Raw genomic sequence first — 56017 nt, forward strand, 5'->3', positions numbered from 1 at the left:
CCGTGCCGATTCCGGTGTGACCAATTTCGAAGACTTGAAAGGCAAGCGCGTAAATATCGGTAACCCCGGTTCCGGTCAGCGTGGCACCATGGAGGTTCTGCTAGGCGAAATGGGCTGGTCCACTGACGATTTCGAACTGGCGACCGAGTTGAAGGCGGCGGAACAGTCTGCGGCGCTTTGCGACAACCAGATTGACGCAATGGTCTATACCGTGGGTCACCCCTCGGGCTCGATTCAAGAAGCCACCACGGCTTGCGACTCGGTTCTGGTCAATGTCAGCGGCGAGGCCGTGGACAAGCTGGTCAACGACAACTCATTCTACCGTACTGCTACCATTCCCGGCGGCATGTACCGCGGGTCGGATGGTGATACCGCGACATTCGGCGTTGGCGCGACCTTCGTGACTTCGGCGGACGTGTCGGATGATGCGGTTTATGCGGTTGTCAGCTCGGTTTTCGAGAACTTCGATGACTTCAAAAAGCTTCACCCGGCATTTGCCAACCTTAAGCCCGAAGAGATGATCGCGGACGGCCTGTCGGCTCCGCTGCATCCGGGTGCCGAGAAGTACTATAAAGAAAAAGGCTGGATTCAATAAGCCAGACCTGACGCGGGGTGCCCGTCGGGCGCCCCGCACAAAACCCGTATCAAGCGGGTGATTCAGAAGGCCGCAAATGGCCACGACGGGGAGACATTTTCATGAGTTCCGAGACACAATCGAACCGCCCGCTATCCGAAGAAGAACTACAGGATCTGGTCGCATCTTCAGATGCCGGAGGGCGTAATCCGGTTGGGAATGTAGGCGTTTTCCTTGCGATCGTGGCGGCGATCTGGTCGATCTTTCAGGTCGTACTTGCTTCGCCCCTGGCGAACTATGTGTTGCCCGGCAGCGTGGTTAACAATTCGCGTCAGTTTCACCTGGCCTTTGCGATGTTTCTGGCCTTTGCAGCCTATCCGGCGCTGAAATCCAGCCCACGGGATTATATCCCTGTGCAGGATTGGATCATGGGGCTGCTAGGCGCGTTTGTGGCGCTGTACGGATATTTCTTCTACACCAAGATCGTTGATGCCGGAGGGCTGGCAGACGATACAGACAAATGGATCGCCCTGGGTGGGCTATTACTGTTGTTCGAGGCCGCGCGCCGCGCGCTTGGCCCGGCGATGGCGATTATTGCGACGATCTTTTTGGCCTATGTCTTCTTTGGATCATCCGAATGGGTGCCCGAAGTCATCCGCTGGAAGGGCGCCAGCCTGAAAAAGGCGATGAGCCATATGTGGATCACCTCCGAGGGCGTGTTCGGAATCGCCTTGGGTGTTTCGACCAAGTTTGTATTCCTGTTCGTTCTGTTTGGCGCCTTGCTGGATAAGGCCGGGGCAGGGAACTATTTCATCAAGATGGCCTTTGGCGCGCTGGGTCACCTGCGCGGCGGCCCCGCCAAGGCGGCGGTTGTGGGCTCAGCTGCGACCGGCCTGATCTCGGGCTCGTCCATCGCAAACGTTGTGACCACTGGTACCTTCACCATTCCATTGATGAAACGCGTTGGGTTCAGCAGCGAACAGGCAGGTTCGGTCGAGGTTGCCTCTTCGGTGAACGGGCAGATCATGCCACCCGTCATGGGCGCTGCAGCCTTCTTGATGGTAGAATATGTGGGAATTTCCTATGTCGAGGTGATCACCCACGCCTTCCTGCCAGCGGCGATCTCGTACATTGCTTTGGTCTATATCGTGCATCTCGAAGCCGTAAAGCGGAACATGCCTACGTTGGGCGACCGCGAAGTGAAACTGGCACGTACCGTGGTTGGTATGTTCTCGTTCTTCATTGTCTTTGCTGGGCTCTGCTATGGCTCTCAATTCCCTGTGGAAGCAGTGACAAATTGGATGCCGAACTCGGCCGGTCTGGTCCTCAGCCTGATCATCTGCGCAATTTACGTGGCGCTGCTGTACCTGGCCGCACAGGTGCCCGATCTGGAACCCGATGACCCGAATGCCAAAGAGGTGACGCTGCCGGTCATTAGCGAGATCTACAAGGCGGGCCTGCACTACCTTCTGCCGATCATCGTGCTGGTCTATTTCCTGATGATTGAACAGAAATCGCCCGGTCTTTCGGCCTTTTGGGCCACGTCCTTGCTGTTTGTGATCCTGCTGACGCAGAAACCGCTGAAGGCGATGTTCCGGGGGCAAAGCAACCTCTACAACGCGTTCATCGACGGTGTCGCGGATCTGTGGCAGGGCATGATCGACGGCGCGCGCAACATGATCGGTATCGCGCTGGCGACGGCCACGGCGGGTGTGATCGTTGGTACCGTGACCCTGACCGGTGTGGGCCAGGTGATGGCCGATCTGGTCGAATTCCTGTCGGGTGGCAATCTGATCCTGATGCTGATCATGGTCGGTATCCTCAGCCTGATCCTGGGCATGGGCCTGCCGACCACTGCGAACTATATCGTCGTCAGTTCTTTGATGGCCGGTGTGGTCGTGGAGCTGGGCGCGCAGAGCGGGCTGATTGTGCCGCTGATCGCGGTGCATCTGTTCGTCTTCTACTTTGGCATCATGGCGGATGTGACACCGCCCGTGGGGCTGGCCAGTTTCGCGGCTGCGGCTGTATCGGGGGGCGATGCGATCAAGACCGGATTCATCGCCTTCTTCTATAGCCTGCGCACGGTCGCGTTGCCGTTTGTCTTCATCTTCAACACAGACCTTCTGTTGATTGATGTGACCTGGGTCGAAGGGATAATCGTTGCGATATTTGCGACGATAGCGATCCTTGTCTTTACGGCGGGCACGATGGGCTACTTCCTGACCCGCAGCCGGATCTATGAAAGCGTTGCCTTGGTCGCGGTTGCTTTCGCACTATTCCGTCCGGATTACTTTATGGACAGGATTTCACCCCCATATCAGACCGTTGAACCGGCTGCATTCACCGAAACGATCGGGGAAACACCGCCCGGAACCGAGGTGCGTCTGGTCATCAGCGGCCCGGATTTCGACACGCTTGAGATGGTGGATACCACGGTTGTCGTCTCTGTCGGTGACGAAGACGGCGGTCCTGCACGGGTTGATGCGATGGGTCTACTGCTGATCGAAGAGGACGGTCTGATCAAACTGGAAGAGCCGCTGTTCGGCGCGCCTGTTGCAGATGATCTGAGCATCTTCGACTATTACGGGGATGAGGCCGTGCGCCTGACCTCGGTCAGCCTGCCGTCAAGCCAGCCACCCAAGCAACTGGTCTATATCCCGGCGATGATCCTGTTGGGTCTGATCGCCTTCCTGCAACGCGGCCGTGCCGCCAGACAAGGGGTGCCCGCATGACACGTTCTGTTCTGTGTGCTGTTGATATCAGCAATGGCAAAATTGATGGCCCGGTCCTTCAAAAGGCCGCTGCATTGGCCGATTTGGAGGGGGCGCAGCTGGATGTGGTCAGTGTTCTGCCCGATTTTGGAGAAAGCTGGGTGTCCGGCTTTTTCCAGGCGGATTTCCATGAAAAGGCATTGGCTGAGGCGCAGAAACAACTGACCGAGCTGTGCGCATCAACATTGGGCAGTGAGCGCAATGAAAAGATCCGCCATGTGGTGGCCACGGGCACGGCCTATCAGGAGATCCTGAGAACCGCAGAAAGCGCCGGATCTGACCTGATCGTCATTGGGGCGCATAAGCCGGACTTCAAGGATTACCTGCTGGGTCCGAATGCTGCGCGCGTCGTGCGGCATTCGACAGTCTCGGTCTACGTGGTGCGATGATCTAATACCCGGTCATTTCAAGATAGCCACGGCCTGAATGGCTGCCTGAGACCGTAACGGGGCCCTCCCAATAGGCAAAGCTGGTTGCCATCCAGGCTTTGGGTGTCAGGGCGCTGACGACAATATCCACCCCGCGGGCGGGGAGTGTGACACGCCATTCAATCGGGATATCCCGGTCAGCGACATGAGCGGTCTGAAGCGGTTCAAAAGAAACGGAGCCATCGGCAAGCGCGGTGGTTTCGCCATCCTTGCCGATCCACGTGGCAGAGGTGAAATCCTCAGCCTCTCCGCGCAGGCGAAAGGCCATTAACTTATCGCCGCCTTCAAAGCTGAGCGAGAACCAATCCCATCCGCTTTGATCCTCGGCCAAGGGCTGCGAGGACCATTCCCGATCCAGCCAACCCTGTCCGGTTACCGCAACATCCCCATCCGGCAGATGCACTGTGCCTGTCAGGTCGAAAAACGGCTGTGAATAGTAATGACTTGCCTGCCCCTGCGTAGACTTGACCGAATACCCGGCATCCCCGTGAAAGACCAAAGGCCCCGTTGCGCGCATTGACAGATCGTATCCGAACTCAGAACCGTTGGCCCTAATCTTCAGCGCATTAAAGTCGGGTCCGCGCATGTACCATTCGTCGATCCAGGCTTCGAATGGGGTGGCGGTTACCCCGGCCTGACCGATACCGCCCCGCGACAGGCGTTCAGCAAAGTAATGGGCATCAGGGGTGGTCAAGGCGGCATGGCCCAACCACAACTGCGGACTTTGCCAGGATTGCTCTTCATAGGGTTTCAGCGCCGAGCGGAACAAAGTCCATTGTACTCCGTAATCGCGCCCGTCTTCTCCTTTCAGGTTCGCGGTCAGATACCACCATTCGATCTTGAAAGTGGGATGGGGACCGTGATCCTGCGGAAAGCTCAACTGATACCCAAGCTGGGGGACGTCGAACCCGTCGGCCTCACCTCCGAGACCGGCAAAGCCCTGCGCCTGAAGTTGGGCGGGCAATAGCAGGGCCAGAATTAGGAACCAGACTTTAGCGTTCATTGGCAAACACTCTTAACAACTCGGCAGGCGGGATGCTCAGCAACCGAAGGGCTGGAACCGCAGCGGCGATAACAGCGGCCAGTAAGGTCAGAAGAAATAGATAGAACCAGTCGCTTGGGAATAGGTACATTGGTAACCGCCAGCCAAACGCCTCGACATTGATGACCGTCAGCAACGTCCAGGCCAGAACTAACCCAAGCGGCAAGGCCAGCGCGGCGGTCAGAGAGGCGAGAAGCACGCTCTGCGTCAGTTCAAACCGCGCCAGTTGCGCCCGCGTCAGGCCAAGCGCCCAGACCGGTGCGATCTGAGGCAGCCGTTGTGTCCAAAGCGTCAGCAGGCTGGTCAGAATTGCAAATCCAGCAACCCCGAGCGTCAGGATATTCAGCGCAGAGGTCACCACAAATGTGTCTTCGAAGATTTCCGTGGATCGGGCCTTCATGTCTGCTTGATGAACGACTGCCTGCGGAGGAAGGTCAAATTCCGCCCGAAGCCTTTCGGCAACATCGCTGGCCTGATCAGGGGGCATGCGAACGCCATATCGCCGTTCCTCGGTATTGGGTGCGATATCTTCCAAAAGCTCCATCGACACGATGGCCTGTCCGGTTGGATTGCCATAATCAGAATAGACCCCTGCAATGACCAGCTTGTGACCCGGGCGGAGCGTGATTTGATCTCCGGGCCACAGACTGGATCTGCGCGCAAGCTGTTCGTTGATCAGAACGGCGGTTCCGGACATCACCTGATCCCATACTCCGGGCACTGAGGCGATCAGCGGCCAGTTTTCTTGATAAACCGGATTGTTCACCACCCCGTAAAGAAACAAGGGGCCGCTTCCGTGCGCCAGCTCGACGCTGCGGATCGGCAAAACGGCGTCGACCTGAGGCAGCAGCCATTTCTTGATGTCCTGCGCCTGTTGTTCGTCGGCTGCGGTTATGTACAGTTCTGATGTCAGTCGTTGGTCAAGCCACCCAGTAAATGTCAGCCGGAAACTCGACACCATGGTTCCAACGCCGATATTTGCGGCCAATGCCAACATCAATGCCATCAGGGCCAAAGAGAGACCGGGCAGTTGCGCCTGCATGTCGGCGAATACCCATTGTCTGACCGGACCGTTCTGTAGCTTCTGAAGTCCGGTTACTGCGATCAGCAAGAGAAACGGTAAAATCAACGCAGAACCCGTCAGGATTCCGGCAACCAGCACGAACCCTGCGACCAAACCGTCGGCCACAAAGATTGAAACGATCCCCAACCCAATCAGGAATACTCCGATCAGAGCCAATCTTTTGGTTGCAGTGTCATCCCCCCGCCAGGCCTGCGGACCCGGGCTGGATAACAGCGGCAGTCGAGCCAATCGGAACAAAGCCTGAGAGCTGGCCAATAGCGTTCCGAACAGGGCCATGGCCAAGCCCGCGAGAACCCAGTGCAGTTGAAGCGAAAGCTGACCTTCAACTGGTGCACCATAGAGCCCCCGAAGGGTTGATGCCACGTCGGGCAGCAAGGCCCCGGCCAGCAGGAAACCCAGTACCAGACCGGCGCCCCCTCCAATCAGGGCCAACAGCGACAGTTCGGCCAGAATGATCCATACGATCTGACGCATCGGAACTCCCAGCGCACGGATTGTCCGGATGATCGCTCGGCGCTGTGCAAAGGCCAGCCCGACGGTGCCATGGACGATGAACAGCCCGACGGCAAAGGACAAAAGAGCAAAGGCAGACAGGTTGAGGTGAAAGCTCTCTGTCAGTTGCGCCGTGTCCAATCTGGTCGAGGCTGCAACGCGTGTCAGATCGGGGGCGGTCTGCTCAAGCGATGGGATCGCTCGGGGCTGCTCTGGCAAGACGACCAGACGTGAAATCTGCCCCTTTTTGTCAAGCAGCTGTTCGGCAACGCCAATATCGGTAAAGACCAGATCCGGTGGCAGCGCGTCGCTGGACAGGATCGGGGGCAGGTTGCTGGCCTGCGCCAGAATCTGGGCAAGTTCCGTCGCGACCAGTATCCTGCCGGGCGCGGTCAGCATGTCTGCGGGATCGGGCGGCGTATCGCTTTGTTCCAGACGGCTGAGGGCGGGCAGGGGTGGAAAGGCGACCAAGTCGACCCCCATGACCTGCAGATTGCGCCCGCTATGGCGCCAACGCCCCTCAAGCACCGCGGCGACCTGCCAGCCAGCCCGACGCAAGCTGACATAATGGTCGATCGTCAAATTCCCCGAGGTGGCGTGCAACTCATCGTATTGACCAAATGAGAGTTGATCATTGGCCCGTTGATAGCTTGCCCGGGCCTCGGAATTTATGGCTTGAACTGCCGACCATAGCCCGGTCGCAAGCGCAATGCCGGTCAACAAGGTTAACAGCTGAAGCCAATGGGCACGCCAGTGCGACACCAACGCCTGTATGATGGCCAAAGTCACGAGATTAGGCCGCCGGACAGGCGGACCTGCCGATCCAGACGGGCCGCGATGTCCTGCGAATGTGTCACCAAAAGCAGGGCGGCGCTGGTTTCGGCGACCAGCGCAAGCATCAAATCCAATACATTAGTGCTTGCGACCTCATCCAGATTTCCTGTTGGTTCATCCGCGAGCAAAAGACTGGGGCGCGGCGCAAGGGCGCGTCCGATGGCAACGCGTTGCTGCTGGCCGCCTGACAGGTTCTCGGGAAAGCGGTTCAGCAGGTCCCGCAATCCCAGTTTGTCAGCAAGATGATCGCACCAGTCCGGATCATGTTTACTGGCAAGCCTGGCATGGAAGGACAGGTTTTGGCCGACCGTCAACGACGGGATCAGATTGAACTGTTGGAATACCAGCGCCACACGCTCGCGCCGAAGGGCTGCGCGCCCGGTATCGTCTAGTGTGGACAGGTTGGTTCCGCCCAGTGAGATTTCGCCCGCATCGAATATGTCCAGCGCACCTGCGAGATTTAGAAGCGTGCTTTTGCCACTGCCACTTTCCCCGGTTAGGGCAAGCGTTTGGCCATGGTCTAACGACAGAGATACTCCGTTCAAAATCGGTCGACCGTTTGCATATGATTTTTGGACATCAGTTATTGTAAGCAGCATTCATAGGCGCCCTGTATTCTGCCACTCACAATTTGCAGCCGACCGAAGCGGTGTCCAGTTCAATGGCGCTATCGTTTCCATTCGTCGCAGACGCAGGGTTGCCCAATCCTGCATTTGAAGCGATTGTGACGAGACTTAAAAACAGAGGGGATGGGCGCCGGTGACCTTATCCGAGCAGATTATCTGGGGAAGCGTTTATTTGGGTATCTGCTTTTTGATCGAAATTGCCCTGCTGACCTGGTGCATGCAGATCATCCGGGTAATGTCGATCAAACTGGAAAAAAGCAAAAGGTTCGTCACCATTGCAAGCCCGCTGACTATCGCGCTGATTTTTATCGTGATGATCCATACCTTTCAGGTCTGGCTTTGGGCGATTGTCTGGGTCTTTGGGGATGTTCTGGCGGACTGGAACTCGGCGCTGTATTTCTCTCTGGTTACGTTCACAACGCTGGGCTACGGCGACATTGTTCTGGACGACGGGCTGCGCATTTTTGGTGCCTTTGCCTCGGTCACCGGGCTTTTGGCATTTGGGCTGTCCACAGCCTTTTTGGTCGCGGTCATGTCGCGGGTGCTGCAGGAAGAGTCGATCCTTTAAAGGATTGGTGCGAACAACCGCGCCAGAGGCGAGCCGAACCGAATATAGGCCGGTTGTTCGGGCAAGGTTTTGTCCAGCTCATAGCTGGATTCAAAGTCCATCAGCAGCATGTTGTGAACCGCATGGGCCGCGTCCTTGTCAAAGAACAGGGCCATCGCCTCAAAATTCAGGCGGAAAGAACGATTGTCCAGATTGGTGGTGCCAACAGCGGTCAGAGTGTCGTCCACCAGAAATACTTTTTGATGCATGAACCCATTGGTGTACCGGTAGACCCGCGCGCCGCATTCCCTGATCTCGTCGAAATAGGCAAAGGCCGCCAGCCAAGGTAAGCGGTGATCAATCACGTCGGGAACCAGAATGCGAACATCTACCCCGCGCATTGCAGCGTGGCGTAGTGCGGTCATGATGTCGATATCAGGAACGAAATAGGGGGATGCGATCCACAATCGTTCCTTTGCTTCCGTGATTGCAGAAAAGAACATCATGGCGCCGGTTTCGGTTTCGTCCCCCGGACCTGTGGCGACGAGAAGGGCGTTCATGTCCTGATCAGATTCCTGACCCGCCCAGGCCAGTTGATCTATCAGGTCTTCTTGATGCGCCCAGTACCAGTCCTCTGTAAAGATCAGTTGTAGTTGGCGCACGATATGTCCAGTCAGCCTTATGTGTGTGTCCCGCCAATGTCCGAACTTTGCGGACTGACCGAGATATTCGTCGCCGACATTGTGGCCGCCGATAAAGCCGATTTCACCGTCAATGATCACCGTTTTCCTGTGATTGCGATAGTTTAGCTGAAATCGCTGTCCTGGATGGCGCTTTTCATGCTGACCGGCAACGTGAATTCCCGCCGCGCGCAGCGACGTGATGTAGCTTGTCGGTAGGCCATAACTGCCCACGGCGTCGGTCATAAAGCGAACTTGCACACCGCGCTCTGCGGCGGCAATCAGTTTGCTTTGCAGTTGCCGCCCCAATCCGTCATCACGCACGATGTAGAACTGGACAAGCACATAGTCCTGAGCCGCGTCGATAGCCTGAAAGATAGCGTCAAAGGTTGCCTGCCCATCGACAAGCAAATCTGCACCGTTGCCACGTGATATGGGTAGATGCGCAAGCTCTTCGAAAGGGAGTGGGTTGATCGTAATCATGCCCGGATCTGGGCGCGAAAAATCCGCAAAGCTCTTTATCCCTTCGACAACAGTCTCAGCGTGCTTTCGGGCCAGGCGATACCCGCGAAAACGATGATGTCCCAGAAACAAGTATAGCGGTACGCCAGCTATCGGCGCCGAGATCAAAAACACCACCCATCCCACGGCACCCTGCGGTGTGCGCGCTGTTTGAGCCGCGCGTATCGAAAAGACCGCGGCGGTCAGGTACAAACATAGGATAAAGAGGGAAACAAAGAGTGTCAGCATGGAGGATTCGATCCTGGCATTTTCCTTAGTGTTTCAAGTTGCATTGGGGATTGGCCTGTTCAGACTGTATTCCCCGATGGCGGCCCTTCGTCGCCGAGTTCACCATTCAGGGACATTAAAATTGCGATCGGGCGCAATGCGGGTATATGGCTGAAGATGATCAGGATGCAGACGGTCAGCGGAACGCTCAGGAAGGCTCCGATCAGACCCCAGACCGTGGTCCAGAACATAAGTGCCAGAATGACGAGAAATGTCGACATGTTCAGCGATCGGCCCAGCATGGCCGGGTCCAGAAAATTACCGATCATGAACTGAAGCGTGCCACAGCCGAAAACTATGATCAGAAACGGCCCGATACTTTCAAATTGAACCAGTGCAATCGCCGCTGGAAACAGAACCGCAATAATTGACCCAATCGAGGGTATGAAATTCAAGGCAAAGGTCAGCACGGCCCATGTCTCGGAATACTCAAGACCAAGGGTTTTGAAGACCACATAGCTGATTCCAGCCGTTATCAGGCTGATAAAGGTCTTTACTCCGACATAACGCTGCAGACTAAAGGAAATCGCGTCCAGAACCAAAGCGAACTCGGCACCGGTTTTAGGGTCACCGGCGGCCATACGGATCTTTTTGCGGAACGCCAGACGTTCGGCCATCAGGAAGGCAACGTAAAGGCTGATGAGGAAAAACTGGTTCAGCAAGGACGTTGCGCTGCCCAGCAACATCCGGGCGACGAAAGACATATCAATGTTGACTAGATTGTCCCTGATGAAGGCCGTGATATCGTTGCCCACAAGGTCGTTTATGCGGTTAACGGCCTCGTCGAACTGGCTTTCGTATGTATTGATCGAGCGTGCAAACTGCGTCGCCTGATTGCCCAGAATATACATGATCATGAACAACCCGACCAAAACCACGGTCACTCCAGCCAGGTTAGCCAACCATACCGGAGCCTTGGTCAGCGCAATAACCCGGTCACTCAGCGCGATGATCAGGACGTTGATCAGCAAGGCCATGGTCAGCGGGATCAGAAAAGCGGAACCTGCATAAAGCCCCAATACGACCAGTGACACGACAATCGCGGTGTCGCGGACAACCGATAGGCGCAACCTGTTCGGCATGCTTGGGTTCTGGTCGCTGGTTGGCATTTTTCGCCCGGCTTTGTGTAGGTTCCGTTTCGATCCTGCACGGGACAAAGGGATTATGCAATGCAACCAAACATTTGGAGTTGGTTAATTGCGTCCAGTCGGGTTTTGCCGGTTCTGGTTCGAATACAGTCAGGGTAGAGTTTTCGGATGACGACAAGTTTGATTCCCCTGACTGGAAGAGTAATTCGAGCCCTTTGGCTGGCCTTGGGGCGATTTGGGGCCAAAAACGGCATGGTTATGAGCAGCCACGTTGCCATGTCCCTGATGCTGGCCCTGTTTCCGTTTGTTCTGTTCACTGTGGCACTGGCTGGTACGCTGTCTCAGGATTATGTCACGGACGAGCTGATCGAACTGATCTTTGGCGCCTGGCCAAAAGATGTCGCCGGCCCGATTGTGGGAGAGTTGCGCTCGGTCCTGGCGGAATCAGGTTCGGGGGTAATCACCCTGGGCGGTCTGCTGGCCATTTTCTTTGCCTCAAACGGCGTAGTTGCGGTGCGGGCAGCCATGAATCAGGCCTATCATGATCATGACGCCTGGCCATTCTGGAAGACACGCTTGCTGTGCCTGGGATTGGTGATTGTTGGCGGGGCGGCCATTCTGGCCATCGCCGCCGTCGAAGTCGTCTTGCCGGTCTACACGCGCCTCGTGTCCGAAAAAACTGACGTTAACGTATCAGACTGGTTGTCTGTGGATCGATTGCGTTGGACCTTTACCGTGGCGGTTCCTGCGGGCACGGTTATCGTTGCACATCTTGTGCTGCCGACGCGCCGCCATCGGCTGTGGCAGATCCTTCCGGGCGTTGTTCTGACACTCGCTCTGTGGGCGATGGGCGGTTGGGGCTTTTCGATCTATATCGGACAGTTCGCCTCGTACAGCGCTACTTATGCTGGTCTTGCGGGGGCGATGGCTGCGTTGATTTTCCTGTATCTATGCGCGGCCATCCTGATTCTGGGCGCTGAATTCAACGGCGCGCTGATGGATTTGCAGGATCAAAGTAACGGACAAACCTGAAGGGCAGGGTGGCTGGGGCTGTAAAATAGCAATTCAAAGCCCGGTTTGCGTCATGAAATCGGCACTTTTCTTACCAAAACTGCATGGGACTGTGACCCCATACGCATCAAGGTGAGGCCTCATGACCAAACTGCCCGAAAGCGCGAAATCGCAAAATCCATCGTCGCTGACCCGGCGGATTGAAGAATTACGGGCCAAACCGGCGACGGATATCAGTCACGGTGAGGCATTGTTGTTGCAAGGAAACGCAATATCTTCGCTGCGTGAACAGCGCCTTGCGCGTTCTCTGGCTGACTTCGTAGATTAACTTCAGCCGCGAAATCCTGTTGCCACAACGAATTTTTCCGAACTGTCGGCGCGGGATGCCGGTGGTTTAACATGCGCCACCTTGTCAAACTTCTGTTTCAGAATCTTCTGCAGATCCCCTTCGGCCCCTCCGGCCAGAACCTTGGCGACAAACGTGCCGCCCTGTTCAAGCACATCAAAGGCGAAATAGGCGGCGGTTTCGCACAGGGCCATGATCCGCAAATGGTCGGTTTGTTTATGCCCCGAGGACGCAGCAGCCATATCTGACATCACCACGTCAGCTTTGCCACCCAACCAGTCTTTGACCTTTTGGTCGGCATCGTCCTCCATAAAGTCCAACTGGTGAACCTCGGACCCGGCCACTGGTTCGACCTCTTGTATGTCGACACCCAGAACAGTGCCGATTTTCTTACCGCTTTTCTCACCCAATGCATTAACGCGCTGGACCGCAACCTGCAGCCAGCCGCCTGGGGCGCAACCCAGATCGACGATGCGCGCACCTGGAACCAGGAAGCGAAATTTATCGTCCAGTTCCAATATCTTGAAAGCCGCACGGCCACGATAGCCTTCGACCTGCGCGCGCTTGACATAGGGGTCATTCAGCTGACGTTCCAACCACCGGGTCGAGCTGATTTTGCGCCCGCGGGCGGTTTTGACCTTAACCTTCAGGTCGCGCTGCCCGCGGCCCGAATTGTTTTTGCCAGTAGGTGTCTTCGCCATCAGAACGGTCCGTCTTCCAATACACCGTCCGCGCTCATCTGCGCATAAAGCAGGCCTTCGCGCAGCCCCCGGTCCGCCACTGAAAGACGGTCGGTTGGCCAACATCGTAACAAAGCCTGCAATATGGCCGAGCCGGACATGATCAGGGCCTGGCGGTCATCGCCGATACGCGGATCTCTCCGCCGCCCCAGTGGGCCGAGTTCTAGATACCCGCGTATCACTTTGTCAATCTGATCGCTTGTCATGCGCAAACCGTCTACCTTGGTCCGGTCATACCGCTTCAATCCCAGATGTGAGGCTGCGACTGTCGTAACCGTGCCACTGGTGCCGACGATCTGAAAACCTTCGCGGGCTTGCTCATCCTTATAAGGCGCAAAATCGGCTAGGTTTTCTTCGAAAAACCAGCTCATCAAAGCAAACCGCGCCGCATCATCTTCGACATCATGGAACTGATCGCGCAGCGTCGCAACGCCGAGGGGAACACTGATCCAATCCACAACCTTGGCTGCAGGAAACGGGCTGTCTGTTGTATGAAATCCATTATGCAGACGCATAATCGCCGCCGGGCGATCCCGACGCGGAAGCGAGGATATGTCGATCCAGACAAGCTCTGTCGAACCGCCGCCAATATCCACAACCAACAACTGTTCTGTCTTAGTGGACACCAGTGGGGCACAGGATATTACGGCCAGACGCGCTTCTTCCTCGGGCTGGATGATCTCAAGCGTCAACCCGGTTTCACCCTTTACCTGGCGAATGAATTCACGTGAATTTTTTGCACGGCGACAAGCCTCGGTTGCGACTAGACGCATCCGCTTGACCTTGTTGCGTTTCAGTTTTTGCTGGCAAATGCGCAACGCCTGAATGGTGCGCGCCATCGACGACCGAGACAAGCGCCCCGTCCGCTCTAAGCCCGCGCCCAACTGCACGGATTTAGAAAAACTGTCCACCACATGAAACCCGCTGCCCTTGGGCTGGGCAATTAACATGCGACAGCTATTTGTTCCCAAATCCAGCGCGGCATAAAGCGCATCAGGATCGGGTCTTGCCGGCGCGGGGCTTTCGACCGCCTTCGGGAACGCGCCCGCACCTTTGGGACGCTTGGGCGCCATCTTCAACGCCCTCCGATTTACGAGTTACCCCGACCATAGGTCGGCCTTTTGGTTCGTGCAAGATACTCATTAAAGTGATGAGAATTTTGAGGTGCGGTTTACAGGAACAATTCGTTAGAAGCCGTGTATCCCGTTGTAGGTGAAAACGTCGTTTGAAATGCGCCTTGTGTCGAAAATCGACCGACCTGCGACCACATTGAAGTTTAGAACCGGTCCATCTGGTTAGGAGGAATCAAAGCAGATGCCTGACGTCACCATCGTATACTGGCGCGACATTCCCGCCCAAGTCATCGTCGGCAAGGGCCGCCGGGGCGCAAAACGGCAGTTGGAAGAACGGTTCGAGCAAGCCATTGACCGCGCTGCCATGAAGGTGAACGCCAAGGACAGCGATGCCTATCTAGCCGAATGGCGCAAGGCCGCGCCTTTCGCGGTTGAGGGCGATCCGTCCGAAATTGCCGAACAGCAGGCTGTGCGTTTGGAAACGGAATATGATCAGGACCGTATCAAGGCTCTGATCGCCAATGACGGTTGGGCATGAGCTCGAAATCTATATGGGAGGCCGCTATGGCTTTGCTGAACTTCAAGAAACGTGATGCCGCCGAAAACGGTCCGGTAAATCCAACCGTCGAAGCCTTCCTGCAGGGCTATTCGATTGAGGTGATGCCGCGCACCGCCGAGAAGGTCGAGGATTTTCGCGCTTTGTTGCCTGAAGGCACACGCGTCTATATTGCCCATATCGAAGGCACTCCGATCGAAGACATGGTCAAGACCGCCAAGCGCATCGCGGCGGACGGCTATCCTGTTATGCCGCATTTCCCGGCGCGGATCATTAAAGACACGGCGACGCTGGAAAACTGGATTTCCATGTACCAGGGTGAAGCAGGTGTGGATCAGGCGCTGTTGCTGGCCGGTGGTGTCGCGAATCCTCATGGTGATTTCGACAGCTCGATGCAGCTGCTGGAAACTGGTTTGTTCGACAAGGCCGGGTTCAAGCGTCTGCACGTCGCGGGCCACCCTGAAGGCAACAAGGACATCGACCCTGACGGATCGACCAAGAATGTTGACGACGCGCTGCGTTGGAAACAGAAGTTCTCTGAGACCACAGATGCCGAAATGGCGCTGGCCACTCAGTTTGCCTTTGACGCCAAGCCGATCATCGCCTGGGCCGACAGCCTGAAAGAGGCGGGGATCGACATTCCGGTTCATATCGGCATCGCCGGTCCGGCAAAACTGCAAACACTGATCAAATTCGCCATCGCCTGCGGCGTTGGCCCGTCACTGAAGGTCCTGCAAAAGCGCGCCATGGACGTGTCCAAGCTGCTGCTGCCTTATGAGCCCACGGATGTGATCACCGAGCTGGCCAACCACAAAGCGGCCAACCCGGATTTCAACATCACAAACGTACACTTCTTCCCGCTTGGCGGCATCAAGACCAACGCCAACTGGGCCATCAACAACGGCGGCGCTTCGGCAAAGCCTGTAACCTCCTAAGGATCGGACATGACCCGTACAGTCGTAGAATCAAAAACAAAAACCGCCGTCCTGGGCTTTGACGAACCGTTCTGCGTGATCGGTGAGCGGATCAACCCGACAGGCCGCAAGAAACTGGCGGCGGAACTGGAAGCAGGCGATTTTTCGACCGTTGAAAAGGACGCCATCGCGCAGGTAGCCGCTGGCGCGACCGTTCTGGATATCAACGCGGGCGTTGTCTATAACTCGAACCCCAATCCGAACGAGACCGAGCCGCCGCTGATGCGCAAGATCGTTGAAATGGTGCAGGGGCTGGTCGAAGTGCCGCTGTGCATCGATTCATCGGTTCCGGGAGCTCTGGAAGCGGGTCTTGAGGCGGCAGAGGGCCGTCCTCTGTTGAATTCGGTCACAGGCGAAGAAGATCGTCTGGAGCTGGTTCTGCCGCTGGTCAAGAAATACAATGTCCCTGTGGTGGCGATCTCAAATGACGATACGGGGATTTCGGAAGATCCCGATGTGCGGTTCGAAGTGGCCAAAAAGATTGTCGAACGGGCCGCTGATTTCGGGATCCCGGCCCATGACATCGTGGTCGATCCACTGGTGATGCCTATCGGCGCAATGGCAACTGCCGGTCAGCAGGTGTTTGCTCTGGTTCGTCGTTTGCGTGAGGAACTGGGCGTGAACACCACTTGCGGGGCGTCCAATGTCTCGTTCGGTCTGCCGAACCGCCATGGTATCAACAACGCCTTCCTGCCAATGGCTATGGGCGCCGGCATGACCTCGGCGATCATGAACCCCGTTGCCTTGCCGGTTGGTCCCAAGAAGCTGGCCGAGAAGAAGGCTGAGGTTGAAGCAAAGGGCATCATCCTGCCGGCGGACATGGATGATGAGACCTTCTGCCAGCTGTTTGGCCTGGGTTCGACCTTGCCGCGCGCCGGTAAAGAGATGGAGGCCATCCGCGCCGCCAACTTGCTGACCAATAACGATCCGCATGGCGGGGCTTGGATCAAATTCAACAAAGCCCCCAGCGAAGCCGGTGCTGAAGGGGCCGGAGGTGGTCGTCGCGGCGGTGGCCGTCGTCGCCGCGCATAAACGTTATAAAACAACATTCTGGCCGGATCTTTTGATCCGGCCTTTTTTGTCTTCGCCGTCGCAAATAGCCTGATGGTTTGGATCAAAACCGCTTGAACCTGATCTTGTACCGGTGATATTCAGCTAGCAGCGGCGGGTATGATGTAATGGTAGCCTGTCAGCTTCCCAAGCTGAACGCGCGGGTTCGATTCCCGCTACCCGCTCCATTCAGTTCGATCGACGCGCTTGGTACAGGTTTATCACCGCCGGGATGTGCAGGCCGGTTTCGGATGTGAACTGGGCGAATTCCTGACAGACCTCGTGCTGGATTGCTGCTGCGTCCTGTTCGGTGCCCTCGAAATGCGCGATGGTTCGCGCGGCGGGGCCGACGCGGGTGCACAAAGCGGCTATTTCCTCTGACCCGCCAGCGCCGGGCAGGTTTACGGAGATGGCTTGGGCCTGAATGTCCGACAGCCCCGCCTGTTGCATCATGCCGGTGACGTGATCCAGATCGTGAAACGCCAGCGGACCCGGCGCGTAACGATCTACCCGAGGCGGCTGCCCAAGGCGTTTTACCGCAGCAATATGGGGTATTTTGAACCACGGGTTGCCATCCAATGGCCCCCAAGCTGCAAAGGTCATCTGCCCGCCGGGTTTAAGTGCGCGGGCGATATTGGCGAATGCAGCAACCGAATCGTCAAAGAACATCACGCCGAACCGTGAAATCGCGGCGTCCAACTGATCGGCAGGAAACCCGAATATCTGCGCGTCAGTATGTTGAAAGCTGATGTTGCTCAGCCCGTTTTCCGAGGCTCGGGCGCTGGCACGATCAAGAAACGCTTGCGATATATCGGCGGCCAGAACATCGCCATCTGGCCCGACCAATCGCGCGGCTGCAAGTGAGCTTTCGCCAGTGCCACAGCCGATGTCGAGCACATGCATTCCTAGTTTAAGCTGGGCATTCTCCAGCACAAGGTCCAGAACCGAAGCCATCAGTTGATCCAACTGATCCTGATATGTCAGCCATTTGGCTCCGGCTTCGGATTTTCCCCAGTATTCTGCCTGTTCCTCATTCACCGACTGCATCGTACCCCTCCGTGGTTGCCGCGACTATGACCTCCGGCGACGGCGGCGGCCAGAGTTTTCCTGATCTCCACCACCGGTGTTGAACGAGGGCGCGGGCAGGGTCGTCACTTTTGCCAATTCCGGGAATGGATCCGTCTTGTGGGGGATCGCGTTCGCTGCCACGAAATGATCCTGAAACTTGGGCTCGATGGCAGTTTCAACCTTGGTGATTTCGCGTACTACGCGTTCAATTTCACTCCGCGACCCGATGTTGCAAAGGGCGATCCGGGCGCCCGTACCGGCGGCGTTGCCCGCGCTTGAAACCTTGTTCAAGGGCGCATCCGGGATCATTCCCAGAACCATGGCATGTTTGGTCGAAATATGCGCGCCGAAGGCACCAGCAAGAACAATGCGGTCGACAGTATCCACGTTCATTTCGTCCATCAAAAGCCGCGCGCCTGCATAAAGCGCGGATTTCGCCAGTTGAATCGCGCGAATATCGCCCTGAGTGACTGTGATACGTGGGCCGCCTTCGGCGCTTGCGTCGTGGATCAGATAGGAATGGGTGCGCCCCTCGGGGACGTTGCGTGATGTGCCCGTTTGTTCTGCGGATCCGATCAGGCCGCTTTCATCCAGCAAACCCGCCATACGCATTTCCGCCACCGCTTCAATAATGCCTGATCCACAGATGCCACTGATGCCAGTGGTTGCGATGTCTTTATCAAAACCCTCTTCATCCGACCATTTCTCGGACCCGATGACGCGAAAACGGGGTTCTTTAGTGACAGGATCAATCTCGATCCGCTCAATCGCACCGGGGGCGGCACGCTGACCAGAGCTGATCTGCGCGCCTTCAAAGGCCGGGCCGGTCGGTGAGGAGCACGCCAGAACCCGGCTGGTATTGCCCAGCAAAATCTCAGCATTGGTGCCTACATCTACGATCAGAACCAGATCTTCGGATTTGCCGGGCTCTTCCGACAAGGCAACCGCCGCACAATCCGCACCCACATGACCCGCAATGCAGGGCAGGATGTAGACCTGCGCACGTGGGTTCATGTTGGTCAGATTCATTTCGCGCGCGGGCAAAGACATGCTTTCGGACGTAGCCAAGGCAAAGGGCGCTTGGCCCAGCTCGACCGGATCCAGCCCAAGCAGCAGATGGTGCATGACCGGGTTACAGACGAACACCGTTTCGACAATCAGGTTGGCGTCAATCCCGGCCTCATCCGCGATGGATGTTGTCAGATCGTTTATCGCTTCGCGAACGGCTCGGGTCATCTCTTTGTCGCCGCCAGGGTTCATCATCGAATAGGACACGCGGCTCATCAGGTCTTCGCCAAAGCGGATTTGGGGGTTCATCAGGCCTGAAGATGCCTTGACCTCGCCTGTGTCCAGATCGGTCAGGTGAGCTGCAATCGTGGTAGAGCCGAGGTCGATGGCCAGACCGAAAAGTCCGTTCTCGTGCAATCCAGGCCAGATTTCCACGATCCGTGCGACCTCGTCCTTGTGGCCTTTATGCACCGCAACGGTGACCTCCCACTTACCCTTGCGCAATATAGGCTGCAGTTTGGACAACAAGGAAAGATCAGCCGTAACGGCCTCGACGTTCCATTGCTCGCGCAGCGCGCGTTCCAGACGTTCCAGATCGCCGGTTGGTGAATGCATGTCGGGTTCTTCTACCGCAACAAAATACAGCCGGGTGGCCGGATCCATTGTGATGGCGCGTGCTGTGGCGGCCTTGCGTACGACCTGACGGTGCACCTGGCTTTCTGGTGGCACGTCGATCACCACATCCCCCTGAACCGTGGCCTGACATCCAAGACGGCGGCCGGGTTTCAATCCGCGCTTGTCGTCATAGCGCTGTTCAACCGCGTTCCATTCGCTTAGTGCACCGTCGGCTACGGTCACGCCGTGCTTGGGAAACTCGCCATAGCTTGGTGTGATCTGGCATTTCGAACAAATCCCGCGTCCACCGCAAACGGAATCCAGATCCACACCCAGTTGCCGTGCCGCAGTCAGAACCGGAGTGCCTACGGGAAAGTGCCCGCGTTTGCCCGATGGGGTAAAGACAACAAGAGGGTCGGTGGTCATGATTGGCCTGCCTTTTATATTCGCGCCTATGTCGGGCAAGATATGGTTTTGTACGCAAAGGGAAAGGCCATTCAGCGGCACGTTTTGTGTGCGTTGCGTCGTTTTTTGCCGCAGCACCGACCAGCAGGTAAAAACTAGTTTATGTCGGGGGCTTTTCCTTAGATGCAATCCATGCAATAGGGTCACCGTCAAACGGGCTTTTGCATGGGGTTAACAGATGCAGATTCGTGAGGCACTCACCTTTGACGACGTTCTTCTGGTTCCGGGCGCATCTTCTGTGCTGCCGGCCACGGCGGATACGACCACGCGCGTGACGCGGGAAATCACCATGAACATCCCGCTGCTCAGCTCGGCGATGGACACGGTGACCGAGGCGCGCATGGCCATCGCCATGGCGCAGGCGGGCGGCATCGGCGTGGTTCACAAGAACCTGTCGATCGAAGAGCAGGCCCGAGAGGTTCGGCGGGTCAAGAGATTTGAATCCGGTATTGTTTACAACCCGGTGACACTGCGGGTGGATCAGACGCTGGCGGACGCCAACGCGTTGGTGCAGCGTTATAACTTCACCGGCTTTCCCGTGGTGGACGAAGAAGGCCGCGTGGTCGGTATTCTGACCAACCGTGATATGCGTTTTGCGACTTCGGATGATACGCCGGTTCACGCGATGATGACCTCGGACAATCTGGCGATGCTTCAGGAACCCGCCGATCTGGAAGAGGCCAAAAGCCTGATGCGCGCGCGTCGGATCGAAAAGCTTCTGGTTGTGGACGGGGCGGGCAAGCTGACGGGTCTGCTGACTTTAAAAGATACTGAACAGGCGGTGCTGAACCCAACGGCCTGCAAAGACCGGTTGGGGCGTCTGCGAGTCGCGGCAGCGACGTCGGTTGGAGACTCTGGTTTCGAACGATCCGAACAACTGGTGGATTCCGGTGTCGACATTATCGTTGTAGACACCGCTCATGGGCATTCTCAAGGGGTGCTGGACGCGGTGAAGCGGGTCAAGACCCTGTCGAACGAGGTGCAGATCATTGCCGGTAACGTCGCCACTGGGGACGCAACCAAGGCGCTGATCGACGCAGGCGCGGATGCCATCAAGGTGGGGATCGGGCCGGGTTCGATCTGTACTACGCGGATGGTGGCCGGTGTGGGCGTGCCGCAGCTGACGGCGATCATGGATTGCGCCGCGGCCGCCGGCGATGTGCCGGTTATCGCGGATGGTGGTATCAAATTCTCGGGCGATTTTGCCAAGGCGATTGCGGCGGGTGCGTCCTGTGCCATGGTTGGCTCAATGATCGCCGGAACAGATGAAAGCCCGGGCGAAGTAATCCTGTATCAGGGCCGGTCGTTCAAATCTTATCGCGGCATGGGCAGTCTAGGCGCGATGGCACGCGGCTCTGCGGATCGCTATTTCCAGAAGGATGCCGCCAGCGACAAGCTGGTGCCCGAAGGGATCGAAGGGCAGGTGCCTTACAAGGGCTCGGCCAGCGCGGTTGTGCATCAACTGGTCGGCGGCCTGCGCGCAGCCATGGGTTATACCGGCTGCGCCACGGTCGAAGAGATGCGAAAGAACTGCAACTTCGTCAGAATCACAGGGGCTGGCCTGAAGGAGAGCCATGTGCATGACGTGCAAATCACACGCGAAAGCCCGAATTATCGAGTGATGTAAATTGCCGGAACCTGAACTGCGGCGCCCCGGTGAGGGCGCCGCTTTGCGTTTTTGCCCTGCACTATAACGGAGAATGAAATGACCCCCGCCGCACGTGTTCAGGCCTCCATCGAAATTCTTGATCAGATTCTTTCGGGTGCCCCGGTCGAAAAGGCCCTGACAGGTTGGGCGCGGCGAAGCCGTTTCGCCGGTTCCAAAGACAGGGCTGCTATTCGCGACCACGTGTTTGGTGCTTTGCGGTGCAAAAGGTCATTTGCGGCGGCAGGTGGGGTGGAAACCGGTCGGGGGTTGATGATCGGCGCGATGCGCATGCAAGAAGTCGATCTGGATCAGATATTCAATGGCGAAGGGTACGCTCCGGCCAGTTTGGAAGAACACGAACAGGCTAAACCATGTGAATCCGACGCCCAGAAATACGACATACCGGAATGGCTTTGGCCAACCTTTCAAGAGTCTTTGGGTGATTTGACCCTTCCAGTGGCCGAGGCATTGCGCGCTCGGGCCCCGGTTCATTTGCGGGTCAATCTGATTAAGTCGAGTGTCGATCAGGCGGTCTCGGTCTTGCTGGCGGACGGCATCCAAGCGAGGCCACATCCCGCTTGTTCGACCGCACTCGAAGTTGTCGAGGGCGAGCGGAAAATCTCAGGAAGCCGTGCCTATACTGATGGGTTGGTCGAACTGCAGGATGCGGCGAGCCAGGCCGTGGTTGAATCATTAGACTTAAACCCCGGCATGCGGGTTCTGGATTATTGTTCCGGCGGTGGCGGCAAAGCCTTGGCCTTGGCCGCGCATCACGGTGTAGATGTGTTCGCGCATGACGTTAATGCGGCGCGAATGCGTGATTTGCCCGCCCGGGCCGAGAGAGCGGGTGCACAGATAACACTCCTGACCAATGACGAGATCTCTGCGCAGGCACCATTCGACATTGTGCTGACGGATGCCCCCTGTTCAGGCAGCGGATCCTGGCGTCGCGCCCCGGCGGGAAAATGGTCTCTTACACAAGATGGACTGAACCGGCTTACGGAAACGCAGCGGACGATCCTAGATGATGTCGCGCCTTTGGTGGGGCCAGCGGGTGTTCTTGCCTATGCAACATGTTCCTTGCTCGAGGTCGAAAACGGTGCAGTGGTCGATGCGTTCGTGGCGGCGCACCCCGAATGGACCGAGACGTTTCGCAAAACGTGGTATGTATCACACGGTACTGACGGGTTTTTCACGTCACACTTGACGCGGTAGTTGGCGGACAAATAGCAACCTAAAGGAGAATTGCTCACTTTGTTAATTAAGTGGGCGTTAACCCTTTTGCGTTGGGTTACACCTAGCCCGGCAAGTTGAGTATTTAATGTCCGATACCGCAGATTTCTATTCTGATCCAAAGTTACGAAATTCACCAAGCGGTTTGCGTCTAGCACCATTGGTTGCGCTAGGGGTGTTGCTCTCACTGCTGCCGCTGGCAGGAATCATTCCCCAAGCCTGGAATCTCGGCCTTGTGGTGGCAGGTGTGTCTTTGCTTGCTGCATCACTGTTGGTCGTGGTGAGGGCGCTGATTTCCGACGACTCGGTACGTCGTGAGCTTAGGGTTATGGAGGTTTTTGCCGAAGAAGAGCTGTACCCCTGCGCGATTGCCAATGCACAGGGTGATGTTCTGATTTGCAATTCTCATGCCCGGGCTCAGCTCCATGTTTTTCCCGGCAACCGGCTGGATGAAGGTCTAAAGTCTATTTTTGCGAACCCGTCGGCAATTTTGCTGCGCCTACAGTCTTTGGCCGAGATCCATGGCCGTGCAAGAGAAGACGTTGTCACTTTAGAGACAACCGTACCGATTTCTGTTCTCGGTGTTGGGAAAAACTTTTTCTTTTGGCGGTTTCATCTGGATGGAACAGGTCAGTGGGATGCTGTGCCTGTGCCCATTTTGACCGAAGGCAGAAACGGAGCATTGCTGCGGATCAACGGGGCGGCGGAACAAATCCTGGGGCAACGACCCGACAACCTTGCACAGGTTCTGACTGGCGCGCAGCCCGAATTGGGTGAGGTTGTGCAGGTACAGACGGCACAGGGGCCAATTCCGGCTACGATGGCCGAACTGTCTCGGTCGGGAACCACGCGCGATCTGCTTGTTCTACCGCTCGATCGTGCACAGGAAAGTGGAATTGGCGCGTCATTTGTGGATCTTCCGGTCCCGGTAATGACCCTGTCTCCCGACGGGAGCATCCTTGAGGCCAACAGGCTGGCAACGCGTCTTGTCGGAAACATAGAGCCCGGAGAATCCAATGTTGTGCATATCATGCATGGTCTGGGATATCCGGTTCTGGATTGGCTGACGCAGGCTTCAAATGAGGGCGCCGTTCCACGATCTGAATTCCTGAGGCTGACACGGGAAGACCGCGAGATATTCGTACAGGTCACATTGAAACGTGTGCTGAGCGAGGGAGAAGTCAGACTGATTGCGGTTCTGAATGATGCTACCGAACTCAAGACTTTAGAAGCGCAATTTGTGCAGGGACAAAAAATGCAGGCCGTTGGCCAACTGGCTGGCGGTGTAGCGCATGATTTCAACAATTTGCTAACGGCGATTTCCGGACATTGCGATCTTCTGCTTTTGCGGCACGACCAGAATGACCCTGACTACGGGGATCTTGTACAAATCAATCAGAACGCAAACCGTGCTGCAGCTTTGGTGAGCCAACTGCTGGCCTTTTCGCGCAAACAGACTTTGCAGCCGGAAATCCTGGATCTCAGAGATACGATCTCAGACCTTATTCATCTGCTAAATCGTCTGGTCGGAGAAAAGATTAAGCTGACACTCAGCCACGATCCCGTTCTGAAAGCGGTTCGTGCGGATAAACGCCAGCTAGAGCAGGTGTTGATGAATCTTGTCGTAAATGCCCGCGATGCAATGCCTGAAGGTGGTGAGGTCAGGATCGAAACCGAAGTGGTCGTGCTGACAGAACGCTTCACAAGGGATCGCGCTACGGTACAACCTGGTGAATACGTCACCGTCAAAGTCATTGATAGCGGTACGGGGATTGCCCCCGATAAGCTACAGAAAGTGTTCGAGCCTTTCTTTACAACCAAACGCACGGGTGAGGGGACAGGTTTGGGCCTGTCGACTGTCTACGGAATTGTAAAGCAAACCGGCGGTTTTATTTTTGTCGACAGCATTCAGGGGAGAGGGACCGAGTTTATTATGTACCTGCCGGTTTCAACCGCCCCCAAAAAAACCGAGGCAGCGCCTGCGCAATCCCCTGAGAAACCAACGGTTCGCCAGGGTGAGGGTGTCGTGCTGCTGGTCGAAGACGAAGCCCCGGTTCGGGCCTTCGCGACCCGCGCACTGAGGTTGAAAGGCTACACTGTGCTCGAGGCCGATTCGGGAGAAGAGGCTCTAAGGCTTCTCGAAGATGGCACATTGAATGTTGACGCATTCGTCACCGATGTGGTCATGCCCGGATTGGATGGTCCGACCTGGGTTCGTATCGCTAAGCAGAACAGGCCAGATGTCCGGGTCATATTCATGTCTGGATACACAGAGGGTGCGTTTGGCGATTCCGGACCAGAGATTTCCGATTCAACTTTCCTGCCCAAACCATTTTCACTAAACCAACTGACCGAAGCTGTTTTTCAGCAGATCAATTAGGGTTTCAAAGTGCCGAGGCGTGGCAATCGAATTCCGCGGAGTGGGTATTGCGGAACTTGGTCAATGTCTCTGCACCCAGTGTTAGGTCTCGTGTGGGTGACACGTTTTCGCGTTGCAGCCGGATATCCATATTCAAGCGGTTTTGCAGGAAATCGAGAATTTTGTCCTGGTTTTCATATTTGAAGACATGGGTGGCGCCACGCCCGTTGTTGCGGGTGCGAAAAAATTGGCTTTGACTGCCGACATCGGCGAATTCAGGTCGGGGTGTGCGCATATAGGCCTGGACGAAATCATCAAAGCTCAGGTCATGTGTTGAATGCGGGTGGTCAAGACGCTCTTGGCGGCCGCGAAACCTATACCAACTGCCTAGCCAATCGACCGGTTCACGAACAACCGCCATGATTTCCATCTCAGTATCGTACATTTTACGGAAAATGTTCTGGAAAAACCGATCATACCGGCGGACAGGTGCGTGTTTCAGATCTGGCGGATCGGTGACAACCAGATCGGCACGGTCCCGCAAAGCCGTATGATAAGCGGTGCTGCCGGTTTTTGGGACAGCCAGAAACGCAAGGCGTTCTTCATAAAAAACAAGCATTTATTCGTCCATCGGCAGTAATTATCTCCAGCGCAGATTGGCGTAAACGACTCCTTAATACAATTACAGAACAGTAAGTAATGTAAGTTTTAGTTGAAATGTTCTCTTTTTGGTCCCATAAGGAACAAGAGGCGAACAAAGCAGCGATTGCCGCCCGTTCAAGGGTGTGACAAAAGGGAAGGCGACAGGACAATGGCGGATCTTCTGACGATGAGCGACAAGAAAAACGCAGATAAGCAAAAGGCGCTCGACAGCGCGCTGGCACAGATCGAACGGCAGTTCGGCAAAGGCTCGATCATGAAGCTGGGCGAGGATTCCAAGCAGGACATCGACGCCAGTTCGACCGGATCGCTGGGTCTGGATATCGCTCTGGGAATCGGCGGCCTGCCGATGGGCCGGATCGTAGAAATCTATGGCCCGGAAAGTTCAGGCAAAACAACGCTGACACTGCACTGCATCGCAGAACAGCAGAAACATGGCGGTGTATGCGCATTTGTCGATGCGGAACATGCGTTGGACCCGCAATATGCGCGCAAACTGGGCGTCGATCTGGACGAGTTGCTGATTTCGCAACCTGACACTGGCGAACAGGCGCTTGAGATTACCGATACGCTGGTCCGTTCGGGCGCGGTGAACATGGTCGTGGTTGACTCGGTCGCGGCGCTGACGCCAAAATCTGAACTCGAAGGCGATATGGGCGACAGCAGCGTTGGTGTGCAGGCCCGGCTGATGAGCCAGGCAATGCGTAAACTGACGGGTTCGATCAGCCGCTCGAACTGTATGGTGATCTTCATCAACCAAATCCGGATGAAAATCGGCGTGATGTTCGGCAGCCCGGAAACCACCACCGGTGGTAACGCCCTGAAATTCTACAGCTCGGTCCGTTTGGATATTCGTCGGATCGGTGCGATCAAGGACCGGGATGAGGTTGTTGGCAACCAGACCCGTGTGAAGGTCGTTAAAAACAAAGTGGCACCGCCCTTCAAGCAAGTTGAATTCGACATCATGTATGGCGAAGGCATCAGTAAAATGGGCGAGCTGCTGGATCTGGGCGTCAAGGCCGGTGTGGTCGAGAAGTCGGGCTCATGGTTCAGCTATGGTGATGAGCGGATCGGGCAGGGGCGTGAGAATGCCAAGCAGTATCTGCGCGACAACAACCGCATCGCGTTTGAGATCGAGGACAAGATTCGCGCGGCACATGGGCTGGAATTCGATGTGCCGCCCGGCGCGGAAGAGGATGATATCCTCGAGGCATAAGTGGTTCGGGAAGAAAGCGATTTTCGCTGCTCTTTCCTAAGAACGAACCATATTCCGAACAAGGCGGTCCGTCGGGGCCGCCTTGTTCCGTTCTGCGACGCTCGCCTGTGGACTATCCCGGGGGAGGCGGATAAACCCTTTTTGAAACAAACTGATCGCGCGCCGAGAGAGCCCTATGTCAACGTTGAACGAAATCCGATCGACCTTTTTGAACTACTTTGCCAAACAGGGGCACGAAGTAGTGGCATCCAGTCCCCTGGTGCCACGCAACGACCCGACATTGATGTTCGTCAACTCGGGTATGGTGCAGTTCAAAAACCTGTTCACCGGGGTCGAAACCCGTGACTATCAGCGCGCGACGACAGCACAGAAATGTGTTCGGGCCGGTGGCAAGCACAACGACTTGGACAATGTCGGCTATACTGCGCGTCACCACACATTCTTTGAGATGTTGGGCAATTTTTCGTTCGGCGATTACTTCAAGCCCGAAGCAATTCCATTCGCATGGGAATTGATCACCAAAGAATTCGGGGTCGATAAAAACCGCCTTCTGACAACGGTTTACCACACCGATGACGAAGCGTTCGAGATGTGGAAGAAGGTGGGCGTTCCCGAAGATCGGATCATCCGTATCGCAACCAGTGACAATTTCTGGCAGATGGGTCCGACCGGCCCGTGCGGTCCCTGCACCGAGATTTTCTACGACCACGGGGATCATATCTGGGGCGGCCCTCCGGGTTCACCTGAGGAAGACGGTGATCGGTTCATCGAGATCTGGAACATCGTTTTCATGCAGAACGAACAGTTCGAAGACGGCTCGATGGTCGAGCTCGACATGCAGTCAATCGACACCGGGATGGGGCTGGAGCGGATTGGTGCCCTGTTGCAAGGAAGCCATGACAATTACGACACCGATCTTTTCAAGACCCTAATCGAGGCCTCGGCGAGTGCCACCAATGTCGATCCTTATGGGGATCAGAACGTACATCACCGCGTGATTGCGGATCACCTGCGGTCGACCTCGTTCCTGATTGCAGACGGGGTAATGCCCAGCAATGACGGGCGCGGCTATGTGCTGCGGCGGATCATGCGTCGTGCGATGCGGCATGCACATCTGTTGGGTGCGAAGGATCCGGTGATGTATCAGCTGGTACCGACATTGGTCCAACTGATGGGTGCCCAGTACACCGAACTTGGCCAGGCTCAGTCGCTGATCGAAGAGACGCTGTTGCTGGAAGAAACCCGCTTTAAGCAAACATTGGATCGCGGCCTGAAGTTGTTGGATGACGAGGTCTCTGACCTGCCAGAGGGTGCGGCACTGTCTGGAGAAGCCGCTTTCAAGCTGTATGATACATATGGTTTTCCGCTTGATCTGACGCAGGATGCACTGCGTGAAAAGGGCCGGACGGTTGATACCGACGGGTTTGATACGGCGATGGCCGAGCAAAAGGCCAAGGCACGCGCTGCCTGGGCTGGATCGGGGGAAGCAGCGGACCAAGCCGTTTGGTTTGACGTTCTGGATATTGCGGGCGCTACGGATTTTCTTGGATACGATACAGAAAAGGCTGAAGGACAGGTCGCGGCAATGGTCGTGGATGGCGCTTTGGTCGACAAGATCGAGACAGGTTGTTCCGGCTGGGTCGTTGTGAACCAAACCCCGTTTTATGGTGAATCCGGTGGTCAGATAGGAGACACCGGCGAAATTCGTCGTCTGGAAGAGCGTGATGATGTCGCGCGGGTCGAGGACACCCGGAAATTTGCGGATGGCAAAATCTATGCGCATCGGGTCACGGTCGATCACGGTACCTTGTCCAAGGGAGACGCAGTTGAGCTTGAGGTAGACCATGTTCGCCGCACCGCCATCCGGGCCAACCATTCGGCCACACATTTGCTGCACGAAGCATTGCGGGAAACATTGGGTGACCACGTTGCGCAGCGTGGTTCTTTGAATGCGGCTGACCGGCTGCGATTCGACTTTAGCCACGCGAAGGCGATGAGCCCCGAGGAAATTCGGCAAGTTGAACGCTCGGTCAACGCTTTCATCCGCCAGAACTCGACCGTCGAGACCCGGATCATGACACCGGATGATGCCCGGGAACTGGGTGCGCAGGCCCTTTTCGGTGAGAAATATGGCGACGAAGTTCGCGTGGTTTCGATGGGCAAAGCGCCAACCGGCAAAGGCCAGGATGGTGAGACTTGGTCGATCGAACTGTGTGGTGGAACGCATGTTCGCCAGACCGGTGATATTGGCGCGCTTGTTGTATTGGGGGATAGCGCCAGCAGTGCCGGTGTCCGGCGGATCGAAGCGCTTACCGGTGACGAAGCCATGGTTTACCTGACCGACCAGGATCAACGTTTGGGGCAGATCGCATCTGAACTGAAAGCGCAACCGGATGACGTTGTATCTCGTGTCAAAGCTCTGTTGGATGAACGTAAATCCCTTCAAAATGAAGTTGCGCAGCTGCGCCGCGATCTCGCGATGGCTGGTGGTTCGGGGCAGGGCGGTAGCGCTGAGGCCAAAACGGTAAACGGTATCTCGTTCCTGGCTCAGTCCCTTACTGGCGTATCTGGCAAGGACTTACCCGCGCTGATCGACGAACACAAAAGCCGACTTGGATCGGGTGCTGTGTTGCTGATTGCGGATACGGGCGGCAAAGCAGCCGTCGCGGCCGGTGTCACAGCTGATCTGACGGATGCAATCTCGGCCGTGGATCTGGTTCGCGCGGCGGTTGCTGAACTTGGTGGAAAAGGTGGCGGTGGACGCCCTGACATGGCGCAAGGTGGTGGCAAGGACGCTTCGAATGCTGATGCCGCGATCAAGGCTGCAGAGAATATTCTTGGAGGTTAACAAAATGTCCGCACTTTGGATTGCACATGTCAGTGTTACTGACGCCGAATCCTATGGAAAATATGCCGAGCTCGCCGGGCCAGCGATTGCCAAACACGGTGGTGCGTTTATCGCGCGTGCTGCGCGATACGTGCAGTTGGAAGGCAAAGAACGGCCGCGCAATGTTGTCGCCAAATTCCCCTCATTGGAAGCCGCTGTTGAGTGCTATAATTCGGCGGAGTACCAGCAAGCTCTCGATCACGCGCGTGGTGCAAGTGAGCGGGAATTGGTGGTCGTAGAGATCACAGATTAGAATCACCCCGTGCGATCAGGGATTTAATACCCCTGTCAGCTTATTCATTGGGCGGTTTTCAGCCAAAAGATGGCCGCCCAATTATGACGTTGCGGCAAGCGTCGACCTGAAGTCCCATAAATTTTTTATTTACAAGTAGTTAGCGGGTCTTGATGTCGGGCCTGCCAAGGGGTTCGTGTTTCGAATGTGGCGAGCAGCGCCAGATTCTTACCCAAAAATGCCATTTTCAATGACGGAATTCCGCCTCTTTTAGTTGCAAGATTTGAGACAGATTGCACAATTAGGCGTGTTTACCGATAGTTTCGGAAAACGGAATATGGTCCTGTTTTGCGGCAATCGCAGGGAAAACACGGATCGAGGGACAGGCATGGCGACCATGGGTACGGAATTTAGGGCCGTTAATGCGCGGATCTGGACTGGTTTTGGTAGAACTTTAGGAATCCTCGCATTGGCGTTGGGCTCCTCGGTTATGGCACCAGATGCGCAAGCGCGGGAAGGCAACTTCATCCGCACAGTCGCATCTTCGCCCCCGCCGTCTGGAGCGCGGCAACTGTGCCGTCAATACTCTTGGGCATGTTCCAGCAAGGCTTCGAATTCAATGTCGAGCCAGCAAGAGATGCAGATCATCAAAAAGGTCAACCGGCAGGTAAACGCAACCACCCGCTCGGTTACTGACCAAGCCCAATATAGAACTCGGGAACGTTGGGCACTGCCGACTTCGCGCGGTGGGGATTGCGAAGACTTTGCTCTGCTGAAGAAAAGGGATCTTATCCGTGCGGGCGTCGATCCGAGCAAACTTTTGATCGCAACTGTACTGGATACGCAGCGAAATTCTCATGCGGTTTTGGTTTATCGCTCGGCCAGTGGCGATCTGGTTCTGGATAACTTGACCAACCGCATCAAACCCTGGTCGGCGACGCGATATCTGTTTCTGCGGATGCAGGACCCTCGGCGGCCCAGTAAATGGGTCGGGGTCTTCGGCAGAAGCTGAGGAAAGCTAATCTCAGCTGGTTAGAATGCAAAAATGGCGAAGCAGCAGCTTCGCCATTTTCTGTAGTACTAAATTAGCTTACTTAGGGTTGCCCGGATTGTTGGTACCGTTCGGGTTCTGAGATTGGCCGCCTGGATTGGTTCCGTCGCTATGGCCAGAACGGTTGCCCTTGGGTCCACCGTCACCACCTTCGCCGCCGTCACCACCTTCGCCGCCGTCGCCACCTTCGCCGCCGTCACCACCTTCGCCGCCGTCGCCACCTTCGCCGCCGTCACCGCCTTCGCCGCCGTCACCGCCTTCGCCGCCGTCACCACCTTCGCCGCCGTCGCCGCCGTCGCCACCTTCGCCACCTTCGCCGCCGTCACCACCTTCGCCGCCGTCGCCACCTTCGCCGCCGTCGCCGCCGTCACCACCGTCGCCGCCGTCACCACCGTCGTCATCATCGTTGCCGTCACCATTGCCGCCACCGCCGCCGCGGGTATCACCGCCGCCGCCGCCGCCACCGCCGCCGCCGGAACCACCACCGCCATTTTCATCAGCAGCGCCGTCTCCTGATCGTTGCTCATTTCCGAGAATAGATGCGGTTGGAAAGTCAGTCAGAACTGCTGCAAAAGCTGGGCAACTCTCCAATGTACGGGACAAGATGTCCTCGAAATCTGAGCGTCGCTGCAAATAGCGCAGCATCCGGGCGTCTACGACAGAACATGCACAAAGCGTTTCAGTCGATACCGACTGTTTGGCTGTTCGTATTGTACACATGTCTGAAGCTGAAGCGGATACAGCTGAAATAACTGGGAATGTTGCTGAAACAAATACTATTGAAAGTAAGCGAGACTTAATGCGCATGGCGCTACTCCTTGATACTCATTACTCAAAACTTGGCAGGCAAACAGGTGCCATACTTTGGACACAAATACATCCCTTTTGAGCCAGAATTACAAGTTTCCTAAAATTGTGAATGTTAAAAGTGAAACAACTTAAAGAGGAAAGTGTAGGTAAAACAAAAAGAAGGCCCGCTTTGAGAGCGAGCCTTCCAGGATGGGCCTTAATACGCGTGTGCGCAAATATGTCACGATTGTGTTATTGTTTCCAATCTGTGAACTGCATCACTGCAATGATCAGGCAGATCTTGCCATACGCTTGCGCTCGTGCGGATCCAGAAAGCGTTTGCGCAGACGGATTGCGTTCGGGGTCACTTCGACAAGTTCGTCATCGTCGATATAGGCGATCGCCTCTTCCAACGAGAACTGAATATGGGGTGTCAGGCGCACAGCGTCATCCGATCCGCTGGCCCGGACGTTGGTCAGCTTTTTCCCCTTCAGCGGGTTAACCTCAAGATCGTTGTCGCGCGAATGCTCGCCGATAACCATACCCTGATATACATCGGTCTGAGGGCCAACAAACATGCGGCCACGCTCTTCGAGGTTCCAAAGGGCATAGGCAACTGCTTGTCCGTTCTCCATCGAGATCAGAACGCCTGCGCGGCGGCCCGGAATTTGTCCTTTATGCGGTGCCCAGTCGTGGAACACACGGTTCAAAACGCCAGTACCGCGTGTATCTGTCAGGAATTCACCGTGATAACCGATCAACCCGCGTGACGGCACATGGGCGATGATGCGGGTTTTGCCCGTACCAGCAGGCCGCATCTCGGCCAGTTCACCTTTGCGGACACCTGTTATCTTTTCAATGACCGAGCCGGAATACTCGTCGTCCACGTCAATGGTGACTTCTTCGATGGGCTCCAGGCGCTGACCGTCTTCTTCGCGGAACAGGACCTGTGGGCGAGAGATACTCAGCTCGAACCCTTCGCGGCGCATGTTTTCGATCAGAACACCCATCTGCAATTCGCCGCGTCCCGCAACTTCGAAGGCCTCACCGCCCGGAGTGTCGGTAATGCGAATGGCGACGTTTGATTCTGCTTCTTTCATCAAACGGTCGCGAATGACACGGGACTGAACCTTTTTACCGTCTCGGCCGGCAAGGGGCGAATCGTTGATACCAAAGGTCACTGTGATGGTCGGCGGGTCGATCGGCTGCGCAGGCAGAGCGTCTTCGACCTGTGGGGCAACAAGCGAATCTGCCACGGTCGCTTTGCTCATGCCTGCGATGGTGACGATATCGCCCGCCTCGGCCACATCAATGGGTTGCTGCCCCAAACCGCGGAAAGCCAGGATTTTAGAGGCGCGAAAGTTCTCGATAAGTGTTCCGTCCCGGCTGAGCGCCTTGAGGGTGTCACCTGCCTTGAGCGTACCACTTTCGACACGGCCAGTCAGAATGCGGCCGATGAACGGGTCGCTGCCCAGTGTCGTGGCAAGCATCCGGAAGGGTTCGTCCTTGCGTTCGATCTGTTTGGGAGCAGGGACGTGGTCAACGATCAGGTCGAACAGTGCTGACAGATCCTTGCGGGGTCCTTCCAGCTCCATATCTGCCCAGCCCGACCGGCCTGAGGCGTACATTGAAGGGAAATCAAGCTGATCGTCATCCGCACCGAGGTTTGCGAACAGATCAAAGCATTCGTCCAGCGCACGGTCTGGTTCGGCGTCGGGCTTGTCGACTTTGTTCAGCACCACAATCGGACGCAGACCCAGCGCCAGCGCCTTGGAGGTCACGAATTTGGTCTGCGGCATTGGACCTTCGGCAGCATCGACCAGCAGGACAACGCCGTCGACCATGCTGAGGATGCGTTCAACCTCGCCGCCGAAATCGGCGTGGCCCGGCGTGTCGACGATATTGATCCGCGTGCCTTTCCACTCCACCGAAGTGGCCTTTGCAAGGATGGTGATACCACGCTCACGCTCGAGGTCATTGCTGTCCATGGCGCGTTCTGCGACAGCCTGATTTTCCCGGAACGCACCGGATTGTTTTAGCAGCTCATCGACCAGCGTTGTTTTGCCGTGGTCCACGTGAGCGATGATTGCGATATTGCGCAGGTCCATGAGAGGTCAGCCTTTGAACGGGAAGTTGACGCGCGAATAACGCGGCTCGGCGAAATATGCCAGCCCTAACCGATCGTCAGTGTCCTGCTGTACCGGAAAAGAGGTGTATGATTAGTATTCCACCCAAAATCATGCTGAGTCCAGCGATCCCGGGTAAATCCAACCTCTGACCAAAGACAATGAAACCGATGATGGCAATCAGCACGATTCCAAGGCCGGACCAGATTGCATAGACGATACCAACCGGCATGTATTTGAGCGTTAGGGCCATCAGATAAAAGGCAATTCCATAGCCAACAACCACAAGCACTGACGGCCAGAACCGGCTGAATTGCTGGCTGGCCTGAAGTGCAGTTGTACCAATCGTTTCGGCAACAACTGCCAACAGCAGTAGAAGATATGCTTTGGGCACGGGGGTCTCGCATTCAATAAGGTTGCATTGGGTTGAGCACGAAATGACCGATACCCGCAAGCGATAGCAGGAGTTTACTGGCATCCGTCAGGGGTCAGGATTACCCGACTATGTGGATTTTCGGCAATGTGATACTTTGTCCGCGTTTTATCGTGTTTTTTTTAAGAGTATCGCCATGACGAAATTTGCAAAATACGTCATCGCTCTTTCGGCACTTATTGTTGCGCTTGGGTGGCTTGCTGGCGGGGGGTCCGTCGAAACAAAAGCAGCCCGAAATGTTGAGCGATTGATTGGTGCATCGGTTTAAGCGACTGCCGAATACAGGAAAAAGGGGTGTTATGCTCCTTTTTCCGCTGTGTTTTCAGCCTTCTGCAGTCTCAGAAAAGTAACCCCGAAGTAACGGATCCAGCCATGCCCACAGAGCTGGTGCACCGGGAATAATCACCGTGCCGACACGGCTGTGGATTTGTTCGTATGTGACGTTGTAATCAATCCAGGAACCGCCTCCTGTCTCGAGGTTGCCAACCGGGGTTTGGAAGCGATCAATCGCTTTGGCGAAACAGGCATCGGGGCTTTCGGCCTGTTCAAACTCCTGCCAGATCGACATGAATTCTTGATTTTGGACCTCTGGGAGCATTCCAAACAACCTTTGCGCCGCAGCAAGTTCCTCGGCGGCTTGTGCCGCGTGGTTGACCTGCCCATGAATTGGGTGATCACCGGCGTCAATTTCAACAATGTCGTGCAGCAAAAGCATCCTGAGGGCGCGGTTCACAGAAACGGAAGGGGCTGCATATTCAGACAGGACCCAGGCAAAAAGCATAATGTGCCAGGAATGTTCGGCTGAATTCTCAAACCGGTTATCATAGAGCAGACGCGATGCGCGCTGAACCGATTTGAGTTGGTCAGTTTCGGACAAGAAACCCAAACGCAGAGAAAGCGCGGAGGTTTCGAGTTTGCCTCCATTCAGCAGCGCTTGGGCAAGATTATATGCGTCCGGGAAAGCTTGTTGCAGATAGGCCGCGCGACCTTGTTTCAGGTTGTCATTCACGACAGCTAAATGCTCTGGGTTTGGCCGTTCTGCACACAGCACCTGAAACATCGGTTGCGACCGATCCAGAATCTTGGCGAATTTCGCGTCCGGAGTGGCGTCGGCCTCGAATTCTTGCCACAGAGCCAGAAACGTCGTGGCCTGATCAGCAGGCAGCATGCCAAACAGCTCTTCAGCAGCTGTTTGTTCCGCCAATTCCAGTGCTTTCCAATCTGTTTTCAGGTGAATCGGGTGATCGCCTACGATGATTTCGACCAGATCATGCAGCAGTAGCATTTTGATCACGCGGTCGATATTCACGTCTGGCCCGGCAACCGGTTCCAAAACCAGGGCCCAAAGCGCCAGTTGCCAACTATGCTCAGCCGCGTTCTCTGGGCGGGACTGATCCAACAAGGCGTTGGCGCGATTGACAGATTTCAGCCTGTCCGCGCGTTTAAGGAAGTCGATTTGCGCGGACAATCTTTGCGTCATTGTTTTTCTATAGCTTTCAGTTTTGACCGATGTTCGGTCAATTTCTCGACGACAAACTTGCGGGCCTTACGTTCGGCCATCCGGACACGGATCTCGGTCAGGAATGCTTCTTCCAATGTTTGTGAGGACGCCCCGATCACTTCGCCAACTTCCATGAAGAAGCGGTCGTTTCCGGTTTCGTCCATCACTTTCATTGTGTCTTCGGCCAGCTTGGAAGCAAGTCTGATGATCGTGTCGGACATTAGCGCGTGTTCTCTGTCAGCCGCCGTTTCACATAGTCACTTACGTCAGTGATCAGCGTATCCATGTGGCGATCCTGAAAGAAGTGGTCAGCACCCTCAACTTCGTTATGGGTGATTGTGATGCCCTTCTGTTCATGCAGCTTGTTAACCAAAGCAGTGGTGTCTGCAGGCGGGGCCACCCGATCAGAGGATCCGTTGATAATCAGACCCGAAGAGGGGCAGGGCGCCAAGAACGAGAAATCATACATGTTGGCTGGCGGAGAAACGCTGATGAAACCGGTAATCTCAGGGCGGCGCATAAGCAGTTGCATCCCGATCCAGGCTCCGAACGAGAACCCTGCGACCCAGCAGTGTTTCGAATTGTTGTTCATCGACTGCAGGTAGTCCAGTGCCGATGCCGCATCACTCAGCTCGCCTACGCCCTGGTCATATTCCCCCTGGCTGCGGCCAACACCGCGGAAGTTGAACCGCAAGACAGTGAAACCCATGTTGTAGAACGCATAGTGCAGATTATAGACCACCTTGTTGTTCATGGTCCCGCCAAATTGAGGATGCGGGTGCAACACGATGGCGATCGGTGCGTCTTTTTCCTTTTGCGGGTGGTAGCGGCCTTCCAGGCGGCCTTCGGGTCCGGGAAAAATCACCTCGGGCATGTGTGCATAGGTCCTGTCTTTTTCTTCTGGGTGTCCGGAAATACTTGACGATAATCGTCGGACACCTTAGAACGGTTCTAATTGTGATAGTCGGCGCAAGGGCGCTGTCAGTCGGAGATACGCACTGGCAGCGGCGGCGTCAATGATTTCGCGCGTTAACTGCCATAAGGGAATGAGAATGAAGCTTTCGACCAAGGGTCGTTACGCGATGGTGGCCTTGGCTGATATCGCTCTTCAGTCTTCTGACGGACTGGTAACGCTGAGCGAAATTTCCGAACGGCAGGACATCTCGTTGCCTTATCTTGAACAGCTGTTCGTAAAGCTGCGCCGGGCCGAGCTTGTCTCGTCAGTGCGCGGTCCGGGCGGAGGTTATCGGTTGGCGCGCCCTGCGTCGGAAATCCGTGTAGTCGAAATTCTGTCCGCCGTCGACGAAACTGTAGACGCGTTGAAAAAAGGGGCAGGGGCATCCGGGGCCTCATCGGGCAGTCGTGCGCAATCGCTGACCAACCGATTGTGGGAAGGGCTGAGTGCCCATGTTTATGTGTTTCTGCATCAAACGCGGCTTTCTGATGTGATCAGGAACGACTTGGCGCCCTGTCCGGCTGTTCCTAATCTGTTTGCGGTCGTGGACGAGTAAGATGAATTTGCTTTGTCCAAGTCCCTTTGGCTGCCAAAAGGTGCATCCATGAATCGTGTTTATCTGGATCATAACGCCACAACGCCAATTCGCCCCGAAGCGCGCGATGCGATGATCGCGGGAATGGATCAGATCGGTAACCCTTCCTCGGTTCACGCTGAAGGACGAGCGGCAAAGGCCATGGTGGAGCGTGCACGGGCGCAGGTGGCCGAAGCTGTCGGGTGCCGACCGCAGGAAGTTATTTTCACCTCTGGTGCGACCGAAGCGGCTCGGGTCCTGCAGAATAGACCGAATAATTGCGATGTGTTCGTCGATGCAACGGCGCATGACGCGCTTTGGTCGCATCTTGATCTATCGAACTGCAACGAACGCTCGTTCGGACCTGGTCACATCTTAGCAATGGGGTTGGCGAATTCGGAAACAGGTATCGTTACCTTGCCACCGAAAAAGGTCGAAGGTCAGTGGCCCTATGGCGCACGGCGCGCCGATTGGTTGTTGCTGGATATTACACAGGCTGTTGGCCGTATTCCCTTTTCCTTCGCCTGGAGCGATGCGGATATGGCGGTTCTTTCGGCGCATAAAATCGGCGGTCCTAAGGGTGTTGGCGCTCTGATCCTAAAACAAGGGCTGGACATCAACCCGCTTGCGGTTGGTGGCGGGCAGGAAATGGGCCGGCGCTCCGGGACGGAAAACGTTGTTGGAATCGCGGGTTTTGGTGCCGCTGCCGAGGCCGCAGTGAAAGATCTGGCTAACGGTGTTTGGGAAAATGTTGCTAAATTTAGAAATATTCTAGAGAACGCTCTTGAGGCCGGATCGAAAGCGACTATTTTTGTCGGGAAAGATCAGGAGCGACTCCCCAACACTTTGTGTTTTGCAACTCCCGGATGGAAAGGGGAGACGCAGGTTATGCAGATGGATCTGGCTGGATTTGCGATCAGCGCAGGTTCGGCCTGTTCAAGTGGCAAGGTAAAGACCAGCCGAGTTCTGACGGCAATGGGATATGACGAGGTAACGGCAGCCAGCGCAATTCGCGTATCGCTCGGCCCTTGGACGACAGAAGATGATGTGCTGCGTTTCGCGGATACGTGGCTGGAAAAAGAGAAAAAGCATCGCGCGCGTGCCGCGTGATCTGACGGAGGATAAGTCATGGCCGCTTTGGACCAGACTCAGGTAAAAGAAGGTGTCGATCAGGAAACCGTTGATGCGGTGCGCGAGGCCGGAACTTATAAATACGGCTGGAACACCGATATCGAGATGGAATACGCCCCAAAAGGCGTGAACCCCGATATCGTCCGTCTGATCTCGGACAAGAATGAAGAACCGGAATGGATGACCGAATGGCGTCTGGCCGCGTTCGAACGCTGGACCAAGATGGAAGAGCCGAAATGGGCGATGGTCAGCTATCCCGAAATCGACTTCCAGAACCAGTATTACTATGCCCGTCCGAAATCGATGGAGGTAAAGCCGAAATCGCTGGATGAGGTGGATCCGAAGCTGCTGGCTACTTACGAAAAGCTTGGTATCCCACTGAAAGAACAGATGATTCTGGCTGGCGTCGAAGGTGCCGAGGATATGCCCGTCGAAGGGCGCAAAGTGGCCGTGGATGCGGTGTTCGACTCGGTGTCCGTTGGCACAACTTTTCAGGCCGAACTGAAAAAGGCAGGTGTGATCTTCTGTTCGATTTCTGAAGCGATCAGGGAACACCCCGAGCTGGTCAAGAAATACCTGGGCACTGTGGTTCCGGTATCCGATAATTTCTATGCCACGCTGAACTCGGCCGTGTTCTCGGACGGGTCATTTGTCTACATCCCGCCGGGCGTACGCTGCCCGATGGAGCTGAGCACCTATTTCCGCATCAATGCGGAGAACACCGGTCAGTTTGAACGCACCCTGATCATCGCCGATAAAGGCAGCTATGTCAGCTACTTGGAAGGCTGTACTGCGCCTCAGCGCGACACTGCGCAGCTGCATGCTGCCGTGGTCGAAATCATCATCGAGGAAGATGCCGAGGTAAAATACTCGACCGTTCAGAACTGGTACCCCGGGGATGAGAATGGCAAGGGCGGCATCTATAACTTTGTGACCAAGCGCGCGGATTGCCGCGGCGACCGGTCCAAGGTGATGTGGACGCAGGTGGAGACCGGCTCTGCCGTGACATGGAAATACCCGTCCTGCATCCTGCGCGGCAATGAAAGCCAAGGTGAGTTCTATTCGATCGCGATTGCCAATAATTATCAGCAGGCCGACACTGGCACCAAGATGATCCACCTCGGCAAGAACACCAAGTCTCGGATCGTTTCGAAAGGGATCAGCGCGGGCAAGGCGCAGAACACCTATCGCGGGTTGGTCTCGATGCATCCAAAAGCCAAGGACAGCCGCAATTACACCCAGTGTGACAGCTTGCTGATCGGCGACAAATGCGGGGCGCATACGGTGCCCTATATCGAGGTCAAGAACAACTCATCGCGCGTCGAGCATGAAGCGACGACGTCGAAGGTCGATGATGATCAGCTGTTCTATTGCCGTCAGCGCGGAATGGACGAGGAAGAGGCCGTGGCCCTTGTTGTCAATGGGTTCTGCAAGGACGTGCTACAGGCACTGCCAATGGAATTTGCGATGGAAGCCCAGCAGTTGGTGGCCATCAGTCTCGAAGGATCTGTGGGTTAATCCCAACTTTCCCTGAATTCAGAACATACAGGGGGCATGACCCTCTTGCGATACGCCAAAGGAAATAAACATGCTGGAAATCAAAAACCTGCACGTCAAACTTGAAGAAGAAGACAAGCAAATCCTCAAAGGTGTCGACCTGAAGGTTGAGGCTGGCAAGGTACATGCGATCATGGGGCCGAATGGCTCGGGCAAATCGACGCTCAGCTATGTGCTGTCCGGTCGGGATGGGTATGAAGTGACCGAAGGCTCGGCGACCCTTGGTGGTGAGAACCTGTTCGAGATGGAACCGGAAGAGCGCGCAGCAGCCGGTGTTTTCCTGGCGTTCCAATATCCGGTTGAAATCCCGGGCGTTGGCAACATGACCTTTCTGCGCACCGCTGTGAACTCACAGCGCAAGGCCCGCGGGGAAGAAGAGCTTTCAGCAGCCGATTTCCTGAAAGAGGTGCGCGCCAAGGCCAAATCGTTAAAGATCGATGCGGATATGCTGAAGCGCCCTGTGAATGTTGGCTTTTCTGGCGGTGAGAAAAAGCGCAACGAAATACTGCAAATGGCCATGCTCGAGCCCAAAATGTGCATTCTGGACGAGACAGATTCCGGTTTGGATGTAGACGCGATGAAACTGGTTGCCGAGGGCGTGAACGCGCTGCGCGACGAAGCGCGTGGTTTCCTTGTTATCACGCATTATCAGCGCCTTCTGGACCACATCAAACCTGATGTCGTGCATATCATGGCCGATGGGCGGATTGTAAAAACTGGCGGTCCCGAGTTGGCACTTGAGGTTGAAAACAACGGTTATGCCGACATTCTGGCCGAGGTGAGCTGATGGCGTTGCCCCAAGCAAAACAGACTGCGACAGAGGAGCGGTTGGCCGTCCTGTCGTTGCCCGATGCCGGATGTACTCGCGCTGCGCGCGAGGACGCAATTGCCCGTGTGCGCCAAATGGGCTTGCCCAGCCGGCGCGACGAGTACTGGAAATACACCCAACCCGATACGCTCGTATCGGCTGATGCAGCGCATGCGGCGCTGTTCGAGTCGGACGAACCGCAAATGTTCGATGAATTCGACCGCTTGAAGATTGTCTTCGTTGACGGAGTGTTCAATCCCGAAGAGTCCGATGATCTGACACTCGAAGGTGTTTCGATCGACCGGCTTGAAGATATTTGCTGCAAAGATATCCATTGGGCCAAAGACTTGTACGGCGTTCTTGAAGCAAATGGACAAGTCCCGGTTCAGCGCCCGCTGGCCGCATTGAACACCGCATTTGCATCAGACGGCGTGGCCATCCATGTGACCGGTAAGCCATCGAAACCGATCAGCCTGATCTATCGCCATGCGTCCGAGGATTCGGATGCGATCCTGCATCACGTAGTGCGGGTCGAAACTGACGCCGAGGTTGCCATTCTCGAAAACGGGCCGGCGGCATCGCGTTTCAACAAATGTATGGAAATTGACATTGCCGATGGTGGCTCGCTGCACCATGTGCGGGCCCAGGGTCGTGACCACGAGCGTCGTGCGGCGACGCATATGTTTACACGGTTGGGTGCCAATTCTGTCTACAAATCCTTCACCCTGACTATGAACGGTGTTCTGACCCGGAACGAACAGGTGATCGAATTGACCGGCGATGATGCGGTGGCGCACGTGGCCGGTGCCTGCGTCGGAGATGGCGATTTTCACCATGACGACACGGTGTTCGTCACCCATGACGCGGTTGGTTGCGAAAGCCGCCAGGTGTTCAAGAAGGTGCTGCGGAACGGCGCGACCGGCGTGTTTCAGGGCAAGATCCTTGTGAAAGAGGGCGCCCAGAAAACAGACGGGTATCAGATCAGCCAGTCTTTGCTGCTGGATGATGATAGTCAGTTCCTCGCCAAGCCCGAGCTTGAGATCTATGCCGATGACGTAGTCTGTTCGCACGGTTCGACATCAGGTGCGCTTGATGAAACGGCTCTGTTCTACCTGCGGTCTCGGGGTGTGCCCGTCAAAGAGGCAACAAATTTGCTGACTTTGTCGTTCCTAGCCGAGGCTGTGGAAGAGATCGAGGATGAAGGCCTTGCGGAGGCTATGGTTGACCGCCTTGAAGGCTGGCTTTCTCGGCGAAGCTGATGCCGGTAACGTCGGATATAGTGGCCACATACCGTGGACCAGGCCGGGTTGTAAGCCGGCTTCTGGATTTGGGCGAACGTGAGGACCGCGCTTTGGTCTTTGTAATGGCGTTCTGCGTGGTGGCATTCATTGCGCAACTGCCACGTTTGTCCCGGCGGGCGCATCTCGAAGACCTCGAACTTAACATGCTGTTGGGCGGTGCCTTGCTTGGAACTGTCATTATCTTGCCGCTGTTCTTTTACCTTCTGGCCTTCGTGTCCCACGGTGCGGCGCGTCTGTTCGGCGGAAAGGGGACTGCCTATGGCGCAAGGTTGGCTCTGTTCTGGGCGTTACTATCCTCGACGCCGTTGATTTTGCTGAACGGCCTTGTCGCTGGTTTTATTGGTCCGGGGACAACCATGACCACTGTCGGGTTGGTTTGGTTCGTCGTATTCCTGTGGTTCTGGTTTTCGGGCCTTAGGCAAGCGCAAAGGTATGCGGAATGAATCCGGCCGTGCTGAGTCAGATTGCTGTTCTGACCCTGACCAACCCTGCCGAAGCGGCAAGACGGTTGCTGGATCTGCGTCCCGGGCGTGAAGTTGTCTGGCTGGCATTCTTTCTGGCTGTCGTTCTGAACGGTGCCATCCAAATTGGTATCGAACAGATGGTCCCTGTCCCGCAAGGTGAACCGCTTCCCGTTTCTGATCCTGTTATTCTGAACCTTCTACGTTCGTCAGGCGCGATGCTGCTCAGCGTGGTGGCTCTTCTTTTTGTTGGTCGTACTATCGGGGGCGTTGCGACATTCAAAGATATCCTGATCCTGACGATCTGGCTGCAATTCCTTCAGATCGCAGCGATGTCGGTGACGCTGATCGTTTCGATGGTTGTTCCATTTATGATGGTCATGTTTTTGCTGGCGACCGCACTTGTCAGCCTTTACGTCTCAATGCATTTCCTGAATGAAGCTCATAAGTTCAACTCGATGCTGAAATCTTTTGGGGTCATTCTGTTATCCGCACTGATTTCAATCTCATTTGTCCTCATGTTCACACCCAGCGGCCCGGTCTAGGGAAGAAAAATACGATGTTCGATCTGCAGAAAATTCGCGCTGACTTTCCGATCCTGTCCCGAGAGGTAAACGGCAAGCCGCTGACCTATCTGGACAATGGAGCATCAGCTCAGAAGCCACAGGTTGTCATTGACGCTGTGACGCGGGCTTATACCGAAGAATATGCAAATGTGCATCGCGGGCTGCACTATCTGTCCAATCTGGCGACCGAGAAATACGAATCCGTTCGTGGAACTATTGCCCGATTTCTGGGCGTAACGGATGAAGATGAGATTGTTCTGAACTCGGGCACGACCGAAGGCATCAATCTGGTCGCCTATGGCTGGGCGATGCCGCGTCTTCAGGCCGGGGATGAGATCGTCCTGAGTGTGATGGAGCATCATGCAAACATCGTACCCTGGCATTTCCTGCGCGAGCGTCAGGGAGTGGTGTTGAAATGGGTGGATGTGGATGCGGATGGTGGGCTTGATCCGCAAGCTGTCATTGATGCCATCGGTCCAAAAACCAAGCTGGTCGCGGTGACCCATTGTTCGAACGTGTTGGGCACGGTTGTGGATGTCAAAGCAATCACCGAAGGCGCCCATGCCAAAGGCGTCCCGGTGCTGGTGGATGGCAGTCAAGGCGCCGTGCATATGCCGGTCGATGTCCAGGATATCGGCTGCGATTTCTACGCCATCACCGGGCATAAGCTTTATGGCCCATCAGGATCGGGAGCGATTTACATCAAATCTGACCGAATGGCCGAAATGCGCCCGTTTATCGGTGGCGGTGACATGATCAAAGAGGTCAGCAAGGATCAGGTGATCTACAATGATCCACCGATGAAATTCGAGGCGGGAACTCCTGGTATCGTGCAAACCATCGGACTGGGCGTCGCTCTGGACTATCTGATGGATTTGGGGATGGACAACGTTGCTGCTCATGAGGCCGAGATCCGAGACTATGCGATGCAGAGGTTTGCAGGGCTGAACTGGATTCAGCTTCAGGGGACACGGCCGGACAAAGCGGCGATCTTTAGCTTCACTTTGGACGGTGCAGGCCACGCACATGACATTTCGACGATTTTGGATAAAAAGGGCGTCGCTGTTCGGGCCGGGCACCATTGTGCTGGACCATTGATGGATTTCCTCGGAGTCACCGCGACATGCCGCGCCAGTTTTGGTCTCTATAACTCGAAAGATGAGGTCGATACCCTGATCGAAGCGCTTGAACTTGCGCATGATCTGTTCGCGTGAAACCTGTTTGATCCGGGTCGATTTTCAGTTGCACCCGGACCGGAACAAGGTTAGCTAACGGCTCAGGCACCTGTAGCTCAGCTGGATAGAGCGCTGCCCTCCGAAGGCAGAGGCCAGAGGTTCGAATCCTCTCAGGTGCGCCATTCAACAAATATTATGAATACAAATCAAATGCTTATCCAGCTGGTTTCCACTTGGTTTTCAAGCGGTTTCCCAAATTCATTCTTTGTTCGTTCTCTTTTTCGGATTGTTTTTTGCGAGGCACTATCGCTTCCTTATGTCTAGGACTTTTCTTTCACCAGAAACCAGCGCCCTTTTGTTCACATCCCTGGTGTAATCCTCGATCTCTTTCAGGCTGTCGTGGCCGGTCCAAGCCCCGATCTGGTGTGGTGTCCATCCTGCGTAGACGAGAGACATCGCTCGGGCCTTTCGCAAACCGTGGGCAGTCCTGTCGTCGGGCAGCCCCGCGGATGATGCGGCCGCGCTGATGAACTGAGACAATGCCTTCTGACTTCGCGGCTTTCCATTGCGCGTGGTGATCCAAATCATGTCGCCGCTGATGCTATCGAGGAACATCTTCTGGTCGGTTTCAAGTAGGGGCGGTGGCGGGGTAGTGATCGGCACAACGGCAGTCCCGCCGGTCTTTTGCTGGACGAATTCCAGTATTCCGTCTTCAACTTTCTGCCATCCTAGGGTTCGCGCATCGACGCATCTCGCCCCGGTCCAGAACACGACTTCCATTGCCTGTCGCTCCGGTGTGCCGATTGCCCAATGCTTTCGGAACTTACTGATGTCGGCGGCTGTCCAGGGTTGATGTGGCTTCGGGTCGTATTTCGAGATTACAGCATCCCGCGCCGGGTTGGTGTCGATCGCACCTTGTTCTTTTGTGTACTCCAGAAGGGCGCGCCAGATCGTCCGACGGGGGCGGGCCGCTCCGGCTGATACCTTCGCGAGATCCTTGTTGATGTGATAGGTGCGCAGATCCGTGATTTTGCTGACGCCGTAGGCTTCGCTCATCTGATCGAGAATACGCCGCCAAACTACTTGCGTGCTGGGTGCGCGGCCCTCGAAAGATTTGGAGCCCTTGAAGGCTTCAATAGCTGCGGCAATCGTCCCCGCTTTTGCGCGCAGTTTTTTTTCGGGTTCAGCACTTCCGGCGGCAAGATACGCCTCAAGAAAACGCGGGTCATTTTCGGGAAGATTCAGCAGGGGAACCAAAGACCCACCGACACGGCGATAGACATAAACGCTGCCATTTGGCTTGGTTATCCGTTTGATGCCCTTCAACCGAATACCCTGTCGCATGTGTTTTCTTGCCCCTGTTTGCCCTCATAAGGGAGATTGTCGGCATAGGCGTCAAGGTCGGCGATATCGTATAACTTGTTTCCACCGTCTTTTTTGCAGGGCAATTCGAGGCCGCGGAACTTGGATGTCGAGACACCCAAATAGTACGCGGCAGCCTTTGCCTGCATCAGTCGTGGTGGAAACTGGAAGCTCATATTCCCTCCTTTGGCTCGTCCTTCTGCTCAAGGAATAAGCGGCTCATGGGGTAGGGTCATTTTCTGACCAGCCGGCCCTCACCGCCGGTATCGGATTGCCGTTTGGGCGATCACAGCGCCGCTGATCGACTGTATCTCAGTATTCACTCGCGTTTGCTCCTGTATGCTTTTGGTCGTTTCCACGGCTCTCTCCTTTTCCCCTTCCCGCCACTCACCAACGGGAAGGGGCACCCGGCGGGATTGCTGGGTGTTCAATCCTCGTCTCGCAGAACGACTCCGCCGCCGATCTTGCGCTTGAATTTGGAATTGCGACCACCGGGCAGGGGTGTCTTGCTCTGGTGGATTCCGAGATGTTTTGAGCGAATACGGCGGTCCTCGGCTTTCCGAGCAACGTCTTTCGCGGTTTTGGCCTTGTGAGCCTCTTTCAGCGCCGGTTGCAGGTTGCTCTCGCGGTTCTCGCCGCCGTTGGCCAATGCCTGGACGTGGTCGATATCCCAAGCGTCACCGGGTTGGATTTTGCGCCCGGTAATGCCGCACATGCCGCCGTGCGCTTCAAACACCCTCAGGCGAACGCGAGGCGGAACGCGCGTGTCTGGTGTGGCGCCGATCCATTCTTTGATCGCTCGGCCGGTCATGCCGCGTCTTTCTGGCGATAGCGGCTCTGGTATTTGGCAAGTTCCGGGTCAGGCTCGGTCAGGTGTAGCCCCATTTGAAGGCTCTCGCGCTGAATGGTGTCCATGTATCGGACCATCTGGCGAACCTTCATCAGACGGGTGACGCCGAAGTCCAGATCACGCATGACGCGCAGTTTGGTCTCATAGGGCAGGGGTTTGATCATCGAGTCGTAGGCTTCACGAAACTCTGCGCTGTCTTCACGCATGATCGGGACGCCGTGGCGCAGCTTCCAGTCGGCCTGCACGTCAGCCGCCTCCCTGTCGCCAAGCTGTTGGGCGACCTCAACGGCCCAGAGCCACTGCAGGGAGTTTTGGGACTTGGTGCGATCCCGCCCCTGAACCCATTCCACAGTGATCGGCAGTTTCAAGTTGCCAAGGAACCGGGTGAATTCGGACAGGTCGTCTTTGGTGTCGATCACGCGATGGGGCATCAGTTCGCGCCCATGACGGAGGCGTCTAAGATGGCCTCGGTTAGGACATCGGATTCGATGCCTGTTTCAGCCGCGACCTGCTCGATAAGTTCGGAATGATCCGCACCTTGAGGCGTCGTCATTGCCTCGGCTTCGCGCTTGAAATACACATCAACGGCATCAGCTACGGCTTGCATTTTCATCCTCCGTTCTGTTGGTGATGATGTCGCCTTTGATGGTGGAAACACTCACGCCAAGGTGCTCTGCCATGTCTGCAATGGTCATGGAGTGCATCATCTGTCGAACCGCCAAGCGCCTTTGAATGACAGGTTTGGTTCTCCCCTGGCCTGCGCCGTAGTTGGGCTTTTGGCCGACGCCTGTCACCGCTCTAAGGCGCCTGTTGCACTGTTCGGCGTCCGCTTTCACTTTTTCGAGAGTTTCGAGGAACGTCATGCAGCCTCCTTAGATATCTTTGTGAGCGCGTCCGTCATGGCGCCTACGTTTGCGAGAAACTGTGTCACTGCCTTAGTGATTTCCTCGGATAGTTCGGCGTCAGGCTCTACGCGCTTGACGAAAAGCTGCAGGTCATGGGGAAGGGCCGGGCAGAAAGAAACAAAGTCACACCAGTCCCGACCTGTGCAGATCATCTGCCAGTGCATTTGCTTCTACCCGCGTTGATTGCGATGGCAGGATGCCGCGGTGAAAGTTCTCAGGCCCAAATAGAATCTACAAGCAGTGCCTCGTCATCCGCGCCCACATCGAATCCTGAAAAGCCTGTTTCTGCTGGCATGACGAGGGCTGAGGTTCTAGAGATTCTTGGGCCTCCTAAAGAAACCGAAAAGGCAACCATCCGCCCAGCCAGATGCGATTTTTTTGAAATAAGAGACAGCGTTTCCGAAAGGCATCTGATAGTTTTTTACTTAAACGAAGTTGCGAAGAGAGTGGTCTGGACATCTCCTGAGGGCTGTTACTTCGTCATAGAGTGAAAGCCTCTGAAAACCTGGGTCCGCAATATGGCATGAATACTTGGGAAAACTGTAGACGACAAATAGGAGGGCGAGCAAATGGGTCGCTACAGGGGAAAGTGCGTGGATTGTGGTTGGACAGCACATCCCAACGCTAGGGCTATCAATACTAAACGCTGCCCAATGTGCGGAGGGGGAGTTTACATCCCCGATGAAGACCGACCCTTGGTTGTTAAGTTTACCCTGTTTGTGGTTTTGTTTTTGCTACTTATCGCGGCTTGGACTTTCAGTCGATAGTTGCAGTACAGCCTGTAGTTCACAAAAAGGAGTGCCTGATGTCGGCTTGGCGGGACAAACCCGCCGTTCATTTTGCTTCATTCAAGGTCCGCTATCTTGGCCTAGGCCACTCCTATCGTTGGTCTTCGATCGTTGCTCCATTGCCGGGGCGAATGGCCGTACATCCGCTTAAACTCGCGGCTGAATTGAGAAGAGCTTTGATAGCCCACGTCCCAGGCTGCCTCCGACACAGTCTTTCCTTCGGCAATCTTCATGGCGGCGTTGTTCAGCCTCATGGACTTCACGAACTGTATCGGAGACAGTGTCGTGGCTTCCTTGAACCGCCGATGGAAGACCGCCCGGCTCATGCCGACGTGGTCGGCCATATCGTCGATGGTAACCTGTTCGTTCAGGTGGGTTGAGAGGTAGTCGATGGTGCGCGCGATTTCGTTGCCGACGCCAAAGGTCCGTCTTGCCGCCGCACCGGCTTCGCCCATTAGCACCGCGTAATATAACTCGCGCAGTCGCGCCTGCCCGAGCACCTCCAGATCAACCGGATTGTCGAGCAGATCGAGAAGCCGCAGCAGTGCCTGCGTGAAACCCTCATCCCAGGACGCCAATGCCAAAGCTGACGGCGCTTCGCCGCGAGACTGTCTATTGCCCCCTGCGGCGGTCTCGATTTCCATGGTGAGCTCACGCATCATCCGTGGCTCCAGTGTTATCACCACGCCGAGCAGAGGATCGTCCTTGGACGCCAAGGGTGTGCCCGCCTCCACCGGTAAAGTCATGGAGCACAGCAGGTATTTGTCGCTTCCATATGCGTGGTGCTCACCGTCTAGAACAGCTTCCTTGGTGCCACTGAGAATAGCCACCACCGTGGGCTCGTACACAGCAGGCACACAGGGCATGGCCTCGGTCACCCGGAATAGCTGGACGCCTTTCAACGCGGTATCGACGAGGCCTGCCTTTGGCAGACGTCGCTCGATAAGGTCTTTGATCTGGTCTTTGCTCATGCACTCTGACTGACAGAGTGCTTTCATCTTTGCAATGGATCTGAGACGATTGGGCAAGTAATCGAGAGTATATCGCCTGTTTCCGTGCCCAGTCAGGTTCTATCTGTGCCTTCAAGCAACAACATCTCAAACCGCCAGTTTGGGCTGGCAGGAGACAGAAAATGGCAGATACGACATTCGGACCCAAAGGCTGGACACCCGAGCGCCTCGGCGACCAGTCAGGCAAGACCTACATCATCACCGGCGCCAACGCTGGCGCAGGCTTTCAAGCCGCGCGTATCTTGCTGAAGAAGAACGCCAAGGTCGTAATGCTGAACCGCTCGGCCGAGAAATCCGAGGCGGCAATCGCGGACCTGAGACAGGAATTCGGCGCGAAAGCCCATGTGAGCTTCATCCGCATGGACCTGTCCGTTTTGGACAGCGTGCGCGAGGCTGCCGAGGAAGTTCTGAAGACGGTGCCTCGGATCGACGCGTTGATCAACAACGCGGCCATCGCGCAGGTGCCGACGCGAAAGCTGACCGTCGACGGGTTCGAAAGCCAGCTTGGCACCAATCACTACGGACACTTTCTGCTCAATGGCCTGCTCTTTGACCGCATAGCCGAAAGCAAAGGCCGGATCGTGGTCGTTGCCAGCCTCGGCTACAACATGGGTCTCAAGACCATCAAGTTCGACGACATGAACTGGGATGAGGGCTACGGCGCGAACACAGCCTATTCGCAGAGCAAGCTGGCGCAGATGATGTTCGCATACGAACTGCAGGACCGTCTGACTGCGGCGGGGCGCAAGGATGTCGAGGTCTTCGTCTGCCATCCCGGCTCATCAGCCACATCGCTGATAACTACCAGCGGCAGCCGCACGATGCGGTTCATCTGGTGGCTGATGACCAAGACGCCGATGGTACAGACTGCGGAACAGGGCTCATACCCAGAGGTCATGTGCGCGACCGAAGAGGCTCTGACTGAGCAACGCGCCCTCTACGGTCCGACGGGCCGCATGGAAGCGGTCGGCCCGGTCGGCAAAGGCACACTCAACGCGCATGCCCATGACAAAGCCGTCATGACACGGCTTTGGGGTGAGTCCGAAAAAGCCGTTGGGTTCGAGTGGAAATTCTGACCAATTGAAAGAAGTTGGATTGGCAGCGTACCGTATGGAGAACGGACATTGGTGCGCTGTGCAGCATCTGGGAGGTTTGGGCTCAGACCGGTCATCCGACATTTTCAGTAGGACATTGAGCCGGTTCTGAGGGCTTCAAGGTCTGCTATGCGGACAAAACGGTCATTCGCAAAACCGTGCCTTCTGTCGCCATAGGCCCATTCACGACCTTATGAACTCTGTCAAACGCTGTGGTGCAGTTTCACAAGAGCAGCCGTTCATGCATCGTGCAGCATCCATTGCCAGAGAACAGCGGACGCGTGGGCAAATTGGTCCGTTTCGGCGGCAGCATGTCCACGCCCCAATCCAGCGTGGTGTCAGAAACCGGAAATGATCCATTTTTTCGGATCAAGGCTGCGTGCAAAGATGCAATCTGCGCAAAAAACAACGCTGTTTTCAAAGGCGCTCCACGAGCACACCTTGTCCGCCTGGCGGACACTGAGCCGGACAGAAGTTCTCTCCAGTACCGTCTCTTTCTAGTTTGGTTGCGCAGCTGTGGAAGGAAATGAAATGCCAATTCAATCTTTGGGCTATCTTGGTGTGCGATCCGACCGGACGGATGACTGGAAGCAATTCGCAAGTAAAGTACTTGCCATGCAACTCGCTGATCACGGCGGGCGCCAACTTTCTTTCCGGATGGATGATTTGGTGCAGCGCCTGGTGATATCCGATGAACCCGGCGAAACGCTTGCCTTCATCGGCTGGGAACTTTCGCAGAAATCAGACCTGCAAGATTACGCCGCCCGGCTGGACAATGCGGGACATAAGGTTGGGCAGGGAAGCCGTGAATTGGCAGACCGCAGGTTTGTCGAAGACCTGATCGTATTTCACGATCCTGCGGGAAACCGGATCGAACTGGTGTGGAACCCACAAAAAGCCGAAGACCCCTTTACGCCGGGGCGGCCGATCGACGGCTTTAAAACCGGCCCGCTTGGAATGGGGCATGCGGTGTTGCACGTGCCCGATGCGACGGCTCTATTACCGTTCTATCGCGATGTGCTGGGATTTGCCGTCAGTGACTATGGTCTGAAACCAGTGCCGCTCTACTTTTTCCACGTCAACGGGCGGCATCACAGCTTTGCCATAGTTGGCTCGGGCAATTCGGGGTTTCACCACTTCATGGTCGAATATCACAACCTTGATGACGTTGGTCAGGGTTATGACCTAGCCTGCCAGGAAGAGGATGGCATTGCCTATACGCTGGGGCGCCATACCAATGACTACATGACCAGCTTCTACGCCAACAGCCCCTCGGGTTTCTTTGTCGAAAACGGATGGGGTGGGCGCGTGATCGACCCCGCGACCTGGGAGCCACATGAAACAAAGTGCGGCCCCAGTTTCTGGGGTCACGACCGTCTTTACTTGTCCGAGTCAGGGCGGGAACCTTTTGTCGACATGCGGCTCAAGGCCGCTGAGGACGGGTTGCGCGCGCCGCCCGTAGTCGATTGCCCATGGCTATATGAAACCCGTGGGCGTGGCTGAGAGAGGGGAACCTGATGGCACAGATTACCAAACATTTTGATGTCGCCATTGTCGGCTATGGGCCAACTGGTGCGACGCTGGCCAATCTGCTCGCCGAATGCGGTGTGAGTGTGGCTGTCATCGAGCGCGAGGCGGCGATTTATCATCTCCCCCGGGCTGTGCACTTTGACGGTGAAACCATGCGGGTTTTTCAGGCCGCAGGCGTAGCCGAGCAGCTGAATGAAAAAGTGCGGGTCAATCCGGGTATGCGCTTTGTCGATCAACAAAGAAATCTGCTGATGGACTGGCCCCGTCCGCAAGGGATTGGACCGCAGGGGTGGCATTCAAGTTATCGCCTTCACCAACCTGACCTTGAGAAGCTGTTGCGTGACAAACTGACCAGCCGCGACACTGCGATGATTCTGACAGAAACTGAGGTTGTTAGCGTCGAGGATCAGGGCGAAGAGGTTACTTTGTACTGTCGCAAAGCTGGCGACGAGCACAGCACAATGGTTAAGGCCAATTTCGTTGTCGGCTGTGACGGTGCTCGATCTTTGCTGCGTGAAGCCATCGGTTCTGGCATGGACGATCTGGGGTTTGACGAACGTTGGTTGGTCGTGGACCTATTGCTTAAGAGGGACCGCCCCGATCTGGGTGATCACACGGTTCAGTTCAGCAACCCTGATCGTCCAATGACCTATTGCCGAAGCCCGGAAAACCGGCGGCGGTGGGAAATCACGGTTCTAGATGACGAAACCGACGACGAGGTTTTGCAAACCGCGCGCATATGGGATTTTCTTGCGCCCTGGATTGGCCCCGAGGATGCGGATCTGGAACGGAGCGCGGTCTACACGTTTCGATCTGCAATCGCGCAGAACTGGCGCAAAGGTCGATTGATGATCGCCGGAGATGCCGCACATCTGACACCGCCTTTTATGGGTCAAGGCATGTGCGCGGGGATCCGTGACGCCGCCAATCTGGCGTGGAAACTGGCGCTTTGCGTCAATGGCGAAACCGGAATTGACTTGCTGGACAGCTATCAAGCCGAGCGCGCGCCCCACGTGCGCACGTTCATCGAAACGGCGGTGCGCTTAGGTGGTTTGATCAATACGATGGATCGCGACACCGCGCTGGCACGAACAGAAGCTGATTGCGACGGAAAGGCTCGCATGGAGTTCACCTCGCCCCCACTTGGTCGCAGTGATTTGGCCAGCCTCGTGGTTGGCAACACGCCGCACACCGGGCACCTGTTCAGCCAGCCGACACTCAGTGACGGTCAGCGGCTTGATGATGCCATCGGGTATGCACCAGTGCTTGTGGTGCGTCACAAACTGCCCCGTGATGTCGTGCCAGCCATGCGCGTTCTTGATGGAGAAGCGCATCCTGCCTTTGCAGATGCGTTGGACGAAATTGGGGCAAATGCCGTTCTGCTGCGCCCTGACCGATACATCGCCGCTAGCGCCATGACTCAGACAGACATCAAAGCAATTGCAGCTATGAGCCTGCCAACCCCTTACAAAACCATCATAGAAAGAGAGCCCGTAAAATGAAACTTGCTTCCCTGAAAACTGGCGGGCGCGACGGCACGCTGGTCGTTGTGTCCCGTGATCTTTCCCGTTTGACTTTGGCCACATCCGTGGCACCCACACTGCGCGAAGCGATCGAAGACTGGCAGACCGCCGAGCCTGCCCTGCGCAACCTTGAAAAACAACTCGAGGACGGCGTCGTCGATTCCATGTCGTATGATCCGGCGGCACTGGCCTCACCGTTGCCGCGAGCGTTCCAGTGGGCGGACGGTAGCGCCTATCTCAGCCATATGCGGCTTGTACGCAAGGCGCGCGGCGTTGACATGCCTGCAAATTCGGAATCCGACCCGTTGCTCTATCAAGGTGGTGGCGACGGGTTTCTTGGACCGGTCGACCCAATCCCCTGCGTCGATACCGATTGGGGTCTGGATTTCGAGGGCGAAATTGCCGTGGTCACAGATGACGTGCCGATGGGATGCACGGCCAAGCAGGCCAGATCGCATATCAAACTGATCATGCTGTGCAACGATGTAAGCCTGCGCCATGTCATGCGCCCAGAACTGGTTAAAGGATTTGGCTTCTTCCAGTCGAAACCCGCAAGTTCCTTCTCGCCCGTGTGCGTAACCCCCGACGAGCTGGGAGAGGCCTGGACTGGTGGGCGCATCAACCTGTCACTAGTCACGACTTACAACGGTGACGAATTCGGATGCGTCGACGCGGGCGCGGATCTGAACTTTGAGTTTCCCGAGCTGATCGCCCACGCCGCGCGTACCCGCGACCTATCGGCCGGCACGATCATCGGGTCGGGCACTGTCAGCAATGAAAACCACCAAGAGGTGGGTTCATCCTGTCTGGCTGAAAAGCGTATGATTGAAACCATTCGCGATGGCGAGCCGACAACCCGGTTCATGCAACCCGGCGACACAATCCGGTTCGAGATGCTGGACCACGACGGCACCAGCGTGTTCGGCGCTATTGACCAGTCGGTTGTGGCCGGGTGAAACTGCATCATGGGCGGACAGAACGCCCCCCTGATCGTGATGGATAAATGGCGGCAAACTCTGAAACTGTCCGCGCGCTTGCGCGTGGATTGAATATCCTGCGATATCTCAACCGGGTCGGCGCAACCCGTCCGGGTGAAATCGCGTCAGAGCTGGGTTTGCCTCGCCCAACGGTTTATCGCTTGCTGCACACGCTGGAAGAAGAGGGCTATGTCCTCTGTTCCGCCAGCGATGCCCGGGTGCGTGTGTCGCCTTTGGCCGCGGCATTGGGAGACAATGTGTCGGTGCGCTCGCGCCTTTGTCAGGTGGCGGCACCAGTTATGGCGGAATTCACCGAAACCCACGCCTGGCCAGCCGATCTTTCCACCTATGAAGACGCCCATATGGTGATCCAGGAATCGACCCATGGCCGCAGCCCGTTGTCGGTGGACCCAGGGATGGTCGGCTTTTCCCTGCCCATTCTGCGCTCGTCAGCGGGGCGGGCCTATCTTTCGGTCTGTGGTTCGCGCGAGCTGGAGATGATTATCGAGTTATTGCGCGCCGAAAACCTTCCCGAAGACATGCCGTTCCTCAGAAAAAGATGGCTGGAGGAAAACCTGACGATCTATGCCGAACAGGGATACGCCACCCGTGGCCCACACACATTCAGGCCCAAAACATCCAGCCTGGCCGTGCCTATCCTAACTGATGATCGCGCGGTCGGCTGCTTGTCGATTATCTGGGTCACCAAGGCCATGAACATGGATCAGGCGATCAAGCGTTATGCCGACGCTTTGCAGTTTGCTGCGGCGAACATCGCCACCGAATATGAAACCCTTGAAATTTCGGGTCGGCCTTAACGGCGTCTGTGGGCATATGGCGCGCTTCAAAACGCTAAGTGTCCGCCACGCGGACAGCTGGACGCAAGAGCATATTTTTTTTGTGCTCTGAAGCGCTAGAATTTCGCCAAGAAATGGGAGGAAACACACATCATGAAACATACTTTGATCACAGGTCTTGCCGCCGGCGCGATGTCGATTGCATCCATGGCAGCGCAGGCCGCTGACACCACACTGACGATTTCGTCTTGGGCCCCGCCAACGCATGGCGTCAACGACATGATCTGGCCTGAGCTAACCAAAATGATCGAAGAAGCCACCGACGGGCGGGTCAGTGCCGAAGTCAAATATGGTCTGGGCAGCCCTCCGGCGCAATTCGACCTGGTGCTTGACGGTGCGGCCGATATCACCTGGATCTTCCACGGCTATTCGCCTGGCCGCTTCGTGTCGACGAAAATGATCGAACTTCCGGGCTACGAGGGTAACGCCGAGGCCGCGTCGGTCGCAAGCTGGCGGGCGTATGACACATTCTTTGCCGATTTGAATGAGCACAAGGGCGTCAAGGTTCTGGCGATGATGACCCATGGCCCGGGCGTACTGCATTCGAACGTGCAGATCACCGCGCTTGAAGACATTTCTGGAATGAAGTTGCGACTA

General features: G+C 56.0%; 55 protein-coding genes and 2 tRNA genes (2 of these 57 cut by a window edge). 35 read left to right on the forward strand and 22 right to left on the reverse strand.

Annotation, left to right across the window (positions count from 1 at the left end):
• The 3 genes from AC2FIZ_RS02520 to AC2FIZ_RS02530 form a co-directional block, all read left to right on the forward strand.
• Window positions 1-595, forward strand: the 3' portion of a protein-coding gene (locus AC2FIZ_RS02520; protein WP_142633669.1) for a TAXI family TRAP transporter solute-binding subunit. The gene continues 374 nt to the left of window position 1, outside the view; the window shows 595 of its 969 coding nt (coding positions 375-969); its start codon lies off the left edge, out of view; the stop codon is at window positions 593-595.
• 101 nt (window positions 596-696) lie between these two features.
• The gene (locus AC2FIZ_RS02525) at window positions 697-3306 is read left to right on the forward strand and encodes a TRAP transporter permease (protein WP_281972064.1); all 2610 of its coding nucleotides are present in this window, start codon (window positions 697-699) and stop codon (window positions 3304-3306) included.
• The gene (locus AC2FIZ_RS02530) at window positions 3303-3734 is read left to right on the forward strand and encodes a universal stress protein (protein ID WP_142633674.1); all 432 of its coding nucleotides are present in this window, start codon (window positions 3303-3305) and stop codon (window positions 3732-3734) included. Before AC2FIZ_RS02525 ends, AC2FIZ_RS02530 begins: the two co-directional genes overlap by 4 nt.
• Window position 3735: 1 nt before the next feature.
• Here the strand turns inward: AC2FIZ_RS02530 and AC2FIZ_RS02535 are convergent, their stop codons facing one another.
• The 3 genes from AC2FIZ_RS02535 to AC2FIZ_RS02545 are packed head-to-tail and all read right to left on the reverse strand — an operon-like array spanning window position 3736 to window position 7824.
• Window positions 3736-4776: a lipocalin-like domain-containing protein gene (locus AC2FIZ_RS02535; protein WP_496790545.1), complete on the reverse strand. Its 1041-nt coding sequence runs from the start codon at window positions 4774-4776 to the stop codon at window positions 3736-3738.
• Window positions 4766-7180, reverse strand: a complete 2415-nt coding sequence (locus AC2FIZ_RS02540) for an ABC transporter permease (protein WP_496790547.1) — start codon at window positions 7178-7180, stop codon at window positions 4766-4768. The genes AC2FIZ_RS02535 and AC2FIZ_RS02540 overlap by 11 nt, the downstream gene beginning before the upstream one ends.
• Window positions 7177-7824 (reverse strand): ABC transporter ATP-binding protein, encoded by a 648-nt coding sequence (locus tag AC2FIZ_RS02545; protein ID WP_496790548.1) that lies wholly within the window; start codon window positions 7822-7824, stop codon window positions 7177-7179. The genes AC2FIZ_RS02540 and AC2FIZ_RS02545 overlap by 4 nt, the downstream gene beginning before the upstream one ends.
• A 160-nt stretch (window positions 7825-7984) precedes the next feature.
• Here AC2FIZ_RS02545 and AC2FIZ_RS02550 point away from each other — a divergent pair, with 160 nt between their 5' ends.
• Entirely contained in the window at window positions 7985-8419 is a 435-nt protein-coding gene (locus tag AC2FIZ_RS02550) for an ion channel (protein ID WP_271947221.1), read from the forward strand.
• On the opposite strand, the gene cls is transcribed toward AC2FIZ_RS02550, so the two are convergent.
• Complete coding sequence (gene cls / locus AC2FIZ_RS02555) at window positions 8416-9828, reverse strand: cardiolipin synthase (RefSeq protein WP_496790549.1); 1413 nt, start codon at window positions 9826-9828, stop codon at window positions 8416-8418. The genes AC2FIZ_RS02550 and cls overlap by 4 nt on opposite strands.
• Window positions 9829-9887: 59 nt before the next feature.
• A complete protein-coding gene (locus tag AC2FIZ_RS02560) occupies window positions 9888-10976 on the reverse strand; it encodes an AI-2E family transporter (RefSeq protein WP_142633686.1) in 1089 nt (362 codons plus the stop codon).
• Window positions 10977-11123: 147 nt separating this feature from the next.
• On the opposite strand from AC2FIZ_RS02560, the gene AC2FIZ_RS02565 reads away from it, so the two are divergent.
• Complete coding sequence (locus AC2FIZ_RS02565) at window positions 11124-11987, forward strand: YihY/virulence factor BrkB family protein (protein ID WP_142633688.1); 864 nt, start codon at window positions 11124-11126, stop codon at window positions 11985-11987.
• A 121-nt stretch (window positions 11988-12108) separates the two neighbouring features.
• On the forward strand, window positions 12109-12294 hold the full coding sequence (locus tag AC2FIZ_RS02570; RefSeq protein ID WP_496748909.1) for a hypothetical protein: 186 nt from the start codon (window positions 12109-12111) through the stop codon (window positions 12292-12294).
• A 2-nt stretch (window positions 12295-12296) separates the two neighbouring features.
• Here the strand turns inward: AC2FIZ_RS02570 and AC2FIZ_RS02575 are convergent, their stop codons facing one another.
• Both AC2FIZ_RS02575 and AC2FIZ_RS02580 read right to left on the reverse strand, forming a co-directional pair.
• Complete coding sequence (locus AC2FIZ_RS02575; RefSeq protein WP_142633692.1) at window positions 12297-13013, reverse strand: RlmE family RNA methyltransferase; 717 nt, start codon at window positions 13011-13013, stop codon at window positions 12297-12299.
• Window positions 13013-14125: a Ppx/GppA phosphatase family protein gene (locus AC2FIZ_RS02580; protein ID WP_142633694.1), complete on the reverse strand. Its 1113-nt coding sequence runs from the start codon at window positions 14123-14125 to the stop codon at window positions 13013-13015. The genes AC2FIZ_RS02575 and AC2FIZ_RS02580 overlap by 1 nt, the downstream gene beginning before the upstream one ends.
• 241 nt (window positions 14126-14366) lie before the next feature.
• Here AC2FIZ_RS02580 and AC2FIZ_RS02585 point away from each other — a divergent pair, with 241 nt between their 5' ends.
• The 4 genes from AC2FIZ_RS02585 to AC2FIZ_RS02600 all read left to right on the forward strand — a co-directional run bounded on the left by AC2FIZ_RS02585 (window position 14367) and on the right by AC2FIZ_RS02600 (window position 16893).
• Window positions 14367-14663, forward strand: a complete 297-nt coding sequence (locus tag AC2FIZ_RS02585; RefSeq protein WP_142633696.1) for a virulence factor — start codon at window positions 14367-14369, stop codon at window positions 14661-14663.
• A 26-nt stretch (window positions 14664-14689) separates the two neighbouring features.
• The gene (locus tag AC2FIZ_RS02590) at window positions 14690-15616 is read left to right on the forward strand and encodes a methylenetetrahydrofolate reductase (RefSeq protein WP_281995000.1); all 927 of its coding nucleotides are present in this window, start codon (window positions 14690-14692) and stop codon (window positions 15614-15616) included.
• Window positions 15617-15625: 9 nt separating this feature from the next.
• On the forward strand, window positions 15626-16687 hold the full coding sequence (locus AC2FIZ_RS02595; RefSeq protein WP_281972069.1) for a methyltetrahydrofolate cobalamin methyltransferase: 1062 nt from the start codon (window positions 15626-15628) through the stop codon (window positions 16685-16687).
• 132 nt (window positions 16688-16819) lie between these two features.
• A tRNA-Gly gene (locus AC2FIZ_RS02600) sits at window positions 16820-16893 on the forward strand.
• Window position 16894: 1 nt separating this feature from the next.
• On the opposite strand, the gene AC2FIZ_RS02605 is transcribed toward AC2FIZ_RS02600, so the two are convergent.
• The gene (locus AC2FIZ_RS02605) at window positions 16895-17752 is read right to left on the reverse strand and encodes a class I SAM-dependent methyltransferase (RefSeq protein WP_496790551.1); all 858 of its coding nucleotides are present in this window, start codon (window positions 17750-17752) and stop codon (window positions 16895-16897) included.
• 24 nt (window positions 17753-17776) lie between these two features.
• Window positions 17777-19822 carry an ASKHA domain-containing protein gene (locus tag AC2FIZ_RS02610; protein WP_281972071.1) on the reverse strand — a complete coding sequence of 682 codons (2046 nt, stop codon included), beginning with the start codon at window positions 19820-19822 and terminating at the stop codon, window positions 17777-17779.
• Between the two features lie 217 nt (window positions 19823-20039).
• Here AC2FIZ_RS02610 and guaB point away from each other — a divergent pair, with 217 nt between their 5' ends.
• The 3 genes from guaB to AC2FIZ_RS02625 all read left to right on the forward strand — a co-directional run bounded on the left by guaB (window position 20040) and on the right by AC2FIZ_RS02625 (window position 25122).
• Window positions 20040-21488, forward strand: coding sequence for an IMP dehydrogenase (gene guaB, locus AC2FIZ_RS02615; protein WP_281972072.1), 1449 nt, complete (start codon window positions 20040-20042; stop codon window positions 21486-21488).
• Between the two features lie 78 nt (window positions 21489-21566).
• Window positions 21567-22724: an RsmB/NOP family class I SAM-dependent RNA methyltransferase gene (locus AC2FIZ_RS02620; RefSeq protein ID WP_281972073.1), complete on the forward strand. Its 1158-nt coding sequence runs from the start codon at window positions 21567-21569 to the stop codon at window positions 22722-22724.
• A 106-nt stretch (window positions 22725-22830) separates the two neighbouring features.
• Window positions 22831-25122 carry a hybrid sensor histidine kinase/response regulator gene (locus AC2FIZ_RS02625; protein ID WP_282021233.1) on the forward strand — a complete coding sequence of 764 codons (2292 nt, stop codon included), beginning with the start codon at window positions 22831-22833 and terminating at the stop codon, window positions 25120-25122.
• Window positions 25123-25126: 4 nt separating this feature from the next.
• Here the strand turns inward: AC2FIZ_RS02625 and AC2FIZ_RS02630 are convergent, their stop codons facing one another.
• Window positions 25127-25720 (reverse strand): sulfotransferase family 2 domain-containing protein, encoded by a 594-nt coding sequence (locus AC2FIZ_RS02630; protein WP_281994593.1) that lies wholly within the window; start codon window positions 25718-25720, stop codon window positions 25127-25129.
• Window positions 25721-25912: 192 nt separating this feature from the next.
• Here AC2FIZ_RS02630 and recA point away from each other — a divergent pair, with 192 nt between their 5' ends.
• From recA to AC2FIZ_RS02660, 6 genes are all read left to right on the forward strand, one after another.
• Entirely contained in the window at window positions 25913-26977 is a 1065-nt protein-coding gene (gene recA / locus AC2FIZ_RS02635; RefSeq protein WP_142633714.1) for a recombinase RecA, read from the forward strand.
• Between the two features lie 175 nt (window positions 26978-27152).
• A complete protein-coding gene (alaS, locus tag AC2FIZ_RS02640) occupies window positions 27153-29825 on the forward strand; it encodes an alanine--tRNA ligase (protein ID WP_281972076.1) in 2673 nt (890 codons plus the stop codon).
• A gap of 4 nt (window positions 29826-29829) precedes the next feature.
• Entirely contained in the window at window positions 29830-30117 is a 288-nt protein-coding gene (locus AC2FIZ_RS02645) for a DUF1330 domain-containing protein (RefSeq protein ID WP_281972077.1), read from the forward strand.
• Between the two features lie 469 nt (window positions 30118-30586).
• Window positions 30587-31108: a transglutaminase-like cysteine peptidase gene (locus AC2FIZ_RS02650; protein WP_246097162.1), complete on the forward strand. Its 522-nt coding sequence runs from the start codon at window positions 30587-30589 to the stop codon at window positions 31106-31108.
• A 150-nt stretch (window positions 31109-31258) separates the two neighbouring features.
• Complete coding sequence (locus AC2FIZ_RS02655; protein WP_496790552.1) at window positions 31259-31663, forward strand: hypothetical protein; 405 nt, start codon at window positions 31259-31261, stop codon at window positions 31661-31663.
• Window positions 31664-31844: 181 nt separating this feature from the next.
• The gene (locus tag AC2FIZ_RS02660) at window positions 31845-32036 is read left to right on the forward strand and encodes a hypothetical protein (RefSeq protein WP_496790553.1); all 192 of its coding nucleotides are present in this window, start codon (window positions 31845-31847) and stop codon (window positions 32034-32036) included.
• Window positions 32037-32226: 190 nt separating this feature from the next.
• Here the strand turns inward: AC2FIZ_RS02660 and typA are convergent, their stop codons facing one another.
• Complete coding sequence (typA, locus tag AC2FIZ_RS02665) at window positions 32227-34044, reverse strand: translational GTPase TypA (RefSeq protein ID WP_271947178.1); 1818 nt, start codon at window positions 34042-34044, stop codon at window positions 32227-32229.
• A gap of 76 nt (window positions 34045-34120) precedes the next feature.
• Window positions 34121-34456: a DMT family transporter gene (locus AC2FIZ_RS02670; protein ID WP_142633723.1), complete on the reverse strand. Its 336-nt coding sequence runs from the start codon at window positions 34454-34456 to the stop codon at window positions 34121-34123.
• Between the two features lie 175 nt (window positions 34457-34631).
• On the opposite strand from AC2FIZ_RS02670, the gene AC2FIZ_RS02675 reads away from it, so the two are divergent.
• Complete coding sequence (locus AC2FIZ_RS02675; protein WP_282027394.1) at window positions 34632-34763, forward strand: hypothetical protein; 132 nt, start codon at window positions 34632-34634, stop codon at window positions 34761-34763.
• A 54-nt stretch (window positions 34764-34817) separates the two neighbouring features.
• Here AC2FIZ_RS02675 and AC2FIZ_RS02680 read toward each other — a convergent pair whose 3' ends face one another.
• The 3 genes from AC2FIZ_RS02680 to AC2FIZ_RS02690 are packed head-to-tail and all read right to left on the reverse strand — an operon-like array spanning window position 34818 to window position 36870.
• Window positions 34818-35975: an HD domain-containing protein gene (locus AC2FIZ_RS02680; RefSeq protein ID WP_282027395.1), complete on the reverse strand. Its 1158-nt coding sequence runs from the start codon at window positions 35973-35975 to the stop codon at window positions 34818-34820.
• Window positions 35972-36217, reverse strand: coding sequence for a hypothetical protein (locus AC2FIZ_RS02685; protein ID WP_142633727.1), 246 nt, complete (start codon window positions 36215-36217; stop codon window positions 35972-35974). The genes AC2FIZ_RS02680 and AC2FIZ_RS02685 overlap by 4 nt, the downstream gene beginning before the upstream one ends.
• Entirely contained in the window at window positions 36217-36870 is a 654-nt protein-coding gene (locus tag AC2FIZ_RS02690) for an alpha/beta hydrolase (RefSeq protein ID WP_142633729.1), read from the reverse strand. The genes AC2FIZ_RS02685 and AC2FIZ_RS02690 overlap by 1 nt, the downstream gene beginning before the upstream one ends.
• A 178-nt stretch (window positions 36871-37048) precedes the next feature.
• On the opposite strand from AC2FIZ_RS02690, the gene iscR reads away from it, so the two are divergent.
• From iscR to AC2FIZ_RS02735, 9 genes are all read left to right on the forward strand, one after another.
• Complete coding sequence (iscR, locus tag AC2FIZ_RS02695) at window positions 37049-37507, forward strand: Fe-S cluster assembly transcriptional regulator IscR (protein WP_142633731.1); 459 nt, start codon at window positions 37049-37051, stop codon at window positions 37505-37507.
• Between the two features lie 48 nt (window positions 37508-37555).
• Window positions 37556-38635, forward strand: a complete 1080-nt coding sequence (locus AC2FIZ_RS02700; protein WP_282021237.1) for a cysteine desulfurase family protein — start codon at window positions 37556-37558, stop codon at window positions 38633-38635.
• 18 nt (window positions 38636-38653) lie between these two features.
• The gene (gene sufB, locus AC2FIZ_RS02705; RefSeq protein ID WP_281972082.1) at window positions 38654-40174 is read left to right on the forward strand and encodes a Fe-S cluster assembly protein SufB; all 1521 of its coding nucleotides are present in this window, start codon (window positions 38654-38656) and stop codon (window positions 40172-40174) included.
• 70 nt (window positions 40175-40244) lie between these two features.
• Complete coding sequence (gene sufC, locus AC2FIZ_RS02710) at window positions 40245-41000, forward strand: Fe-S cluster assembly ATPase SufC (protein WP_281994598.1); 756 nt, start codon at window positions 40245-40247, stop codon at window positions 40998-41000.
• A complete protein-coding gene (gene sufD, locus AC2FIZ_RS02715; RefSeq protein ID WP_496790555.1) occupies window positions 41000-42280 on the forward strand; it encodes a Fe-S cluster assembly protein SufD in 1281 nt (426 codons plus the stop codon). The genes sufC and sufD overlap by 1 nt, the downstream gene beginning before the upstream one ends.
• On the forward strand, window positions 42280-42765 hold the full coding sequence (locus tag AC2FIZ_RS02720; RefSeq protein ID WP_142633741.1) for a YIP1 family protein: 486 nt from the start codon (window positions 42280-42282) through the stop codon (window positions 42763-42765). Before sufD ends, AC2FIZ_RS02720 begins: the two co-directional genes overlap by 1 nt.
• Window positions 42762-43328, forward strand: coding sequence for a YIP1 family protein (locus AC2FIZ_RS02725; RefSeq protein WP_142633743.1), 567 nt, complete (start codon window positions 42762-42764; stop codon window positions 43326-43328). The genes AC2FIZ_RS02720 and AC2FIZ_RS02725 overlap by 4 nt, the downstream gene beginning before the upstream one ends.
• A 14-nt stretch (window positions 43329-43342) precedes the next feature.
• On the forward strand, window positions 43343-44563 hold the full coding sequence (locus tag AC2FIZ_RS02730) for a cysteine desulfurase (RefSeq protein WP_281972083.1): 1221 nt from the start codon (window positions 43343-43345) through the stop codon (window positions 44561-44563).
• 66 nt (window positions 44564-44629) lie between these two features.
• Window positions 44630-44706, forward strand: a tRNA-Arg gene (locus tag AC2FIZ_RS02735).
• 121 nt (window positions 44707-44827) lie between these two features.
• On the opposite strand, the gene AC2FIZ_RS02740 is transcribed toward AC2FIZ_RS02735, so the two are convergent.
• The 7 genes from AC2FIZ_RS02740 to AC2FIZ_RS02770 all read right to left on the reverse strand — a co-directional run bounded on the left by AC2FIZ_RS02740 (window position 44828) and on the right by AC2FIZ_RS02770 (window position 49400).
• Window positions 44828-45868, reverse strand: a complete 1041-nt coding sequence (locus tag AC2FIZ_RS02740; RefSeq protein WP_496790557.1) for a site-specific integrase — start codon at window positions 45866-45868, stop codon at window positions 44828-44830.
• Window positions 45847-46062: a hypothetical protein gene (locus AC2FIZ_RS02745; RefSeq protein WP_496700388.1), complete on the reverse strand. Its 216-nt coding sequence runs from the start codon at window positions 46060-46062 to the stop codon at window positions 45847-45849. The genes AC2FIZ_RS02740 and AC2FIZ_RS02745 overlap by 22 nt, the downstream gene beginning before the upstream one ends.
• A 251-nt stretch (window positions 46063-46313) precedes the next feature.
• Window positions 46314-46697, reverse strand: a complete 384-nt coding sequence (locus AC2FIZ_RS02750) for an HNH endonuclease (protein ID WP_496790558.1) — start codon at window positions 46695-46697, stop codon at window positions 46314-46316.
• The gene (locus AC2FIZ_RS02755) at window positions 46694-47167 is read right to left on the reverse strand and encodes a NinB/YbcN family protein (protein ID WP_496790560.1); all 474 of its coding nucleotides are present in this window, start codon (window positions 47165-47167) and stop codon (window positions 46694-46696) included. Before AC2FIZ_RS02755 ends, AC2FIZ_RS02750 begins: the two co-directional genes overlap by 4 nt.
• A complete protein-coding gene (locus AC2FIZ_RS02760) occupies window positions 47167-47343 on the reverse strand; it encodes a hypothetical protein (RefSeq protein WP_496790561.1) in 177 nt (58 codons plus the stop codon). The genes AC2FIZ_RS02755 and AC2FIZ_RS02760 overlap by 1 nt, the downstream gene beginning before the upstream one ends.
• Window positions 47327-47599, reverse strand: coding sequence for a hypothetical protein (locus AC2FIZ_RS02765; RefSeq protein WP_496790563.1), 273 nt, complete (start codon window positions 47597-47599; stop codon window positions 47327-47329). Before AC2FIZ_RS02765 ends, AC2FIZ_RS02760 begins: the two co-directional genes overlap by 17 nt.
• 910 nt (window positions 47600-48509) lie before the next feature.
• Window positions 48510-49400 carry an AraC family transcriptional regulator gene (locus tag AC2FIZ_RS02770; protein ID WP_496790564.1) on the reverse strand — a complete coding sequence of 297 codons (891 nt, stop codon included), beginning with the start codon at window positions 49398-49400 and terminating at the stop codon, window positions 48510-48512.
• A gap of 161 nt (window positions 49401-49561) precedes the next feature.
• Between AC2FIZ_RS02770 and AC2FIZ_RS02775 the strand changes: the two genes are divergently transcribed.
• The 6 genes from AC2FIZ_RS02775 to AC2FIZ_RS02800 form a co-directional block, all read left to right on the forward strand.
• Window positions 49562-50515: an SDR family oxidoreductase gene (locus AC2FIZ_RS02775; RefSeq protein WP_496790565.1), complete on the forward strand. Its 954-nt coding sequence runs from the start codon at window positions 49562-49564 to the stop codon at window positions 50513-50515.
• A gap of 549 nt (window positions 50516-51064) precedes the next feature.
• Window positions 51065-52036, forward strand: coding sequence for a VOC family protein (locus AC2FIZ_RS02780; RefSeq protein WP_481668174.1), 972 nt, complete (start codon window positions 51065-51067; stop codon window positions 52034-52036).
• Window positions 52037-52050: 14 nt separating this feature from the next.
• On the forward strand, window positions 52051-53565 hold the full coding sequence (mhpA, locus tag AC2FIZ_RS02785) for a bifunctional 3-(3-hydroxy-phenyl)propionate/3-hydroxycinnamic acid hydroxylase MhpA (protein WP_299353562.1): 1515 nt from the start codon (window positions 52051-52053) through the stop codon (window positions 53563-53565).
• Window positions 53562-54542, forward strand: coding sequence for a fumarylacetoacetate hydrolase family protein (locus AC2FIZ_RS02790; protein ID WP_299353559.1), 981 nt, complete (start codon window positions 53562-53564; stop codon window positions 54540-54542). The genes mhpA and AC2FIZ_RS02790 overlap by 4 nt, the downstream gene beginning before the upstream one ends.
• A gap of 47 nt (window positions 54543-54589) precedes the next feature.
• A complete protein-coding gene (locus AC2FIZ_RS02795; protein ID WP_299985868.1) occupies window positions 54590-55381 on the forward strand; it encodes a DNA-binding transcriptional regulator in 792 nt (263 codons plus the stop codon).
• A 132-nt stretch (window positions 55382-55513) separates the two neighbouring features.
• Window positions 55514-56017, forward strand: partial view of a TRAP transporter substrate-binding protein gene (locus AC2FIZ_RS02800; protein ID WP_496688763.1) — the 5' portion only. Its footprint extends 510 nt past the window's final position; only the first 504 of its 1014 coding nucleotides appear in the window; the start codon lies at window positions 55514-55516; the stop codon falls past the right edge of the window.

The sequence above is a fragment of the Ruegeria sp. CDSB022 genome, assembly GCF_059611145.1.

Excerpts from the sequence above, each read along its gene's own strand:
- AC2FIZ_RS02725 (WP_142633743.1), top strand. The coding sequence starts at position 42,762 with ATGAATCCGGCCGTGCTGAGTCAGATTGCTGTTCTGACCCTGACCAAC.
- AC2FIZ_RS02675 (WP_282027394.1), top strand. The coding sequence starts at position 34,632 with ATGACGAAATTTGCAAAATACGTCATCGCTCTTTCGGCACTTATTGTT.
- typA (WP_271947178.1), bottom strand. The coding sequence starts at position 34,044 with ATGGACCTGCGCAATATCGCAATCATCGCTCACGTGGACCACGGCAAA.
- AC2FIZ_RS02585 (WP_142633696.1), top strand. The coding sequence starts at position 14,367 with ATGCCTGACGTCACCATCGTATACTGGCGCGACATTCCCGCCCAAGTC.
- AC2FIZ_RS02765 (WP_496790563.1), bottom strand. The coding sequence starts at position 47,599 with ATGACGTTCCTCGAAACTCTCGAAAAAGTGAAAGCGGACGCCGAACAG.
- alaS (WP_281972076.1), top strand. The coding sequence starts at position 27,153 with ATGTCAACGTTGAACGAAATCCGATCGACCTTTTTGAACTACTTTGCC.
- recA (WP_142633714.1), top strand. The coding sequence starts at position 25,913 with ATGGCGGATCTTCTGACGATGAGCGACAAGAAAAACGCAGATAAGCAA.
- sufB (WP_281972082.1), top strand. The coding sequence starts at position 38,654 with ATGGCCGCTTTGGACCAGACTCAGGTAAAAGAAGGTGTCGATCAGGAA.
- sufD (WP_496790555.1), top strand. The coding sequence starts at position 41,000 with ATGGCGTTGCCCCAAGCAAAACAGACTGCGACAGAGGAGCGGTTGGCC.
- AC2FIZ_RS02685 (WP_142633727.1), bottom strand. The coding sequence starts at position 36,217 with ATGTCCGACACGATCATCAGACTTGCTTCCAAGCTGGCCGAAGACACA.
- cls (WP_496790549.1), bottom strand. The coding sequence starts at position 9,828 with ATGCTGACACTCTTTGTTTCCCTCTTTATCCTATGTTTGTACCTGACC.
- AC2FIZ_RS02720 (WP_142633741.1), top strand. The coding sequence starts at position 42,280 with ATGCCGGTAACGTCGGATATAGTGGCCACATACCGTGGACCAGGCCGG.
- AC2FIZ_RS02790 (WP_299353559.1), top strand. The coding sequence starts at position 53,562 with ATGAAACTTGCTTCCCTGAAAACTGGCGGGCGCGACGGCACGCTGGTC.
- AC2FIZ_RS02560 (WP_142633686.1), bottom strand. The coding sequence starts at position 10,976 with ATGCCAACCAGCGACCAGAACCCAAGCATGCCGAACAGGTTGCGCCTA.
- AC2FIZ_RS02775 (WP_496790565.1), top strand. The coding sequence starts at position 49,562 with ATGGCAGATACGACATTCGGACCCAAAGGCTGGACACCCGAGCGCCTC.
- AC2FIZ_RS02700 (WP_282021237.1), top strand. The coding sequence starts at position 37,556 with ATGAATCGTGTTTATCTGGATCATAACGCCACAACGCCAATTCGCCCC.
- iscR (WP_142633731.1), top strand. The coding sequence starts at position 37,049 with ATGAAGCTTTCGACCAAGGGTCGTTACGCGATGGTGGCCTTGGCTGAT.
- AC2FIZ_RS02575 (WP_142633692.1), bottom strand. The coding sequence starts at position 13,013 with ATGGCGAAGACACCTACTGGCAAAAACAATTCGGGCCGCGGGCAGCGC.
- AC2FIZ_RS02780 (WP_481668174.1), top strand. The coding sequence starts at position 51,065 with ATGCCAATTCAATCTTTGGGCTATCTTGGTGTGCGATCCGACCGGACG.
- AC2FIZ_RS02535 (WP_496790545.1), bottom strand. The coding sequence starts at position 4,776 with ATGAACGCTAAAGTCTGGTTCCTAATTCTGGCCCTGCTATTGCCCGCC.
- AC2FIZ_RS02740 (WP_496790557.1), bottom strand. The coding sequence starts at position 45,868 with ATGCGACAGGGTATTCGGTTGAAGGGCATCAAACGGATAACCAAGCCA.
- AC2FIZ_RS02525 (WP_281972064.1), top strand. The coding sequence starts at position 697 with ATGAGTTCCGAGACACAATCGAACCGCCCGCTATCCGAAGAAGAACTA.
- AC2FIZ_RS02745 (WP_496700388.1), bottom strand. The coding sequence starts at position 46,062 with ATGAGCTTCCAGTTTCCACCACGACTGATGCAGGCAAAGGCTGCCGCG.
- AC2FIZ_RS02620 (WP_281972073.1), top strand. The coding sequence starts at position 21,567 with ATGACCCCCGCCGCACGTGTTCAGGCCTCCATCGAAATTCTTGATCAG.
- AC2FIZ_RS02650 (WP_246097162.1), top strand. The coding sequence starts at position 30,587 with ATGGCACCAGATGCGCAAGCGCGGGAAGGCAACTTCATCCGCACAGTC.
- AC2FIZ_RS02565 (WP_142633688.1), top strand. The coding sequence starts at position 11,124 with ATGACGACAAGTTTGATTCCCCTGACTGGAAGAGTAATTCGAGCCCTT.
- AC2FIZ_RS02680 (WP_282027395.1), bottom strand. The coding sequence starts at position 35,975 with ATGACGCAAAGATTGTCCGCGCAAATCGACTTCCTTAAACGCGCGGAC.
- AC2FIZ_RS02750 (WP_496790558.1), bottom strand. The coding sequence starts at position 46,697 with ATGACCGGCCGAGCGATCAAAGAATGGATCGGCGCCACACCAGACACG.
- AC2FIZ_RS02625 (WP_282021233.1), top strand. The coding sequence starts at position 22,831 with ATGTCCGATACCGCAGATTTCTATTCTGATCCAAAGTTACGAAATTCA.
- AC2FIZ_RS02690 (WP_142633729.1), bottom strand. The coding sequence starts at position 36,870 with ATGCCCGAGGTGATTTTTCCCGGACCCGAAGGCCGCCTGGAAGGCCGC.
- sufC (WP_281994598.1), top strand. The coding sequence starts at position 40,245 with ATGCTGGAAATCAAAAACCTGCACGTCAAACTTGAAGAAGAAGACAAG.
- AC2FIZ_RS02610 (WP_281972071.1), bottom strand. The coding sequence starts at position 19,822 with ATGACCACCGACCCTCTTGTTGTCTTTACCCCATCGGGCAAACGCGGG.
- mhpA (WP_299353562.1), top strand. The coding sequence starts at position 52,051 with ATGGCACAGATTACCAAACATTTTGATGTCGCCATTGTCGGCTATGGG.
- AC2FIZ_RS02580 (WP_142633694.1), bottom strand. The coding sequence starts at position 14,125 with ATGGCGCCCAAGCGTCCCAAAGGTGCGGGCGCGTTCCCGAAGGCGGTC.
- AC2FIZ_RS02730 (WP_281972083.1), top strand. The coding sequence starts at position 43,343 with ATGTTCGATCTGCAGAAAATTCGCGCTGACTTTCCGATCCTGTCCCGA.
- AC2FIZ_RS02760 (WP_496790561.1), bottom strand. The coding sequence starts at position 47,343 with ATGCAAGCCGTAGCTGATGCCGTTGATGTGTATTTCAAGCGCGAAGCC.
- AC2FIZ_RS02770 (WP_496790564.1), bottom strand. The coding sequence starts at position 49,400 with ATGAGCAAAGACCAGATCAAAGACCTTATCGAGCGACGTCTGCCAAAG.
- AC2FIZ_RS02570 (WP_496748909.1), top strand. The coding sequence starts at position 12,109 with ATGACCAAACTGCCCGAAAGCGCGAAATCGCAAAATCCATCGTCGCTG.
- AC2FIZ_RS02590 (WP_281995000.1), top strand. The coding sequence starts at position 14,690 with ATGGCTTTGCTGAACTTCAAGAAACGTGATGCCGCCGAAAACGGTCCG.
- AC2FIZ_RS02545 (WP_496790548.1), bottom strand. The coding sequence starts at position 7,824 with ATGCTGCTTACAATAACTGATGTCCAAAAATCATATGCAAACGGTCGA.
- AC2FIZ_RS02595 (WP_281972069.1), top strand. The coding sequence starts at position 15,626 with ATGACCCGTACAGTCGTAGAATCAAAAACAAAAACCGCCGTCCTGGGC.
- AC2FIZ_RS02645 (WP_281972077.1), top strand. The coding sequence starts at position 29,830 with ATGTCCGCACTTTGGATTGCACATGTCAGTGTTACTGACGCCGAATCC.
- AC2FIZ_RS02605 (WP_496790551.1), bottom strand. The coding sequence starts at position 17,752 with ATGCAGTCGGTGAATGAGGAACAGGCAGAATACTGGGGAAAATCCGAA.
- AC2FIZ_RS02530 (WP_142633674.1), top strand. The coding sequence starts at position 3,303 with ATGACACGTTCTGTTCTGTGTGCTGTTGATATCAGCAATGGCAAAATT.
- AC2FIZ_RS02630 (WP_281994593.1), bottom strand. The coding sequence starts at position 25,720 with ATGCTTGTTTTTTATGAAGAACGCCTTGCGTTTCTGGCTGTCCCAAAA.
- AC2FIZ_RS02755 (WP_496790560.1), bottom strand. The coding sequence starts at position 47,167 with ATGCCCCATCGCGTGATCGACACCAAAGACGACCTGTCCGAATTCACC.
- guaB (WP_281972072.1), top strand. The coding sequence starts at position 20,040 with ATGCAGATTCGTGAGGCACTCACCTTTGACGACGTTCTTCTGGTTCCG.
- AC2FIZ_RS02795 (WP_299985868.1), top strand. The coding sequence starts at position 54,590 with ATGGCGGCAAACTCTGAAACTGTCCGCGCGCTTGCGCGTGGATTGAAT.
- AC2FIZ_RS02655 (WP_496790552.1), top strand. The coding sequence starts at position 31,259 with ATGGCCAGAACGGTTGCCCTTGGGTCCACCGTCACCACCTTCGCCGCC.